Source organism: Cupriavidus basilensis OR16 (genome assembly GCF_000243095.1).
GTDB classification, from domain to species: Bacteria; Pseudomonadota; Gammaproteobacteria; order Burkholderiales; family Burkholderiaceae; genus Cupriavidus; species Cupriavidus basilensis_D.
Genome location: NZ_AHJE01000020.1, coordinates 1 through 57,021 on the forward strand (window position 1 = coordinate 1; position 57,021 = coordinate 57,021).

Annotated in this window: 48 protein-coding genes and 7 pseudogenes (1 of these 55 only partly in view); 31 read left to right on the top strand and 24 right to left on the bottom strand. The window is 65.3% G+C overall.

Annotation, left to right across the window (positions count from 1 at the left end; genetic code table 11):
* Positions 1–712 precede the first annotated feature (712 nt).
* Both ispH and OR16_RS08205 read right to left on the bottom strand, forming a co-directional pair.
* Positions 713–1,598 (bottom strand): annotated as a pseudogene (ispH, locus tag OR16_RS08200) (4-hydroxy-3-methylbut-2-enyl diphosphate reductase).
* A gap of 49 nt (positions 1,599–1,647) precedes the next feature.
* Positions 1,648–2,145, bottom strand: a complete 498-nt coding sequence (locus OR16_RS08205; RefSeq protein WP_043418993.1) for an FKBP-type peptidyl-prolyl cis-trans isomerase — start codon at positions 2,143–2,145, stop codon at positions 1,648–1,650.
* Between the two features lie 90 nt (positions 2,146–2,235).
* Here OR16_RS08205 and radC point away from each other — a divergent pair, with 90 nt between their 5' ends.
* The 4 genes from radC (at position 2,236) to nadB (ending at position 5,344) form a co-directional block, all read left to right on the top strand.
* Positions 2,236–2,910: a RadC family protein gene (gene radC / locus OR16_RS08210; RefSeq protein ID WP_006157506.1), complete on the top strand. Its 675-nt coding sequence runs from the start codon at positions 2,236–2,238 to the stop codon at positions 2,908–2,910.
* 200 nt (positions 2,911–3,110) lie between these two features.
* Positions 3,111–3,344 carry a 50S ribosomal protein L28 gene (gene rpmB / locus OR16_RS08215; RefSeq protein ID WP_006157507.1) on the top strand — a complete coding sequence of 78 codons (234 nt, stop codon included), beginning with the start codon at positions 3,111–3,113 and terminating at the stop codon, positions 3,342–3,344.
* A gap of 13 nt (positions 3,345–3,357) precedes the next feature.
* A complete protein-coding gene (gene rpmG, locus OR16_RS08220; protein WP_006157508.1) occupies positions 3,358–3,528 on the top strand; it encodes a 50S ribosomal protein L33 in 171 nt (56 codons plus the stop codon).
* Between the two features lie 217 nt (positions 3,529–3,745).
* A complete protein-coding gene (gene nadB, locus OR16_RS08225; RefSeq protein ID WP_006157509.1) occupies positions 3,746–5,344 on the top strand; it encodes an L-aspartate oxidase in 1,599 nt (532 codons plus the stop codon).
* A gap of 68 nt (positions 5,345–5,412) precedes the next feature.
* Here nadB and nadC read toward each other — a convergent pair whose 3' ends face one another.
* The 6 genes and pseudogenes from nadC to purN form a co-directional block, all read right to left on the bottom strand.
* On the bottom strand, positions 5,413–6,309 hold the full coding sequence (nadC, locus tag OR16_RS08230) for a carboxylating nicotinate-nucleotide diphosphorylase (RefSeq protein ID WP_006157510.1): 897 nt from the start codon (positions 6,307–6,309) through the stop codon (positions 5,413–5,415).
* Entirely contained in the window at positions 6,306–7,457 is a 1,152-nt protein-coding gene (nadA, locus tag OR16_RS08235; RefSeq protein WP_006157511.1) for a quinolinate synthase NadA, read from the bottom strand. Before nadA ends, nadC begins: the two co-directional genes overlap by 4 nt.
* Positions 7,458–7,633: 176 nt before the next feature.
* On the bottom strand, positions 7,634–8,824 hold the full coding sequence (locus OR16_RS08240) for a DesA family fatty acid desaturase (protein WP_006157512.1): 1,191 nt from the start codon (positions 8,822–8,824) through the stop codon (positions 7,634–7,636).
* Positions 8,825–9,225: 401 nt separating this feature from the next.
* Positions 9,226–10,609: pseudogene (locus tag OR16_RS08245) on the bottom strand (mechanosensitive ion channel family protein).
* Between the two features lie 328 nt (positions 10,610–10,937).
* Positions 10,938–12,344 carry an RsmB/NOP family class I SAM-dependent RNA methyltransferase gene (locus OR16_RS08250; RefSeq protein WP_006157513.1) on the bottom strand — a complete coding sequence of 469 codons (1,407 nt, stop codon included), beginning with the start codon at positions 12,342–12,344 and terminating at the stop codon, positions 10,938–10,940.
* A complete protein-coding gene (gene purN, locus OR16_RS08255; protein WP_006157514.1) occupies positions 12,341–12,997 on the bottom strand; it encodes a phosphoribosylglycinamide formyltransferase in 657 nt (218 codons plus the stop codon). The genes OR16_RS08250 and purN overlap by 4 nt, the downstream gene beginning before the upstream one ends.
* A 241-nt stretch (positions 12,998–13,238) precedes the next feature.
* On the opposite strand from purN, the gene OR16_RS08260 reads away from it, so the two are divergent.
* Positions 13,239–13,898, top strand: a complete 660-nt coding sequence (locus OR16_RS08260) for a response regulator (protein ID WP_006157515.1) — start codon at positions 13,239–13,241, stop codon at positions 13,896–13,898.
* 63 nt (positions 13,899–13,961) lie between these two features.
* Here the strand turns inward: OR16_RS08260 and OR16_RS08265 are convergent.
* Positions 13,962–15,476: pseudogene (locus tag OR16_RS08265) on the bottom strand (sensor histidine kinase); the annotation flags it as partial.
* A 148-nt stretch (positions 15,477–15,624) separates the two neighbouring features.
* Here OR16_RS08265 and OR16_RS08270 point away from each other — a divergent pair.
* From OR16_RS08270 to dut, 6 genes are all read left to right on the top strand, one after another.
* Positions 15,625–16,632 carry a bifunctional riboflavin kinase/FAD synthetase gene (locus OR16_RS08270; protein ID WP_006157517.1) on the top strand — a complete coding sequence of 336 codons (1,008 nt, stop codon included), beginning with the start codon at positions 15,625–15,627 and terminating at the stop codon, positions 16,630–16,632.
* A 148-nt stretch (positions 16,633–16,780) separates the two neighbouring features.
* Positions 16,781–19,672, top strand: a complete 2,892-nt coding sequence (ileS, locus tag OR16_RS08275; protein ID WP_006157518.1) for an isoleucine--tRNA ligase — start codon at positions 16,781–16,783, stop codon at positions 19,670–19,672.
* The gene (lspA, locus tag OR16_RS08280; RefSeq protein ID WP_006157519.1) at positions 19,650–20,117 is read left to right on the top strand and encodes a signal peptidase II; all 468 of its coding nucleotides are present in this window, start codon (positions 19,650–19,652) and stop codon (positions 20,115–20,117) included. The genes ileS and lspA overlap by 23 nt, the downstream gene beginning before the upstream one ends.
* Before the next feature lie 216 nt (positions 20,118–20,333).
* The gene (coaBC, locus tag OR16_RS08285) at positions 20,334–21,530 is read left to right on the top strand and encodes a bifunctional phosphopantothenoylcysteine decarboxylase/phosphopantothenate--cysteine ligase CoaBC (protein ID WP_006157520.1); all 1,197 of its coding nucleotides are present in this window, start codon (positions 20,334–20,336) and stop codon (positions 21,528–21,530) included.
* A gap of 46 nt (positions 21,531–21,576) precedes the next feature.
* Positions 21,577–22,599, top strand: coding sequence for an LLM class flavin-dependent oxidoreductase (locus OR16_RS08290; RefSeq protein ID WP_006157521.1), 1,023 nt, complete (start codon positions 21,577–21,579; stop codon positions 22,597–22,599).
* Between the two features lie 87 nt (positions 22,600–22,686).
* Positions 22,687–23,187: a dUTP diphosphatase gene (gene dut / locus OR16_RS08295; protein WP_006157522.1), complete on the top strand. Its 501-nt coding sequence runs from the start codon at positions 22,687–22,689 to the stop codon at positions 23,185–23,187.
* 35 nt (positions 23,188–23,222) lie between these two features.
* Here the strand turns inward: dut and OR16_RS08300 are convergent, their stop codons facing one another.
* The 4 genes and pseudogenes from OR16_RS08300 to clpS form a co-directional block, all read right to left on the bottom strand.
* Entirely contained in the window at positions 23,223–24,065 is an 843-nt protein-coding gene (locus OR16_RS08300; RefSeq protein ID WP_006157523.1) for a VOC family protein, read from the bottom strand.
* 14 nt (positions 24,066–24,079) lie between these two features.
* The gene (locus tag OR16_RS08305) at positions 24,080–25,093 is read right to left on the bottom strand and encodes a Bug family tripartite tricarboxylate transporter substrate binding protein (RefSeq protein WP_006157524.1); all 1,014 of its coding nucleotides are present in this window, start codon (positions 25,091–25,093) and stop codon (positions 24,080–24,082) included.
* Positions 25,094–25,244: 151 nt separating this feature from the next.
* A pseudogene (locus tag OR16_RS08310) lies at positions 25,245–27,445 on the bottom strand (AAA family ATPase).
* Positions 27,442–27,768, bottom strand: a complete 327-nt coding sequence (gene clpS / locus OR16_RS08315) for an ATP-dependent Clp protease adapter ClpS (protein ID WP_006157525.1) — start codon at positions 27,766–27,768, stop codon at positions 27,442–27,444. The pseudogene OR16_RS08310 and the gene clpS overlap by 4 nt, the downstream one beginning before the upstream one ends.
* 521 nt (positions 27,769–28,289) lie before the next feature.
* Between clpS and OR16_RS08320 the strand changes: the two genes are divergently transcribed.
* Complete coding sequence (locus OR16_RS08320; RefSeq protein WP_006157526.1) at positions 28,290–28,496, top strand: cold-shock protein; 207 nt, start codon at positions 28,290–28,292, stop codon at positions 28,494–28,496.
* A gap of 509 nt (positions 28,497–29,005) precedes the next feature.
* Here OR16_RS08320 and icd read toward each other — a convergent pair.
* Complete coding sequence (gene icd / locus OR16_RS08325) at positions 29,006–30,256, bottom strand: NADP-dependent isocitrate dehydrogenase (protein WP_006157527.1); 1,251 nt, start codon at positions 30,254–30,256, stop codon at positions 29,006–29,008.
* A 308-nt stretch (positions 30,257–30,564) separates the two neighbouring features.
* On the opposite strand from icd, the gene OR16_RS08330 reads away from it, so the two are divergent.
* The 3 genes from OR16_RS08330 (at position 30,565) to OR16_RS08340 (ending at position 32,210) form a co-directional block, all read left to right on the top strand.
* Positions 30,565–31,239 (top strand): pseudouridine synthase, encoded by a 675-nt coding sequence (locus tag OR16_RS08330; RefSeq protein ID WP_006157528.1) that lies wholly within the window; start codon positions 30,565–30,567, stop codon positions 31,237–31,239.
* A 103-nt stretch (positions 31,240–31,342) separates the two neighbouring features.
* Positions 31,343–31,573: a hypothetical protein gene (locus OR16_RS08335; protein WP_006157529.1), complete on the top strand. Its 231-nt coding sequence runs from the start codon at positions 31,343–31,345 to the stop codon at positions 31,571–31,573.
* A 187-nt stretch (positions 31,574–31,760) separates the two neighbouring features.
* Entirely contained in the window at positions 31,761–32,210 is a 450-nt protein-coding gene (locus OR16_RS08340; protein WP_006157530.1) for a DUF192 domain-containing protein, read from the top strand.
* Between the two features lie 52 nt (positions 32,211–32,262).
* On the opposite strand, the gene OR16_RS08345 is transcribed toward OR16_RS08340, so the two are convergent.
* Entirely contained in the window at positions 32,263–32,748 is a 486-nt protein-coding gene (locus OR16_RS08345; protein ID WP_006157531.1) for a YajQ family cyclic di-GMP-binding protein, read from the bottom strand.
* A gap of 168 nt (positions 32,749–32,916) precedes the next feature.
* On the opposite strand from OR16_RS08345, the gene murB reads away from it, so the two are divergent.
* Positions 32,917–33,936: a UDP-N-acetylmuramate dehydrogenase gene (murB, locus tag OR16_RS08350; RefSeq protein ID WP_006157532.1), complete on the top strand. Its 1,020-nt coding sequence runs from the start codon at positions 32,917–32,919 to the stop codon at positions 33,934–33,936.
* A 36-nt stretch (positions 33,937–33,972) separates the two neighbouring features.
* Here murB and OR16_RS08355 read toward each other — a convergent pair whose 3' ends face one another.
* The 3 genes from OR16_RS08355 to argF form a co-directional block, all read right to left on the bottom strand.
* Positions 33,973–34,284 (bottom strand): pyrimidine/purine nucleoside phosphorylase, encoded by a 312-nt coding sequence (locus OR16_RS08355; RefSeq protein ID WP_006157533.1) that lies wholly within the window; start codon positions 34,282–34,284, stop codon positions 33,973–33,975.
* 117 nt (positions 34,285–34,401) lie between these two features.
* The gene (locus tag OR16_RS08360; protein WP_006157534.1) at positions 34,402–35,631 is read right to left on the bottom strand and encodes an argininosuccinate synthase; all 1,230 of its coding nucleotides are present in this window, start codon (positions 35,629–35,631) and stop codon (positions 34,402–34,404) included.
* A 189-nt stretch (positions 35,632–35,820) separates the two neighbouring features.
* Positions 35,821–36,744 carry an ornithine carbamoyltransferase gene (argF, locus tag OR16_RS08365; RefSeq protein ID WP_006157535.1) on the bottom strand — a complete coding sequence of 308 codons (924 nt, stop codon included), beginning with the start codon at positions 36,742–36,744 and terminating at the stop codon, positions 35,821–35,823.
* Between the two features lie 396 nt (positions 36,745–37,140).
* On the opposite strand from argF, the gene OR16_RS08370 reads away from it, so the two are divergent.
* Positions 37,141–37,440 carry a DUF3579 domain-containing protein gene (locus OR16_RS08370; RefSeq protein ID WP_006157536.1) on the top strand — a complete coding sequence of 100 codons (300 nt, stop codon included), beginning with the start codon at positions 37,141–37,143 and terminating at the stop codon, positions 37,438–37,440.
* A 223-nt stretch (positions 37,441–37,663) separates the two neighbouring features.
* Here the strand turns inward: OR16_RS08370 and rpsT are convergent, their stop codons facing one another.
* Positions 37,664–37,930 (bottom strand): 30S ribosomal protein S20, encoded by a 267-nt coding sequence (rpsT, locus tag OR16_RS08375; RefSeq protein ID WP_006157537.1) that lies wholly within the window; start codon positions 37,928–37,930, stop codon positions 37,664–37,666.
* A gap of 252 nt (positions 37,931–38,182) precedes the next feature.
* On the opposite strand from rpsT, the gene murJ reads away from it, so the two are divergent.
* Complete coding sequence (gene murJ, locus OR16_RS08380; protein WP_006157538.1) at positions 38,183–39,736, top strand: murein biosynthesis integral membrane protein MurJ; 1,554 nt, start codon at positions 38,183–38,185, stop codon at positions 39,734–39,736.
* 231 nt (positions 39,737–39,967) lie between these two features.
* A complete protein-coding gene (locus tag OR16_RS08385; protein WP_006157539.1) occupies positions 39,968–40,816 on the top strand; it encodes a SirB1 family protein in 849 nt (282 codons plus the stop codon).
* 38 nt (positions 40,817–40,854) lie between these two features.
* Here the strand turns inward: OR16_RS08385 and OR16_RS08390 are convergent, their stop codons facing one another.
* Entirely contained in the window at positions 40,855–41,496 is a 642-nt protein-coding gene (locus OR16_RS08390) for a VTT domain-containing protein (protein ID WP_006157540.1), read from the bottom strand.
* A gap of 141 nt (positions 41,497–41,637) precedes the next feature.
* On the opposite strand from OR16_RS08390, the gene OR16_RS48155 reads away from it, so the two are divergent.
* From OR16_RS48155 to OR16_RS08405, 4 genes are all read left to right on the top strand, one after another.
* Positions 41,638–41,838 carry a hypothetical protein gene (locus tag OR16_RS48155; protein ID WP_006157541.1) on the top strand — a complete coding sequence of 67 codons (201 nt, stop codon included), beginning with the start codon at positions 41,638–41,640 and terminating at the stop codon, positions 41,836–41,838.
* Entirely contained in the window at positions 41,823–43,694 is a 1,872-nt protein-coding gene (mutL, locus tag OR16_RS08395) for a DNA mismatch repair endonuclease MutL (RefSeq protein WP_006157542.1), read from the top strand. The genes OR16_RS48155 and mutL overlap by 16 nt, the downstream gene beginning before the upstream one ends.
* Before the next feature lie 20 nt (positions 43,695–43,714).
* Positions 43,715–44,701 carry a tRNA (adenosine(37)-N6)-dimethylallyltransferase MiaA gene (gene miaA, locus OR16_RS08400; protein WP_043418999.1) on the top strand — a complete coding sequence of 329 codons (987 nt, stop codon included), beginning with the start codon at positions 43,715–43,717 and terminating at the stop codon, positions 44,699–44,701.
* A gap of 73 nt (positions 44,702–44,774) precedes the next feature.
* Positions 44,775–45,278, top strand: a complete 504-nt coding sequence (locus OR16_RS08405) for a GNAT family N-acetyltransferase (RefSeq protein WP_006157544.1) — start codon at positions 44,775–44,777, stop codon at positions 45,276–45,278.
* Here OR16_RS08405 and purM read toward each other — a convergent pair.
* Positions 45,188–46,273: a phosphoribosylformylglycinamidine cyclo-ligase gene (purM, locus tag OR16_RS08410; protein ID WP_006157545.1), complete on the bottom strand. Its 1,086-nt coding sequence runs from the start codon at positions 46,271–46,273 to the stop codon at positions 45,188–45,190. The two genes, OR16_RS08405 and purM, sit on opposite strands and share 91 nt — an antisense overlap.
* 278 nt (positions 46,274–46,551) lie before the next feature.
* Between purM and hda the strand changes: the two are divergent.
* From hda to OR16_RS08450, 8 genes and pseudogenes are all read left to right on the top strand, one after another.
* Positions 46,552–47,258 (top strand): annotated as a pseudogene (gene hda, locus OR16_RS08415) (DnaA regulatory inactivator Hda).
* A 116-nt stretch (positions 47,259–47,374) separates the two neighbouring features.
* Positions 47,375–48,049 carry an HAD family hydrolase gene (locus OR16_RS08420; RefSeq protein ID WP_006157547.1) on the top strand — a complete coding sequence of 225 codons (675 nt, stop codon included), beginning with the start codon at positions 47,375–47,377 and terminating at the stop codon, positions 48,047–48,049.
* Between the two features lies 1 nt (position 48,050).
* Positions 48,051–49,651 (top strand): annotated as a pseudogene (gene pcnB / locus OR16_RS08425) (polynucleotide adenylyltransferase PcnB).
* Positions 49,651–50,169: a 2-amino-4-hydroxy-6-hydroxymethyldihydropteridine diphosphokinase gene (gene folK / locus OR16_RS08430; protein WP_006157548.1), complete on the top strand. Its 519-nt coding sequence runs from the start codon at positions 49,651–49,653 to the stop codon at positions 50,167–50,169. The pseudogene pcnB and the gene folK overlap by 1 nt, the downstream one beginning before the upstream one ends.
* A 91-nt stretch (positions 50,170–50,260) precedes the next feature.
* Positions 50,261–50,902 (top strand): deoxynucleoside kinase, encoded by a 642-nt coding sequence (locus OR16_RS08435; RefSeq protein ID WP_006157549.1) that lies wholly within the window; start codon positions 50,261–50,263, stop codon positions 50,900–50,902.
* Positions 50,903–51,110: 208 nt separating this feature from the next.
* On the top strand, positions 51,111–51,932 hold the full coding sequence (panB, locus tag OR16_RS08440; RefSeq protein WP_006157550.1) for a 3-methyl-2-oxobutanoate hydroxymethyltransferase: 822 nt from the start codon (positions 51,111–51,113) through the stop codon (positions 51,930–51,932).
* Between the two features lie 11 nt (positions 51,933–51,943).
* Positions 51,944–52,642 (top strand): ABC transporter permease, encoded by a 699-nt coding sequence (locus tag OR16_RS08445; RefSeq protein ID WP_006157551.1) that lies wholly within the window; start codon positions 51,944–51,946, stop codon positions 52,640–52,642.
* A complete protein-coding gene (locus OR16_RS08450) occupies positions 52,639–53,370 on the top strand; it encodes an energy-coupling factor ABC transporter ATP-binding protein (protein WP_006157552.1) in 732 nt (243 codons plus the stop codon). The genes OR16_RS08445 and OR16_RS08450 overlap by 4 nt, the downstream gene beginning before the upstream one ends.
* A 15-nt stretch (positions 53,371–53,385) precedes the next feature.
* Here OR16_RS08450 and OR16_RS08455 read toward each other — a convergent pair whose 3' ends face one another.
* From OR16_RS08455 to dnaK, 3 genes and pseudogenes are all read right to left on the bottom strand, one after another.
* Positions 53,386–55,329 (bottom strand): chorismate-binding protein, encoded by a 1,944-nt coding sequence (locus OR16_RS08455; protein WP_006157553.1) that lies wholly within the window; start codon positions 55,327–55,329, stop codon positions 53,386–53,388.
* 123 nt (positions 55,330–55,452) lie between these two features.
* Positions 55,453–56,602 (bottom strand): annotated as a pseudogene (dnaJ, locus tag OR16_RS08460) (molecular chaperone DnaJ).
* 175 nt (positions 56,603–56,777) lie between these two features.
* On the bottom strand, positions 56,778–57,021 hold the final stretch of the coding sequence (dnaK, locus tag OR16_RS08465; protein ID WP_337459821.1) for a molecular chaperone DnaK. It continues 1,766 nt past the right edge of the window; 244 of the gene's 2,010 nt are visible here — the last part of the coding sequence; the start codon falls outside the window, past its right edge; it ends in the stop codon at positions 56,778–56,780.

Consider the following 57,021-nt stretch of genomic DNA (forward strand, 5'->3'; position numbering starts at 1 on the left):
TTTCTTGCCGCAAGCAGTAACCAGCGCTACTGCGGCTGCGATCGGCAGAATCTTGGCAAACGTGATTTGCATGAGTGATCTCCTAGGATTCACATGATCAGGGTAAACCAACGCCCCCCGGACGCCCCCCCTGAACCGCCTTAGTTTAGTTTCAATTTGAAACGCGCGAATTGTATTCCCTTTTTATACGGATGCAATATGCGACGCAACAACCTGAAGGATTAACCCACCAAATGAGCTAGGGAATTTCCCCAATGCACGCATTGGGGCAATTCCCGCTACATGGAGGCTAGCCGTTGGTACTAACAAGATTCATGCCTACCGCTTGTCACAAGGCGGCTTTGCTACTCTTAAGTCACTCTCGGAGGCCACGTATTAAATAGGCATTTCATTTAATATCAACTAGCTCATTCATATACAACGAACTAGTGCGCCGGCACCATAATAGGGAAATCCCCAATTACAGGGATTTCCCTTATTTGTCTTTTTGAACAGACAAGCATAAGGCCGTTCCTGCCAGGCTCGTGCATTACCCAAGGGATAGCAGGCAATATAGCGTGCTATATATTGGTGCAACCCTGGCGAGAGAATGGTGCGAAACGGCGTGCAACCGGCGCGAGGGAGGAGCGCCTGCCTGCCACTGGCGGCAGCGCAAAAAGCAACGGCCCGCGAGAGCGGGCCGTTTTGCGGGACGAACAGGTGGAGCAGGTGATCAGGCTGGCGTGACCTGCTGCAGGCCGCGCGGCAAGGGGAATGACATCTTCTCCTCGATCCCGTCCAGCGCGCGTACGTTGCGCGCACCCAGAAGGTGCAGGCGCGCAACGATGGCCTGGGCCAGGGCCTCGGGGGCGGACGCGCCGGCGGTCAGGCCGATGCGGCGCTTGCCCGCGATCCATTCCGGCTGGAGCTGATCGGGCGAGTCGATCATGTAGGCCGGCACGCCCAGGCGCTCCGCGAGCTCGCGCAAGCGGTTGGAGTTCGAGCTGTTGGGGCTGCCCACCACGATCACCACCTCCACCTGGGGCGCCATGAACTTCACGGCATCCTGGCGGTTCTGCGTGGCATAGCAGATGTCCTGCTTCTTGGGCTCGCGGATCAGCGGGAAGCGCGCCTTGAGCGCAGCGACGATCTCCAGCGTTTCGTCCACCGAGAGCGTGGTCTGGGTCACGAATGCCAGGCGCCCGGGATCGGCCACATGCAGCTTGGCGACATCCTCGGAGGACTCGACCAGCAGCATGCCGCCTTCGGCCTGCCCCATGGTGCCCTCGACTTCAGGATGGCCCCTGTGCCCGATCATGATGATCTCGCAACCCTCGGTGCGCATCTTGCCGACCTCCACATGCACCTTGGTGCGCGCTGAAGATCACGGTCGAGCCGGGTGGCACTTCCTCGAGCTCCTGCACGAAGACCGCGCCCTTGCGGCGCAGGTCTTCCACCACATAGGCGTTGTGGACGATTTCGTGGCGCACGTAGATCGGCGCGCCGTAGCGTGCAAGGGCGCGCTCGACGATCTCGATGGCTCGATCCACGCCGGCGCAAAAGCCGCGGGGCTGCGCCATCAGGATTTCGGCATCGGGGGCTGTGGTGAGTTCAGACATGCAAGGATTCGACTCAAGGGTGCTGGCGCAAGGCCGGCCGGTGGTCTGCTTAAAGAATGCCAATCAGTTGGACATCGAACAGGATCGTCTGTCCGGCCAGCGGGTGGTTGAAGTCGAACAGCGCCGACGTCTCGCCGATCTCCTTGAGCACGCCGGCGTACTTACCACCGCCAGGCGCATTGAACTCGACCAGGTCGCCCGGGGCGTAGTCCTCTTCGAACGAAGAGTTCTCGCGCAGCGTCGCCAGCGAAACCCGCTGCAGCAGATCGGGGTTGCGCGGGCCGAAGGCGTGCTCGGGCGCCAGCCGGTAAGTCATGCGCTCGCCCTCGGGCATGCCCAGCAGCGCCTGCTCCAGCGTAGGCGCGAACTGCCCTTGCCCCAGCAGCAGCGTGGCGGGCTTCTCCGCGAAGGTACTGACGATCTCAGTGCCGTTCTCCATGGAGATGCTGTAGTGGAGGGTCAGGAAGGAATCCGCCTGCACAGTCTTGCGGCCATCCAAGGTGCCGTCCCCGCCCATCGGGCCGGAAGCAAAAGTTTGCAAAGTCATAGGTGCTCAACCAGTCAACAACCCGTATTGTAAGCGACTCCAACGAGCGCCGCCTTGTCCGCGGTGCCATTGTTCCGAGGGGATCGAGCCATGCGCATTACCGATTGGCCCAGCAGCGAGCGGCCACGCGAGAAGCTGCTGAGCGGCGGGGCCGCCACGCTCTCAGACGCCGAACTGCTCGCCGTGTTCCTGCGCGTGGGCGTGACGGGAAAAAGTGCTGTAGACGTCGCCCGTGAGCTGCTGAACGATTTCGGCACGCTCAGCGGCCTGTTTGCGGCCGACGCCGGGCAGCTGGCCCGCGTCAAGGGCGTTGGCAGCGCCAAGTACGCGCAGTTGCAGGCGGCCCGCGAGCTGACCCGGCGCGCGCTGGGCGAGCAGTTGCAACTGCCCGGGGCACTGGATTCCCCCACGGCGGTGCGCGACTTTCTGCGCCTGTCACTGTCGGGACTGGCCCACGAAGTGTTCCTGTGCCTGTTCCTGGACGCGCGCAACCGCCTGCTCGCCAGCGAGGAGCTGTTTCGCGGCACGCTGACCCAAACCAGCGTCTATCCACGCGAAGTAGCTCGAAGGGCACTTTCGCACAATGCCGCGGCAGTCATCGTCGCGCACAACCACCCGTCGGGGAACACCACGCCCAGTGCCGCCGACCTCGCCATGACCCGCGCACTGTCCCGCTCCCTGGCCCTGATCGACGTGCAAGTTCTTGACCATTTCATCGTCGCAGGTAGTAACATCCACTCCTTCGCCGAACACGGCCAGCTGTGATGCAAGATGCGATGCGTGTAGTGATGCGCACCGCACGGATGCACACCCCTGAACGGTAAACGAGAGAAGGCATTGATTCACCAGTGCTTTCCGGTCTATAATGCTCGTTTGCTGAAGTCTCAACCGCTGCAGTCCGGGCCAGCGCGCCTTTTGTTGATCTGTTGCGAACATTGTCCACGTAGAAGAGTTAGGAGTGCTTCATGGCACGCGTCTGTCAAGTGACCGGGAAAGCGCCGATGGTCGGCAACAACGTTTCCCACGCAAACAACAAGACCAAGCGTCGTTTTCTGCCCAATCTGCAGAATCGCCGTTTCTTTGTTGAATCGGAAAACCGCTGGGTGAGCCTGCGCGTCTCGAACGCCGGCCTGCGCCTGATCGACAAGAAAGGCATCGACACCGTGCTCGTGGATCTGCGCGCACGTGGCGAAGTCTAATTAGGAGCACATCATGGCCAGCAAAGGCGGACGCGATAAAATCAAGTTGGAGTCGACTGCAGGTACGGGTCACTTCTACACGACCACCAAGAACAAGCGCACGATGCCGGAAAAGATGGAGATCATGAAGTTCGATCCCGTCGCCCGCAAGCACGTGTCGTACAAGGAAACCAAGATCAAGTAATTGATCCTGTCTTCCTCATGCCGATCGCGCGGCATGTCGGTAGAAACCCCGCTTAGGCGGGGTTTTTGCTTTTCCGGGCCGCCGATGCCGCGTTGCGCAGCCAACGCCTCTCGGCGCCTTGCCCCGCGTTGTTTGCCTACCCACGCAAGCCCGCTGGCGGTGTACACTTTCCAGCTTTCCTGCCTCCCGACCGCGTGCCGCGCGCGTCTCTCGCACCATGAACTTCGATGTCGCCATTGTCGGCAGCGGACTGGCCGGTCTGACGGTCGCGCTGCAACTGGCCGACACCCATCGGGTTGTCATCATTTGCAAACGTGCCATGACGCAAGGCGCCAGCGATTGGGCCCAGGGCGGCATTGCCGCGGTCCTGGACTCAGGCGACAGCCACGATGAGCACACGCAGGACACCTTGGTGGCGGGCGCCGGCCTTTGCGATGACAGCGCCACGCGCTATATCGTCGAACACGGGCGTGAGGCCATCCAGTGGCTGATCGATCGCGGCGTGCCGTTCACCCGCGACGACCAGGCAGAACTGGGCTATCACCTGACACGGGAAGGCGGCCATAGCCGCCGGCGCATCATCCACGCGGCGGATGCCACCGGCCACGCCGTCGTGTCCACGTTAAGCGAGCAGGCGCGCCAGCATCCCAATATCACCATCATCGAGGACCACTTCGCGGTAGACCTGATTACCTCGCGCAAGCTCGGCCTGCCGGGTAACCGATGCTACGGCCTCTACGTGCTGGAAGATGCCAGCGGCGACGTGCAGACCATTACCGCCACCCACACCGTACTGGCGACAGGCGGCGCGGGCAAGGTCTATCTCTATACCACCAACCCCGACACGGCCACTGGCGATGGCATCGCCATGGCCTGGCGCGCGGGCTGCCGGGTATCGAACATGGAGTTCATCCAGTTCCACCCGACCTGCCTGTATCACCCCTACGCCAAGTCGTTCCTGATTTCGGAAGCGGTGCGTGGCGAAGGCGGCCTGCTCAAGCTGCCCGACGGCACACGCTTCATGCCCGAACACGACGAGCGCGCCGAACTGGCCCCGCGCGACGTGGTGGCGCGCGCGATCGACTTCGAAATGAAGAAGCGCGGCCTGGATTATGTGCACCTGGACATCAGCCACCAACCCGAGTCCTTCCTGCGCGAGCATTTCCCGACCATCCACGCACGGTGCCTGGAACTCGGCATCGATATCGCCCGCGAGCCCATCCCGGTGGTGCCGGCGGCGCACTATACCTGCGGCGGCGTGGTGACCGACACCGCGGGGCGCACCGATCTGGCCAACCTCTATGCCGTGGGCGAGACCGGCTGCACCGGCCTGCACGGCGCCAACCGGCTGGCCTCCAATTCGCTGCTCGAATGCATGGTGATCGGGCGCGCGGCAGCCCTCGACATTGCCGGGCAGGACAAGGCCGGGCAGCCGGACATCGCGCTGCCTCAGTGGGATGAAAGCCGGGTGGCGGATGCCGACGAGGAAGTCGTGGTCTCGCACAACTGGGACGAGTTGCGCCGCATGATGTGGAATTACGTCGGCATCGTGCGCACCAGCAAGCGGCTCGAGCGCGCCCAACACCGCATCACCCTGCTACGCGAAGAAATCGCGGAGTACTACGCTAACTTCCGCGTCACCCGCGACCTGCTGGAGCTGCGCAACCTGGTGGAAGTCGCCTCGTTGATCGTGGATAGCGCGTATTCGCGCCATGAAAGCCGCGGTTTGCACTTTAGCCGCGACTATCCGGAGACCTTGCCGAAGGCGCTGCCCACGGTGATGCAGCCGGTGTTCAAGCGAGAACGGGCGAAGTAAGCCTGCGCCGGATTCGCCATGAAAAAAGCGCGCCCAGGCGCGCTTTTTTCATGCTCGGGCAGCCCCGATTACTCGATGATGCGCAGCGAATAGTCCGTCGCGCGCACATCCTTGGTCAGCGCCCCCACCGAGATGCGGTCCACGCCCGTCTCGGCGAAAACGCGGATCGTATCGGCATTGACCCCCCCCGAGACTTCCAGCAAGGCACGCCCGGCATTGATACGCACGGCATCGCGCATCATCGTCTCGGTAAAGTTGTCGATCAGGATCGACTTCGCACCGGCCGCCAATGCTTCTTCCAGCTCGGCCAGGTTCTCCACCTCGACCTGGACCGACACGCCCGCATCCAGCGCGGCCGCAGCCTGCATGGCGGCAGTGATGCTGCCGGCCGCGGCAATGTGGTTTTCCTTGATCAGGATGCCGTCGTACAACGCCAGGCGCTGGTTGTCGCCACCACCGACCCTGACCGCGTACTTCTGCGCCAGGCGCAGGCCAGGCAACGTCTTGCGGGTATCGAGCACGCGTGCGCTGGTGCCTTCGACGAGGTCGGCATAGCGGCGCGTGGCGGTCGCCACGCCGGACAACAGTTGCAGGAAATTCAGCGACGGACGCTCCGCGGTCAGCAGCGAGCGGGCCGGGCCAGTGATCTCGCAGACCACCGAGTCCGGCGCCATGCGGGCGCCTTCGGCCTGCCGCCAGACCACCTGCAGCGCGGGATCGACCGCGCGCATGCATGCCTCGAACCATGGCTGGCCGCACAGCACGGCTTGCTCGCGCACGATCACGCGGGCCCGCGCTGGCTTGCCCACGGGCACCAGCAGGCCGGTCAGGTCACCGCTGCCGACATCTTCGGCAATGGCGGCGCCAACATTGGCCAGGAGCGCCTCGGCGAGTGCCGGGCCGTAGCTGTCGAAGATGGCGTTGCGGCTCGAATTGACGGTATTCACGTTTGGATTGCTGCTCATGCCGGACCGATTCCCTTGAACAAGGCCTGCTCGCTCGCCAGGTCTGCCTTGGGCCGCACATTGGCCTTCTGCCGTGCGGCGAAGTCAAGCATGCGGTCAATGCAGGTCACGGCCTGGCGGCCGATGTCCGCGTCGACATGGATTTCGTTATGGCCGTTCTCAAGCACTTCGGCCAGGTTGGTCAGTGCATTCATCGCCATCCACGGGCAGTGCGCGCAGCTCTTGCAGGTCGCGCCGTTGCCGGCGGTCGGGGCTTCGATGAAATGCTTGTCGGGCGCGGCCAGGCGCATCTTGTGCAGGATGCCGTTGTCGGTGGCGACAATGAACTCGCGGGCGTCCAGTTCCTGGACCGCGGCGATCAGCTGCGATGTCGAGCCCACCACGTCGGCCTGCTCGACCACATTGGCCGGCGACTCCGGGTGCACCAGGATCTTGGCGTTGGGAAACTCGCGGCGCAGCAGGTCCAGCTCGATGCCCTTGAACTCGTCATGCACCAGGCAGGATCCCTGCCACAACAGCATGTCGGCGCCGGTCTGCTTCTGGATATAGCCGCCCAGGTGCTTGTCCGGGGCCCATAGGATCTTCTCGCCACGCGCATGCAGGTGCTCGACGATCTTCAGGCCGATGCTGGAGGTCACCATCCAGTCGGCGCGCGCCTTCACGGCGGCGCTGGTGTTGGCATAGACCACCACCGTGCGATCGGGATGCGCATCGCAGAACGCGGCGAATTCGTCCGACGGGCAGCCCAGGTCCAGCGAGCAGGTTGCGTCCAGGTCGGGCATCAGCACGGTCTTTTCCGGGCTGAGGATCTTGGCGGTCTCACCCATGAAGCGAACCCCCGCCACCACCAGCGTCTTGGCAGGATGATCGCGGCCGAAGCGCGCCATTTCGAGCGAGTCCGACACACAGCCGCCGGTTTCCTCGGCCAGGTCCTGCAGGTCGGAATCGACGTAATAGTGCGCAACAAGCACTGCATTACGTTGCTTCAGCAGGGTCTTGATGCGCTCTTTGAGCGCCGTGCGCTCCTGCGGCGACAGCACGGGAGGCACTTTGGCCCATGCGTGGGCGACACAGCTGCCGCCTTCGGGGGACGCCATCGAGAGGTTCGGCTTTTCGAACTCGACGGCTTTGATCGTTTGGGGGGTCATCTCCAATACTCCTCTTGGACAGCGCGCCTCGGTATCTTCCGCATCGCTGTTGGCCCTGATATTGGGGGAGTTTAGCGAAAACAAAAGCCCCGCCAGAGGCGGGGCTTTTGGGCGAGCTAAATTGTATCAGGCCACGCCAGCTCGGGCATCAGCCCGCACCAGGCGCATCAGGCGCATCAGGCATAACGGCGCAGGCGCAGCGAGAAATCGTGCAGTGCCTGGATGCCGCTGGCCTCCGCGCGCTGGCACCAGACCTGCAGCTGCTGCAGCAACTGTTCGCGCGTCAGGTTGGAGCGGCCCCAGATCGCGGCCAGCTCGCGGCGCATTTCCACGAAGGTATGCAGCGACTTGTTCTGCTCCACGATGCTGGCCAGTTGCTGGCGCTGCGGATCGGCCAGCTTGGCTTCTTCGCGGTGGAACCACTTGCGCGCAGGCTTGAAGCTGCTGTACTCGGCCACACGGGCTTCCTTCAGCTTTTCCAGTTCCTGCTTGTAGGCGCTCTTGACCGCCTTGGCATAGCGCGCCATCACGTCATAGCGGTTGGCAATGATGGCTTCCAGCGTGTTGTGGTCAACCGGGCGGGCATCCACCAGGCGCGCCTTGGGCGGAGTCTTCTTGACCTTGGCCAGGCCAACAGCCTGCATGGCGCGGATGTAGCCCCAGCCGATATCGAACTCGTACCACTTGATCGAGAATTTGGCCGACGTTGGGTAGGTGTGGTGGTTGTTGTGCAGCTCTTCGCCGCCGATGATGATGCCCCACGGCGAGACATTGGTCGAAGCGTCCTCGCAATCGTAGTTGCGATAGCCCCACCAGTGGCCCAGGCCATTGATGATGCCGGCGGCGTGGATCGGGATCCACAGCATCTGCACAGCCCACACGCTCAGGCCGATCACGCCGAACAAGGCGACGTCGATGATCAGCATCAGGCCAACGCCTTGCCAGCCAAAGCGCGAGTAGACATTGCGCTCGACCCAGTCGTCAGGCGTGCCATGACCAAACTTGGTGATGGTTTCCTTGTTCTTGGACTCGGCGCGATACAGTTCCGCGCCTTCCAGCAGCACCTTGCGGATGCCGCGGGTCTGCGGGCTGTGGGGATCGTCTTCGGTCTCGCACTTGGCGTGGTGCTTGCGGTGAATGGCGGTCCACTCTTTGGTGACCATGCCGGTGGTCAGCCACAGCCAGCCACGGAAGAAATGCGAAACGATAGGGTGCAGGTCCAGCGACCGGTGCGCCATGCAGCGGTGCAGGTAGATGGTCACGCCCGCGATGGTGATGTGCGTCACCACGAGGGTGTAGATCACGATCTCCCACCAGGACCAGTTGGCGAGGCCATTAGCGGCCCAGTCAAGAATAGTGTCGAACAAACTGTTCTCCGTCGATTAAACAGGGGCATTCAGTGCGGCACGACAGGGCGAGCCGCAAACAAGGTGCAGAAAAAGGACTGCAAATTCAATGATTGCGTCATGTGGCGCCTGCCAGAAACCCCGGCACTCGCCGGAGCCCCCAAGGCATGCGCGTCTGGCGCCTTGGGCAAAACTGCTGCCTGCCGGCGGGACTGGACACGAGCCGCTGCAATCTGGCGGCTGTCTGGTGTGGGGGCGGGAGGTCGAACAAACTCACCCGAACGAAACGTGCTTTTCGAATGAACCCGCAACTACCCTGGATTCTACCGGAACCGCATCGCGCGGACATCCGCTTTTTCCCTCAGTTTGACGCTAAGCAACACGGATTGTTCCATAAGGTGGCCTAAACGCCCCGCGAACGCTCAGGGTGCCGCTCCGCCGGCGGCACTTGCCAGATCGTTATATGCCTTTTGCAGCTCTTCAACAGCACCACCATGGCCGCCCATCGCCACGTTCCCCAGCACCCGCACCTCTCGCTGCGGATACGGGATCGAGATGCCATGCTCCCTGAACTTCCGCCATATCGCCCGGTTCATCGCCGATTGCACGCCCAGCTTGCCATTCTGGGGATCGGCGATATAGCCAGCCAGCTCGTATTCGATGCCATTGTCGCCGAACAGCACCAGAAATGCCGAGGGACCCGGCTGCGGCAGCAAGCGCGGAATATCCTGGGCTGCCTCGACGAGCAAGGCGAGCACCATTTCGGGATCGGCCGCGTAATCGGCCTGCACGCGTGTTGCTACGCGCACATTGGTGTTGGAGAACGAATGGTTCTGCACCGCCTGCGCCACCAGTTGCTCATTCGGCACCAGGGTTTCGCCATCGCCGTTGCGCACCACGGTGTACCGCGTCCGGATCTGCGACACGATTCCCGTGTACTTGTCGACGGTGATCTGGTCGCCCAGCTTGACCGAGCGGTCCAGCAGGATGATGAATCCGGAGATGTAGTTGCTGGCGATCTTTTGCAAGCCCAGTCCCAGGCCAACGCCCAGCGCGCCGCCGAACACGGACAGCACGGTGAGATCGATGCCGACCAGCGACAGGCTCAGCAATAGGGACACCAGCAACAGCAGTGCCTTTGAAATCCGGCTCAGCACGACCTTCAAGTTGCTATCCAGCCCGGTCGACCGCATCAGGCGCTCTTCCAGCCATGAGCCGAACCACATTGCCACCAGCACGGTGACCAGGATCCACACCGCCGCCACCAGCGTGTCGGCCGCCCAGCGAAAAGCGGATGCTGTCCATCCAATGCATCACATCCCACAGCAATCCCAGCACATAAAGCGCCATCGCGGCCCAAACCAGCGTGGTCAGCACCTTCTCGACCAGTAGCAGCATGCCTTTCAGCTGGCCGTTGCTGGGCATCACGCGACGAAGGATGTAGAACGCGAAATAGAGGAAGGTAATACCAGATAGGGGCACCAATGCGAGCCGTAGCACGCTGATGGACATCATGGGCTCCAGCCCGAAGCGTGCGCCCATCACCAACAGCCAGCCGAACAACGGGAACATGGCGCGCTCCAGGCTGGCCGCGGCGAAGCGCAGGGCGAAGCTCGATCCGGCGTAGCGGGCTTCGAGCCGCTTGATGACGAGCCGCGCCAGCGGCCACGCCACCGCAAGGCAAGTGGCGAGGACCACCAACTGCCAGATGAAGCCGGGGCCACCCGCATCGCGGATCAGGTCATCGAGCATCTTGCCAAAAGCCGGATGCTCGACATGGAGTTCGTTCAGGGAAGTGGGATTCATGCTCTGCCGTGGCTGGCAGGGACCCCTCCGTCAAGACAGCGGTCCCTGGCAAGGTAAGCGGGAGGCACGTGCCCCGCGACCAAAAAGTCAGCCATTCTAGCCGCCCTGCCCCGCACGGCGCAGGATTGGCGCTTGACCTGCCAGGCAACCGGGCGCGCAGACCGGGCGACGCAAGCGCATTGCGTGACTGCCCGGGATGGCGGGTGGCAAAAGAAAGGGGGGGGCGGGAGGGGTGACTGGGGCCGGACGGCCCCAGCCCCGCAAAATCGCCAATCGGCCGACGCCACGGGGATGCTTCCCCCGGCGCGGCCTCCTGCTGGCTCCGGCTTTAGCTGACGCGCTCCAGCACGGCGGCAAAGAAGCCGTCGGTCTGGTGCAGATGCGGGTAAAGCGCCAGCATCTCGGCATCCTCCGGCAAGCCGGGCACCGTGATCTTTTGCTCGGCCAGCACCTGTGCGGCGGGCACCAGGCGGAAGGCCGGGTGCGAGGCCAGGAAGCCGCGCACAATGCCTTCGTTTTCGGCCTCCAGCACGCTGCAGGTTGCGTAGACCACGCGCCCGCCCACCTTCACCAGGCGTGCGGCGGATTCGAGGATGGCCGCCTGCTTGACGGTCAGCTCCAGCACCGATTGTGGCGACTGGCGCCACTTCAGGTCCGGATTGCGCCGCAGCGTGCCCAGGCCGCTGCAAGGCGCATCCACCAGCACGCGGTCGATCTTGCCGGCCAGGCGCTTGATCTTGGCATCGTGCTCAGAGTCGATCAGCACGGGGTGCACGTTGGACAACCCGCTGCGCGCCAGGCGCGGCTTGAGGTTGGACAAGCGCTTCTCGGACACGTCGAACGCATAGAGGCGGCCGGTGGAGCGCATCAGCGCGCCCAGGGCAAGCGTCTTGCCGCCCGCGCCCGCGCAGAAATCGACCACCATCTCGCCGCGCTTGGGCCCGACCAGGTTACACAGCAGCTGGCTGCCTTCATCCTGCACTTCCACCAGGCCATTGACGAACAGCGGCAGCTGGTTGAGCGCCGGCTTGCCGGCCAGGCGGATGCCGGACGGCGCTATCGGCGTCAGCTCGGCCTTCAGCCCCGCGGCGGTCAGTTCGGCCAGTGCGGCCTCCTGCGTGGTCTTGACCAGGTTGGCGCGCAGGTCCAGCGGCGCTGGGCGCAGCCAGGCATCGCCCAGCGCTTCGACAAAGGCTTCGTCGTGGCGGGCGGCGAGCTGGTCGAACAGCCATTCGGGCAGGTTGGCGCGCACGCGCGGTGCCAGGCTGGAACGCTCGATCGTGGTCAGGCGATCGAGCCATTCGCCCTCTTCCGGCAACAGGAACGGCGTCAGCACATCGCGGCCCAGTGTGGCGGCCAGGCCCAGCAGGGCCAGGCGGCGCTGCGAAGCCCCGGTGCCGCTGGCTGCGAACTGCGCGAACTCCACGCGCCGGCGCAGCACGGCAAACACGGCTTCAGCGATGATGCCGCGCTCGCGATGGCCCAGCTTGGGGTTTTCGCGGAAGTAGTAGCTCACCACCACGTCGGACGGGCGCGTGAACATCAGCACCTTGCCCAGCAGGCGGTCGATGTGCTGGATATGCACGGCATGCAAGCCGCCATGCGGTCCGCGGCCTTGTTGCGGGGCCTGGCTGTCGTTCGCGTCGCGCGAGCGGGCCTGGCGGATGGGCGTGCCCTTGTGATCTTTGTTCTTGTTGCGAACGGGCTGGCGGGCCCCTGCGGTATTGCGGCTCATGACTGCACCTCCGTAGCGGCAGCAAAGGCCGTAAACAGCTGGGATTCGGGTGGTTCGACCCGGACTACGCCGGCATGCACCTGCAGCCGGTCTTCGACAAACCAGCGCACAGCGCGCGGGTAGATAACGTGTTCGCTCGGCAACAGCCGCGTGGCCAGGCTCTCGGGCGTGTCGCCCGGCAGCACGTCAAGCGCGGCCTGGACGATGACGGGGCCGTGATCGAGCTCGGGCGTGACGAAATGCACGCTGGCGCCGTGGACCTTGACGCCCGCCTCGATGGCTTGCCGGTGCGTATGCAGCCCCGGAAAGCACGGCAGCAGAGATGGATGGATATTCAGCATGCGCCCGGCGTATTTGTTGACAAAGCCCGGCGTCAGGATGCGCATGAAGCCGGCCAGGACCACCAGGTCCGGCGCGCATGCGTCGATGGCATCGGCGAGCGCGGCATCAAAAGTGGCGCGATCATCATAAAGCTTGTGGTCCACCACGCCGGTAGCCACGCCATGGTCGGCGGCAAATTTAAGGCCTTCGGCGTCTGGCCGGTTGGACAAGACCGCCGCTACGCGCGCCGGCCAGCCTTCGGCGGCGCAAGCGCTGACGATGGCTTCCATATTGGAGCCTCGCCCGGAAATCAGGATAACGATATTTTTCATCGCGCAATTCTACCAAGCCGGGGCCAGTACACGACCAAAGCGAGCGCATTAGGCGCTTAAAACACGCGAAACCCCCGCCGCAGCGCCATTTCGCATGGCCTATACGCAACGTGAACCCCCGCCCGGTGGATTGTGACGCCTCGCCCGCTCTGCTAGAGTGGCTGCTATCGTCCACGCGCAGTCCGTTAACACGGCTTCAAGTGACAACAAGGACGAACTGGGAAATTAGACGGGAAATCGCATGTCGAACGCTGCACCGACCTTGTTGGTGGTCGATGATCATCCTATGGCCTTGTCTGGCACTACCGCGTTTTTGGCGGAAGTGATGCCTGACGTCGCCGTCCATGCCGCCGGGAGCGCCAAAGAGGCGTTGAATACCTTGCAGCAAGGGCTCAGGCCTGACATCGTGCTGCTGGATATCTGGCTAACCGATGGTACCGGCTTCGACGCCATGCAGGCGCTCAAGACGCTGGTACCTTCCGCTCGCTTTATTTTTATGTCGGCCGAGGCCACGCCTGAAATCGTAGGCCGCGCGCGTGCGCTCGCCGCCTATGGTTTCGTCGGCAAGCACCTGGACGCCAACGCATTCACCGCCGCCGTGCGCAAGGTGCTGGCAGGTGACACCTCCTTCCCCTCGGACGAAGCCCTCAATGGCCGCGCCCAATCCTTCGGGCCGGCGCACGGCATTCCGGTCACGCCGGCGGAGCTGGGCCTGACCCCGCGCCAGGGCTCGGTGCTGGCGCTGGTGCTGGAAGGCCTGCCCAACAAGGTCATTGCGCGGCGGCTCGGCCTGACGGAGAACACGGTCAAGGAACACGTGTCGGCCATCCTGCAGCGGCTCGGCGTGCGAACCCGCATGCAGGTCATGTCGCGCATGGAACGATTCCGCCTGCGCCAGTAACGCGGGTTGCAGGCGACCAATGAAAAATGGGCCGGCGCGTCATGCGCCGGCCCATTTTTTAATCCACGCCTTGCGGATCTGGGTGTCGTCGTCGACCACCAGCACGGTGCCGCGCAGGTTGTCGGGCTTGGCGTCCTCGGCCTGCGCGTTGGCGCGCACGGTACGGATGGTCGCCACAGTCTCGGCCGCCACCGGCGCCAGCGAGAACCAGAACACCGACCCCCGGCCCGGCACCGAGCGCACGCCGTAGGTGCCGCGCATCAGCCGCACGCATTCCTTGAAGATCGCCAGCCCGAGTCCCAGGCCCTGCGACGGATCGCGCTGCGGGTTGTGCACCTGGTAGTACGGCGAGAAGATATCCGGCAGGTGCTCGGGCGTGATCCCGGCCCCGGTGTCCCACACTTCCACGCGAATATGCTTGCGGCGCTCCCGCGCGGTCACCAGCACGCCGCCGCGCCGGGTATAGCGCAAGGCGTTCTGCACTAGATTAAACAGCGCGCGGCGCAGCAGCACCGGCTCGGCCATGGCGTACAGCTCTTCCGGCACCCGCGGGGTCAAGGTCAGGCCGCTCTCGCGCGCGTCGGCGGCGAACTGGCTCATGACCTCGCTGATCAGGTGGCTGAGCTCGCACGGCTCCAGCGTGGGCAGCACCTTGCGGCCTTCGAGCTTGGACAGGTCCAGCAGCGAGCGGAACAGCAGGTCGATGGTCTGGGTGCCGGCGGCCACTTGCTCCACCAGCGGATGGAGCGAGGATGATTTGTTGCGGGCGCGCAGCGCCTCCACCAGCATCACCAGCGCATGCACCGGCTGGCGCAGGTCATGGCTCGCGGCGGCCAGGAAGCGCGACTTTTCCTCGCTGGCATGCAGCGCCCTCTCCTTCTCCTCCTGGAATTGCTTGGCCAGCTTGCGGCTGTCGCTTTCCAGCTGGATGGCCCGCACCAGCGTGCGCTGCAGGTTCAGGGCATGGCGCGTGAGCATGATGGCATAGACCACCAGCAGCAACTGCACATAGGTGCCGTGGCCCGGGAACGCGTACTCGGCCAGCAGGATATTCGGCACCAGGATCGGGATGCCGGCGTAGACCAGGTTGGACGGCACCGGCGACTGCGCGGTAACGCCGCCCGCCAGCACGCCAAGCGCCAGCAGGTACAGCACGCTGGAAAAGACGGTGGAGCCGGTATAGAGATGCAGCAGCGCGGAGCTGCCCCAGGTCAGCCCGGTCAGGAAGGCCATCGCGCGCATATTGGCCCACCATTTGCGGGTGTGCGCCGAGCGGCTCATGGTGGCGCAATCGCGCAGGTAGCCGAAATAGAACCAGCTGGTGGCCGCGGTCAGCACTAGCATGACGCCGCACCAGCCGACCAGGGCACTGTGATCGGCGGCCGACCAGAAGGCGATCGCGGTCAATGCCGGCAGCACCACCGACGCGACGATGGCGGTGGGGGAGACACGATGGATGGTCGCCAGCAGCTTGGCCCGCGTTTCGGTATCGAGCGGAGGCCCTGGCGGCAGCAGGATTCGGTTTAGCAGCGCGTTCAAGAGAGGGCTGGAGGCAGCGAGTGCGATCCGCCGTATCATGCCGCCTTTTGGGGCGCAACGCCACGCCAATGGGTCGATCCGTGCACAAAAACGCCAGTCCCGGCACGTCCGCCACCGCCGCCAGGCCAAATTTGTCCCCCATTCGCCTTATAATGCTCGCTTTACCCAAACGCTTGTTGCCGTCCTCGTGAAAGTCTTCCGTGGCCTGCCCAACGCCGAGAGCCGGGCGCCCTGCGCCCTCACCATCGGCAATTTTGACGGTGTGCACCGCGGCCACCAGTCGCTGCTCGCCCGCGCGCGCGCTGCGGCGGATGCACGCGGGCTACCGCTATGCGTGATGACGTTCGAGCCGCATCCGCGTGAATTCTTCACGCCGGAAAAGGCGCCAACGCGCATTGCGCTGCTGCGCGACAAGCTGGAAAGCCTGCGCCGCAACGGTGTCGACCGTGTCGTCGTTGAGCACTTCAACGCACACTTCGCCGCGCAATCCCCCCAGGCTTTTGTCGAGAACGTGCTGTGGCACGGCCTGCACACGCGCTGGCTGCTGGTCGGCGACGACTTCCGCTTCGGTGCGAAGCGCGCCGGCGATTTCGCCTATCTGCAACAGGCCGGCGGCCAGTTCGGCTTCGACGTGGAGCAGATGGGCTCGGTCTCCGAAGGCGGCGTGCGCATCTCCAGCTCCGCCGTGCGGCAGGCGCTCGGCGATGGCGATCTCGAACACGCGCGCCGCCTGCTTGGCCATGGCTATGCCATCAGCGGGCATGTGGTCCACGGCCGCAAGCTCGGGCGCGACCTGGGCTTCCCCACCATCAACCTGCGTATTTCCCACAAGCGGCCGGCAGTCAGCGGCATCTTCGTGGTGCAAGTGCACGGGCTGGCCGAGCACGCCATACCGGGCGTGGCCAGTATCGGGGTGCGGCCGACCATCGAGGATGCCGGGCGGGTGTTGCTGGAAGTCCACTTGTTTGACTTCCAGCAGAATGTCTACGGCAAGCTGGTGCGGGTCGAGTTCATGAAGAAGCTGCGCGACGAAGCACGTTTCGACGGGCTGGAGGCGCTGACAGCCGCCATTGCCAAGGACAGCGCGGATGCCCGCAGCTTCTTCGGCCTGACGGTGCCAGGCTTGCCCGAGGACACACCCCCGGCCGCGGGCAGCCGCGACTTCGCCACCTCCGCCACCGACCGAATTAGCTAGCGCCCCGTTCCCGCGCGGCGGGACCCGGGTCGCTACCCCAACCCGAAGCCAGCCCGCGGCATCCTCCGCAGCCGGTCCACGCCGTACCGCGCGCCCGCACCCAGCCGAGCTAGTGCCGCGCGCCAACCGAATTGCCCCGAGAATCGACATGTCCAACGACAAACGCGCCAAGCCCGAAAAAAGCAAGTACCCGGTCAACCTGCTCGAGACCCCCTTCCCGATGCGCGGCGACCTGCCCAAGCGCGAGCCGCTGTGGGTCAAGCAATGGCAGGACAAGCAGCTCTACAAGAAGATCCGGGCTGCTCGCAAGGGCGCCAAGAAGTTCATCCTGCACGACGGCCCCCCGTATGCCAACGGTGACATCCACATCGGCCACGCGGTCAACAAGGTCCTCAAGGACATGATCGTCAAGGCGCGCGGCCTGACCGGGCTGGATGCCGTCTATGTGCCGGGCTGGGACTGCCACGGCATGCCGATCGAGATCCAGATCGAAAAGCAGTTCGGCAAGGGCCTGCCGGTGCAGGAAGTGCAATCGCGCGCCCGTGCCTACGCCACCGAGCAGATCGCGCGCCAGAAGCTGGACTTCGAGCGCCTGGGCGTGCTGGGTGACTGGGAACATCCCTACCTGACCATGAACTACAGCAACGAAGCCGACGAGCTGCGCGCGCTGGGCAAGATCATGGAAAAAGGCTACGTGTTCCGCGGCCTGAAGCCGGTGAACTGGTGCTTCGACTGCGGCTCGGCACTGGCCGAGGCCGAGGTCGAGTACAAGGACAAGACCGATCTCTCCATCGACGTGGGTTTCCCCTTCGCCGAGACCGACAAGCTCGCCCACGCCTTCAAGGTGCCGGCCGAGCAGCTCGCCGCCAAGCCGGGCTGGGTCGTGATCTGGACCACCACGCCGTGGACCATCCCGTCCAACCAGGCGCTGAACATGCATCCGGAAGTCGAGTACGCGCTGGTCGATACCGCGCGCGGCTTCCTGATCCTGGCCACCGAGCGCGTCGAAGAGCAGCTCAAGGTGTACGAGCTCGAAGGCAAGGTGCTGGCGACCACGACCGGCGCGGCGCTTTCGGAGATCCGCTTCCACCACCCGCTGTCGAAGATGGACGCGGGCTACGACCGCCTCTCGCCGATCTACCTGGGCGACTACGTCACCACCGATACCGGCACCGGCATCGTGCACTCGGCGCCCGCCTACGGCGTGGAGGATTTCCAGTCGTGCAAGGCGCACGGCATGAACGACAAGGACATCATCAGCCCTGTCATGGGCGATGGCGTCTATGCCAGCACGCTGCCGCTGTTCGGCGGCCAGAAGATCTGGGACGCCAACCCCAAGATCGTCGAAGTGCTGAAGGCCTCGGGCAACTTGTTCAACTCGCACAAGTACACCCACAGCTACATGCACTGCTGGCGTCACAAGACGCCGATCATCTACCGTGCCACCTCGCAATGGTTCGCGGGCATGGACGTGGATCCGGTCAATGAAGACGGCACCAACGGCCCGACCCTGCGCGAAACCGCGCTGGCCGGCATCGAGGCGACGGAGTTCTTCCCCGCCTGGGGCAAGCAGCGCCTGCACAACATGATCGCCAACCGGCCCGACTGGACCCTGTCGCGCCAGCGGCAGTGGGGCGTGCCGATGGCCTTCTTCCTGCACAAGGAAACCGGCGCGCTGCACCCGCGCACGCCGGAATTGCTGGAGGCAATCGCCAAGCGCGTGGAGGTGCACGGCATCGAAGCCTGGCAGACGCTCGACCCCGAGGAACTGCTGGGCGAAGAAGCGGCCATGTATGAGAAGAACCGCGACACGCTCGACGTCTGGTTCGACTCCGGCACCACGCACTGGACCGTGATCCGCGGCTCCCACCGCGAAGACTTGTACGACGCGTCGGCCGACCTGCCGGACGGCCGCCTGGCGGACCTGTACCTGGAAGGCTCGGACCAGCATCGCGGCTGGTTCCATTCGTCGCTGCTGACCGCCTCGATGCTGTATGGCAAGCCGCCCTACAAGGCACTGCTGACCCACGGCTTCACGGTGGACGGCGAAGGCCGCAAGATGTCGAAGTCGGTCGGCAATACGGTGTCGCCGCAGGACGTGTCGAACAAGATGGGCGCCGAGATCATCCGCCTGTGGGTGGCCTCGACCGACTACTCGGGCGAGCTGTCGATCTCCGACGAGATCCTGAAGCGCGTGGTGGAGGGCTATCGCCGCATCCGCAACACGCTGCGCTTCCTGCTGGCCAACCTGGCCGACTACGACCATGCGCAACATGCGCTGCCGGCGTCCGAATGGCTGGAAATCGACCGCTACGCCGTCGCCCTGACCGGGCGCCTGCAGCAGGAGATCCTGTCGCACTACGACGGCTACGAATTCCACCCGGTGGTCGCCAAGCTGCAGACCTTCTGCTCGGAAGACCTGGGCGGCTTCTACCTGGACGTGCTGAAGGACCGCCTCTACACCACCGCGGCCAACTCGAAGGAACGCCGCGCCGCGCAGAACGCCGTGTACCACATCACCCAGGCGATGCTGCACTGGATGGCACCGTTCCTGTCGTTCACGGCGGAAGAGGCCTGGCAGATCTTCGGCCATGGCACCGAGCACACCGACACCATCTTCACCAGCACCTACTACGGCGTGCCGGCGATTGACCAGGCCGACGACCTGCTGCAGAAGTGGCACGTGATCCGCGAAGCGCGCGCCGAAGTCACCAAGCAGCTCGAAGCGGTGCGCGTGGATGGCGAGATCGGTTCCTCGCTGCAGGCGGAAGTCACCATCCAGGCCGGTGGCCCCGTGCTGGCCGCACTGGAAAGCCTGTCCGACGACCTGCGCTTCGTGCTGCTGACCTCCGCCGCCAAGGTAGCCCCGGCGCCGGAAGGCGGCGACCTGCTGGTCACCGTGACGCCTTCGGTGCACGCCAAGTGCGAGCGCTGCTGGCACTACCGCGCCGACGTCGGCCGCGACCCGGCCCACCCCACCCTTTGCGGCCGCTGCGACAGCAACCTGTTCGGCGCCGGTGAACACAGGAGCCACGCCTGATGGCCGCTGCCGGGCCGAACAACTGGACCATGCCTTGAAGATCGTCATCGTGCGGACCTTCGCCTACGGCGAATCCCGTCCGGTGACGCGCTTCTTCAACCTGGTGCTGGTCTATAACAAAGGCGCCGCCTTCAGCTTCCTGGCGGACGCGGGCGGCTGGCAGCGCTGGTTCTTCACCGGCCTTGGCGTGGTGGTGGGACTGTTCATCATCTGGATGCTGTACCGCCATACCGGACAGCGCCTGTTCTGCTTCGCGATCTCGCTGATCCTTGGCGGCGCCATCGGCAATGTGGTGGACCGCGTGGTGTACGGCCATGTGGTCGATTTCCTCGACTTCTATGTGCGCAACTACCACTGGCCGGCCTTCAACGTGGCGGACTGCGCCATCACGGTGGGCGCTGTGCTGCTGATCGTGGACGAACTGCGCCGCGTTCGCCGGCACTGAGGCCACACCGGCACGCCAACCGCGCCCGCGTCATGCGGGCGTTTTTCATGGTGCTGCCCGACTGGCAGGCTGGCGGCGCACAAGGCGCGCCGCCAGCGCCGCCAACGCGCGCGCGGGCAAGCCGGTATTATTGATGTTTCTCCGGCGAGGCAGGGGTAGCAAGCGCTGCCGCCTGCCGCGACTGCCGGACAACCACTTCAAGCGAAGAGCATATCCATGGATCTGCGAGGCAAGCATCTCGTCCTTGGCCTGACTGGCGGCATCGCCTGCTATAAATCGGCCGAGCTGGTCCGCCTGCTGACCAAGGCCGGCGCCACCGTGCAGGTGGTCATGACCGAAGGCGCCACCCAGTTCATCACGCCGGTGACCATGCAGGCACTCTCCGGGCGTACGGTCTTCACCTCCCAATGGGACGCGCGCGTGGGCAACAACATGGCCCATATCGATCTCTCACGCGAAGCCGACGCCATCGTGGTCGCACCTGCCTCCACCGATTTCCTTGCCAAGCTGACGCATGGCCTGTGCGACGACCTGCTGACCACCCTGTGCATCGCCCGCGACTGTCCGTTGCTGGTGGCGCCGGCCATGAACCTGCAGATGTGGCAGGCCCCCGCCACCCAGCGCAACGCCGCCCAGTTGCGCAAGGATGGCGTGACCCTGCTGGGGCCCGGCAGCGGCGACCAGGCGTGCGGCGAAGTCGGCGACGGCCGCATGCTGGAGCCTTCGGAACTGCTTGCCGACATCATCGCCTTCTTCCAGCCCAAGCCGCTGGCGGGGCGGCGCGTGGTCATCACGGCCGGGCCCACCTTTGAAGCCATCGACCCGGTGCGCGGCATTACCAACCGTTCCTCCGGCAAGATGGGCTTTGCCATCGCGCGCGCGGCCCGCGAGGCCGGCGCCGAGGTGGTGCTGGTGGCCGGCCCGACTGGCCAGCCTACGCCGCGCGGCGTTGCCCGCACCGACGTGGAAAGCGCGCAGCAGATGCACGATGCGGTGATGGCGGGCTTGCCAGGCGCCGATGTGTTTATCGCGGTTGCGGCGGTAGCCGACTGGCGGCCCGCCGAAGTCGCCAGCCAGAAGCTGAAGAAGGCCAACGATAGCGACACGCCGACGCTGCACTTCGTGCAGAACCCCGACATCCTCGCCGCCGTGGCCGCAAAGCCGGACGCGCCCTATTGCGTGGGTTTTGCCGCCGAGAGCGAAAAGCTCGAGCAATATGGCGAGCAAAAACGCCAGCGCAAGAACGTGCCGCTGCTGGTGGGCAATATCGGCCACCACACTTTCGGCATGGACGACAACGAGATCGTGCTGTTCGATGCCCATGGCATGACGCGCCTGCCACGCGCCGACAAGCTGACGCTGGCGCGCGACCTGGTTGCGGCCATCGCCCAGCGCCTGCCCGCGTGCCATTGAATCCGCGCGCCCTGCCCCCGAACATCCTCCGGCCCCGACCCTGAACATGTCCGCAAGCAAACCCAAACTGCGCCTCTCGGTACTTGACCAGAGCCCGGTCATCGCCGGCCATAACGCGCGCGACGCGCTGGCCGCCACCGTGGAGCTGGCGCAGGCCGCCGACGCGCTGGGCTACACCCGCTACTGGTGCGCCGAGCACCACGGGCTGCGCGGCGTGTGCAATCCAGCGCCAGAAGTCATGCTGGCGCGGCTTGGCAGCGTCACCAAGCGCATCCGGCTGGGCTCGGGCGGCGTCATGCTGCCTTACTACAGCCCGTTCAAGGTGGCGGAGCAGTTCCGCATGCTGGAGGGCCTGTTCCCGGGCCGCATCGATCTTGGCGTGGGCCGCGCGCCGGGCGGCGACATGCGTACCGCGCAGGCGGTGGCCATGGGCCAGTACAACCGGGGCGACCAGTTCGAGGAGCAAGTGCGGGACCTGTCCTGGCTGTTCCGTGGCGAGGTGCCGCCCGGCCATATCGCCGAGGGCGTGGTGCTGCAGCCCGAGATCGACACGCGGCCGGAGCTGTGGGTGCTGGGATCAAGCGACTTCGGCGGCGCCCTGGCGGCGCGCCTGGGGCTGCGCTTTGCCTTTGCCCACTTTATCAATGCGCATGCGGGGCACGCCGTCGCCCAGCAGTACCGCCGCGATTTCGCGGCAGGCTATGACGAGCGGCCCTATAGCGCGGCGGCCATCTTCGTGATCTGCGCCGACACCGAGGCCGAGGCGGCGGCGCTGGAGCGCGCCGTGGACCTGCGCCGGCTGCAGATGGCCTATGGCGTCAACGCGCCGATCCCCTCGCTCACGCAGGCCGCGCAGCACGAACTCAGCGAGCGCGACCGGCTGATCGTCGAGCGCGAGCGCCCGCGCACCATCTGCGGCACGCCCGAGCAGGTGGCGCAGCGCATGCTGGCCCTGCGCGAGCGCTTCCTTGCCGACGAACTGGTGGTGCTGAGCGTGGCCGCCAGCTACGCGGCGCGCCTGCGCACCTACGAGTTGCTGGCGCAGGCGTTCGACCTGTCGGGCGACTAAGGGCGACCAAGGGCGGCTAGGGTGCCGCCAAGCTCGGCTATCATCTCGGGTTGCCAACGTTTTTAGTTTTTCCGGGACCGACCAGCCATGACATTCGAAGCCAACCCCACCGTCGAAATCAAGGTGCTTGACGCACGCCTGCACGAATGGGGCCTGCCGGCTTACCAGAGCGATATGGCGGCGGCGATCGACCTGCACGCCTGCCTCGATGCCGCGCTCACCATCGAGCCCGGCACGCCGGCGCAACTGGTGCCTGCCGGCATCTCCGTGCACATGGGCAACCCCTATATGGCGGCCACCATCGCGCCGCGCTCGGGCCTGGGCCACAAGAAAGGGCTGGTGCTGGGCAACTCGATCGGCGTGATCGATGCCGACTACCAGGGCCCGATCATGGTAAGCGTGTGGAACCGCAATGCGCCCGGCACCGAGCCGATCGTGATCCAGCCGGGCGAGCGCATCGCACAGATGATGTTCGTGCCGGTGCTGCGGCCCGTGTTCAAGACCGTGGAAGTATTCTCCGAAGACACCGTGCGCGGCGCGGGCGGCTTCGGCTCCACCGGCGTGCATCACGCCAAGAGCGGCAGCTAAGCAGGGCCGGAGGGCCGCGCTTGGGCGGTGTGACGTTAGCGCGCCTGCTCGAACAGCAGGGCCACGCCGCCGGCCGCCGCGGCAGGAATCAGGCTCTCGTCGGGCCCGAGGTCAAGCGCGCCGACGCGCGCCTCGCGCCAGCCGCGGCGGGCCGCGGCCAGGTCGCTGGTCCGCAGCCGGATAGCAGCATACCCCGGCACGGCGCGGCGTACATGCTCGGTGCCGGTCGCGGCGGCCAGCGCCTGCGGCGTGGTCATCACCAGCGTGGCGCCATCCAGCGCCAGGCTGCAGATGTGATCGCTCAGTTGCGTCATCTCGCCGCCGGTCAGTTCGGCATAGGCGCGCCCGGCAGCCTCCACCAGGCACGGCGCCACCACCAGGAACATGGTGGCAATGCCCAAGGCACCGTTGGCGTGCGTGGTCCACTCCGGGCGCCATAGCAATTCCGGAGTGCGGTGCTCGCAGATAAAGAAGCGCGCGCCCGGTGCATCGTCGATCGCGGCAACGCGGAAGGTGGCGGGATGCTCCGTGCCATCGTCCAGCCGCACCGGCCGCGAGAACTCGATCGGGTCCGACGTGTGCCAGCCCCCACCGCGCAGCTGCGCCGCGGCGGTGAAGGTGTCGCTGCTCTTGCAGGACAGCCCCGCGCAACCGCCGCCGGCCTCCTGCGCGTCCCAGTAATACTGCCGCATCGGGCTGGGCGCGGTGACATGCAGCAGCTCAAGATAGTCGCGCGTCAACATGACGCAATGGTTCTGCGAGCCAAGCGTGTGGTAACCGCGCGGCGTCAGCGTGAAACCAAACCCGCGCCAGGCTTGCGCCGCGGCGTCAAGGTCGGGACACACCATCACGGCGTGGTCTAGCGGTTCCATCGTCATCGCAACCTCTCGCTTCAATCGAACTGGATATTGGCCTTGCGCGCCACCGCCTGCCATTTGTCGTGCTCGTGGCGCACCAGGCTGGCCAGCTCGGCGGGGCTGCCGCCCACGATCTCGAACCCTTGCGTGGCCAACGCATCGACCACGCGCTGCTGCCGTAGCGACTTGACCAGGGCGTCGTGCAGGCGCGCCACGACCGGCTCCGGCAATCCGGCCGGGCCGAACACGCCGATCCAGGAATAGGCTTCGAAACCGCGATAGCCCTGCTCGGCCACGGTTGGCAACTGCGGGAACTGGCGCAGGCGGGTATTGCCGGTCACGCCGAGCAGCTTGATCGTCTTGGCAGCCACATGCGCCTGCACCGCCGCATAGCTGGAGAAAAATACGTCGACTTCATTGGACAGTACAGCCTGCACCGCCGGTCCACCGCCCTTGTACGGCACGTGGAGAAAGCGCACGCCGGCCTCGGTCGCCAGCGCCTCGGCGGCGAGCTGGTTAAGGCTGCCGATGCCGGAGGACGCATAGTGGATGCTCTCCGGCTTTTGCCGCGCCATGGCGACAAGTTCCTTCACGTTGGACGCGGGCAACGACGGGTTGGCCGCGATCACCAGCGGAAAACGCACCAGCTGCGAGATCGGCGTGAAGTCGCGGAAGGTGTCGTAGGGCAGGTTCTTGTAGGCAAACGGGTTGATGGCATGGGTGTCGAACGCCATCAACAGCGTGGTACCGTCCGGCTTGGCCCGGGCCACGGTATTCGACGCAATCAGGCCACCAGCGCCTGGCTTGTTGTCGATCACCACCGTCTGCCCGAGCCCGCTCTTAAGGCCAGGCTGCAGTTGGCGCGCGACGATATCGACGCTGCCACCCGGAGGGAACGGCAACACCATGGCGATCGGACGGCCGGACGCACCTGTCGTGGCATCGCCACCCAGGGCAGCCAGCCCAGGCACCGGAATCAGGGGCATCGCGCCAAGCGGCAGCGATTTGAGCAGCAGGCGGCGCTGCCGCGAGCGTTGGGATTGGGACATCGGGTACTCAGACGGATGGCGGGAACACAACTGCGGTACGCAGCCGCACCCGGCCAAAACAAAAGGGCGGCATCGCTGCCGCCCTGTATTTTGCCCGAGGATAGCACGAATTGCAGGCAAGGTCCGCTCTGCCCGCCCCTCGCGCTTCGTCCTAGACTTCCACCTTCTCGTTTTCCGGCGCTTCCGGCGGTTCCGCGGCAGCCTCGGCAAAGTCCAGCTTGATCTGGTCCTGCTCGTCGAGATCCACCACGACCCGGCCACCGGACACCAGCTTGCCGAACAGCAGTTCGTCAGCCAGCGCCTTGCGGATCAGGTCCTGGATCAGGCGCTGCATCGGCCGCGCGCCCATCAGCGGGTCGAAGCCCTTCTTGGCCAGGAACTTGCGCAGATGGTCGCTGAAGCTGGCCTCCACCTTCTTCTCGTGAAGCTGCTCCTCAAGCTGCATCAGGAACTTGTCGACCACGCGCAGGATGATCTCCTCGTCAAGCGAGCGGAAGCTGATGATGGCATCCAGCCGGTTACGGAACTCCGGCGTGAACATGCGCTTGATGTCGACCATCTCGTCGCCCTGCTCGCGCGAGGACGTGAAGCCGATGGTGGCCCGGTTCATGGTTTCCGCTCCCGCATTGGTGGTCATGATGATGATCACGTTGCGGAAATCGGCACGGCGGCCGTTGTTATCGGTCAGCGCGCCATGGTCCATCACCTGCAGCAGGATATTGAAGATATCCGGATGCGCCTTCTCGATTTCGTCCAGCAGCAGCACGCAGTGCGGCTTCTTGGTAACGGCCTCGGTCAAGAGGCCGCCCTGGTCAAAGCCCACATATCCCGGCGGCGCGCCGATCAGCCGGCTCACCGCGTGGCGTTCCATGTATTCGGACATGTCGAAGCGCAGCAACTCGATGCCCATGATGAAGGCGAGTTGCTTGGCCACTTCGGTCTTGCCCACACCGGTCGGGCCGGAGAACAGGAAGGAGCCGATCGGCTTGTCCGTCTTGCCCAGGCCCGCGCGCGACATCTTGATGGCCGAAGCCAGCGCCTCGATGGCCGGCTCCTGGCCGAACACCACGGATTTCAGGTCGCGGTCCAGGGTCTGCAGCTTGCTGCGGTCGTCCTGGTTGACACTCTGCGGCGGGATGCGGGCAATGCGCGAGACGATGTCCTCGATCTCGCCCTTGCCGATGGTCTTCTTCTGCTTGGACTTCGGCAGGATGCGCTGGGCCGCACCGGCCTCGTCGATCACATCGATGGCCTTGTCAGGCAGGTGGCGGTCGGTGATGAAGCGTGCCGACAGCTCGGCCGCCGCGGTCAGAGCCGCCGCTGCGTACTTGACGCCATGGTGCTCTTCGAAGCGCGACTTCAGGCCGCGCAGGATCTGCACGGTCTGGTCGACCGACGGCTCCACCACGTCGATCTTCTGGAAACGGCGCGACAGGGCCGCGCGTCCAGCGTCCCGCCCGAAGCGGCGCCCGCGCCGATCAGCGTGTGGATCTCGTCGATGAACAGGATCGCGTTCGGATTGTCCTTGAGCGACTTGAGCACGCCTTTCAGGCGCTGCTCGAAGTCCCCGCGGTACTTGGTGCCGGCCAGCAGGGCGCCCATGTCGAGCGAGTACACGACCGCCTTTTCCAGGATGTCGGGCACTTCGTTCTTGGTGATGCGCCAAGCCAGGCCTTCGGCGATCGCGGTCTTGCCGACCCCGGCCTCGCCCACCAGCAGCGGGTTGTTCTTGCGGCGGCGGCACAGCACCTGGACCACCCGCTCGACCTCGCTTTCGCGCCCGATCAGCGGATCGATCTTGCCGGCCTTGGCCAGCGTGTTCAGGTTCTGGGTGAACTGCTCTAGCGGGCTTTCCTTGCCATCGCCGCCTTCGCCCTCGGCCGTGCCGTCGCCATGCTTGGCGGGCTCGGCCTGGTCCTTGCGGATGCCATGGCTGATGAAATTGACCACATCCAGCCGGGTCACGCCCTGCTGCTGGAGGTAGTACACCGCGTGCGAGTCCTTCTCGCCAAAAATCGCCACCAGGACATTGGCCCCGGTCACTTCCTTCTTGCCGTTGGAAGTGGACTGGACATGCATGATGGCGCGCTGGATGACGCGCTGGAAGCCAAGCGTAGGCTGGGTATCCACCTCGTCGGTGCCAGGCACCACGGGCGTGTTGTCCGCGATGAAGTTCTTCAGACTGGTGCGCAAATCCTCAATATTGGCTGCGCAGGCGCGCAAGACTTCCGCTGCCGTGGGGTTGTCAAGCAACGCCAGTAGCAGGTGCTCCACGGTTATAAACTCGTGGCGTGCCTGCCGGGCTTCAACAAACGCCATGTGCAGGCTGACTTCCAATTCTTGCGCAATCATGCTTCCTCCATCACGCACTGCAACGGATGACCCGCCTGCCGTGCGTGGGTTGACACCAGCTCGACCTTCGTTGCCGCGATATCCCTGGTATAGATGCCGCAGACCCCCTTACCCTCCCGGTGGACGGTCAACATGATCTGCGTTGCCGTCTCCCGGTCCCTGCTGAAATACTGCTGCAGGATCATCACGACAAACTCCATCGGGGTGAAGTCGTCATTCAGCAGCAACACCTTGTACATGGCGGGCGGTTTGAGCGCCTGCTCTTTCCGCTCCAGTACGGTGCCTGCTTCGCGTTGTGGGACATTTGCCAGCCGTGTAGCCATGGCTTTATTCTAACCCTTACGCACAACTCTGCAATTTGGGGAAAAGACGCCGGATTCAAGAGGCCGATGCAGCGGCCATCCAAATTCCGGAGATGCCGAAGGCATCCGGGTTCACCTCAGAGGCCACCTTGCGGGCCACCTCATGGGGCGCGCGGCATCGCCGTACGCCCGTCCCCTCCAAAATACCACCTACAGCCGTTCCTTTCCCGCCACACCCTACCGGGAGTGGGGAATCTGCCAACTTGACACTGCGCAGGTTTGACAGAAGAATCGTTCGCACATTCACGTCCGGTTAAGCGAGCCAAGCAATAATCCGGATTGAGTGATCCGTGAGCAGGGAGGCCCACGAACCCAGCGGCGGCGAGTCAGCACATAAACTGGCCGCCACGCGGTGTCCGCACAGTCGTACCTCTGCGCCCGATCCGGTTTGATCCGGCCAGCGCGCGAGAACACTAGCCGGGCACCCACTGGCCGCGGCGCTTTCCCCCGCTCGTATCCTGCTTTTTTTGTTGGGGGAGTTTATGGCAAGCGGTATCGTCAAATGGTTCAATGACGCCAAGGGCTTTGGGTTCATCAAGCCGGACGACGGCGAAGAAGAACTGTTTGCGCACTTTTCGGCCATCCAGATGAATGGCTTCAAGACCCTGAAAGAGGGTCAGCGCGTATCCTTCGAAATCATCCAGGGCCCCAAGGGCAAACAAGCCACGAATATCCAGGATCACGCCTGAAGATTCGGTGCGCGGCCGCACCAGCCGGTAGAGCTTGAGGCGGCCACGACAGGATGCGGGGGATCATCCCCGGAACGGGATCGGCCTGCCCCGCCCCAAAGCAAGCAGGCTGAACAGCAGTACGTAACGCATCCGACAAAAAGCCCGGTCAGGTCAATGCCGGGCTTTTTGTTTGCCTGCTCGACGTTCGCGTCTGTGCGCCAGCCATGCAAAACCGGTTGTTTTTGGCGCTTTTTTGGCCGATTCGCGCGCGATTCTGGCTGTTTGTTGCTTACCCAAACATTTTGGCATGTGTGCTTGCACGTCGGACATCGACTCGCAGTGCCGACTGCTATCCGACTGGCAGCGAGGGGAGAAATGCTGCGATACGAGAGCACTCGCCCGGCGTAACCCAATGGGTTGCACTTTACCCATGAACCGCTAAAGGGCGGCTTCGCCATACAAAAAAACCCCGGAGACCGCTGAGTCACCGGGGTTTTTGATTCAGGCCGGTATGGCCCGAACCATGATCACATGTTGTCGATCAACACCTGCCCAAAGCCTGAGCACGAAACCTGCGTCGCGCCTTCGAGCAGGCGGGCGAAGTCGTACGTGACCTTCTTCGACAGGATGGACTTCTCCATCGAGGCAATGATCAGGTCGGCGGCTTCGGTCCAGCCCATGTGGCGCAGCATCATTTCGGCGGAGAGGATTTCGGAACCCGGGTTCACGTAGTCCTTGCCTGCATACTTCGGTGCGGTGCCGTGGGTGGCTTCGAACATGGCCACGGAGTCCGACAGGTTGGCACCCGGGGCAATGCCGATGCCGCCAACTTGCGCGGCCAGCGCGTCGGAGATGTAGTCGCCGTTCAGGTTCAGCGTGGCGATCACCGAGTATTCGGCCGGGCGTAGCAGGATCTGCTGCAGGAAGGCGTCGGCGATGGCGTCCTTGATGACGATTTCGCGGCCGGTCTTCGGGTTCTTGAATTTGCACCACGGGCCGCCGTCGATCAGCTCGGCGCCGAACTCCTGCTGTGCCAGCTCGTAGGCCCAGTCACGGAAGCCACCTTCGGTGAACTTCATGATGTTGCCCTTGTGCACGATGGTCACCGACGGCTTGTCGTTGTCGATCGCGTACTGGATGGCCTTGCGCACCAGGCGTTTGGTGCCTTGCTTGGAAACCGGCTTGACGCCGATGCCCGAGGTATCCGGGAAACGGATCTTCTTCACGCCCATTTCGTTCTGCAGGAAGGCGATCAGCTTCTTGGCCTGCTCGCTCTCCGCTTCCCACTCGATGCCGGCGTAGATGTCTTCCGAATTCTCGCGGAAGATCACCATGTCGATCTTTTGCGGCTCGCGCACCGGCGAGGGCACGCCCTTGAAGTACGCCACCGGACGCAGGCAGACGTACAGGTCCAGTTGCTGGCGCAGCGCCACGTTGAGCGAGCGGATGCCGCCGCCAACCGGGGTGGTGAGCGGGCCCTTGATGGACACCACGTAGTCCTTCAGGACTTCCAGGGTTTCTTCAGGCAGCCACACGTCAGGGCCATACACCTTGGTCGACTTCTCGCCGGCGTAGATCTCCATCCAGGAGATCTTGCGCTTGCCGCCGTAGGCCTTGGCCACGGCCGCGTCGACCACCTTGATCATCACCGGGGTGATATCCAGGCCCGTACCGTCGCCTTCGATGAATGGAATGATCGGATTGTCCGGAACATTCAGCGAAAAATCCTGGTTGACCGTGATCTTTTCGCCGGCCGGAACCTTGATGTGTTGATACATGACGTCTCCAGTACGGAACGGGGGGGTTGCAACGAGCCGCCGGATTCGTGACCAGACGGCGAGATTTGGATGGCGCGCGGGCATTTTAACGGCGATCGGCGCAGGGGCGATGCCGCAGCGCACCACGCGCTGCGCTGCGCGGCTATGCGCCACACGCATATTGGTCTTATATAAGACATAAGACCATTTCGTATTATGCAGCAAATTTTCATCATCCGCCATCCTGGCCGGGCCCGCGCCGCCCTGCGGGCTGCGGCATACTGACGCCCTTAGCGCGCCTGCCCGCGCGCCAGGCTCCAATACTCTCGATGACGTTGATCGCACTGAACAAACCCTTCGGCACCATGAGCCAGTTCTCCGCTCACCCGTCGCGCCCGACTCTCGCCGACTGCGTGCAGCGGCCCGGCGTGTATCCGGCGGGAAGGCTCGATGCCGATAGCGAGGGCCTGCTGCTGCTGACCGATGATGGCATCCTGCAGGCCCGCATCGCCGATCCCCACCACAAGCTGCCCAAGACCTATCTGGCCCAGGTTGAAAACGTGCCGGGCGAAGCCGCCCTGGCGCAACTGCGCGATGGCGTCGACCTCGGGGACTTCCGCACGCTGCCGGCGCGAGCGCGCTGCATCGACGAGCCGGGGTTCCTGTGGCCACGCAATCCGCCGGTGCGATTTCGCGCCGCCATCCCGACCCAATGGCTGGAACTCGAGATCCGCGAGGGCAAGAACCGGCAGGTACGCCGCATGACCGCGGCAGTAGGCTTTCCAACCTTGCGCCTGGTGCGCGTGCAAATTGGCGCGCTCGACCTGCGCACGCTCGGACTCGCGCCGGGGCAATGGTGCGAGATCGACCCGAGCGCGCTCGGCCTGGAAGCCGCGGCCGCGCCACGCCCCCGCGCGATCGTGCGCGGAGGCGGAGCGGGGTCGGCAACCCGCCCGGCGGAGCGGCGCCAAGCGCGCCCTCGCGCAAAAAGTTACAAAAATTAACAAGTCGCGGGTCAACGGCTCACCACCTCGTTTCGTTTTTGACACTGACGCGTCGCATACGAGTCAACTCTTCCGAATCGATTTACCTTCGAGGTAGTTAAGCATGAACAAACTGATCGCTGCTCTGGTTGCCGGCCTGTTCGCCACCGGCGTTTTCGCCCAAGCCGCCGCACCCGCGCCGGCAGCCCCGGCAGCCCCGGCTGCTGCAGCGCCTGCCGCCGAAGCACCGGCTGCAAAGCCCGCGACGAAGAGCACCAAGAAGTCCAAGAAGCACGCTCACAGCAAGACCAAGGCTGCTCCGGCTGCCAAGGCCGACGCTGCTGCAACGAAGTAAGAGTTTGCAGGCAGGCCGGGCTTTGCGCCCGGCAAGCAAGGCAGGTTGCCCTCAAGGCGCCTGCCTTTTTTCTTGCCCGCGACAATCAGGCCTGCCGCAACGAAGTGGAATATTTGTCCGTGCCGCTCGCGCGGTAGCTGCGCTATGCTGGCGGCTGTCCCGTACCCGTCATTCGCTGCTCCAACTCATGCGCCCTTTCCTCAAGAACCTGCTCGTCGGCAGCTGCGCCCTCGCCGCCATGGCCGCCGCCTGCGCCCAGTCCCCGGCCAGCTTGCCGGTCAGGCAACTCACCGCTGGCATGTACGCGATCAAGGCGGAAATCGCCGCCACGCCGGACGCCCGCGAGCTCGGCCTGATGTACCGCAAGACCATGCCCGCCAACGAGGGCATGCTGTTCGTGTTCGACGAGAAAGCCGGACACTGCTTCTGGATGAAGAATACCGACCTGCCACTGTCGATCGCCTTCCTGGCCGATGACGGGTCCATCGTCAATATTGAAGACATGGCGCCCCAGACCGAGGACAACCACTGCCCGCGCGCGGCCGTGCGCTACGCGCTGGAGATGAACAAGGGCTGGTTTGCGCAGAAGGGCCTGAAGGCCGGCGCGAAGATCGGCGGCCTGCCGCAGGCGCGCTAAGGAAAGAGGCAGGCGCGCGGCAGCATGGCTGCCGCGCCTGCCGGCGACGAGATCAGTCGCGGAAGTTGTTGAAGTCCAGCGGTGCTTCGGGGACGTCCTTGCGCAGCAGCGCGATCACGCTCTGCAGATCGTCGCGCTTGGTGCCCGTGACACGCACCGCGTCACCCTGGATGCTGGCCTGCACCTTGATCTTGCTGTCCTTGATCATCTTGACGATCTTCTTTGACAGATCGCCGGTGACGCCCTTCTTGATGGTGATGACCTGCTTGACCTTGTCGCCACCGATGCGCTCGGTCTTGCCGTAATCGAGGAAGCGCACGTCGACATTGCGCTTGGCCATCTTGCTGATCAGCACGTCCTTGACCTGGCCGAGCTTGAAATCGTCATCGGCGAAGGCGGTGAGCTCGTTCTCCTTGTGCTCGACCCGCGAATCCGAACCCTTGAAGTCGAAACGGTTCGTGATTTCCTTGTTGGCCTGCTCGACCGAGTTCTTCACCTCGATCATGTTCGCTTCGCACACTACGTCAAACGACGGCATTGCATTCTCCTTGTCTTGCTGCGTGTTGCTGTGTATTGCCACTTGCCCGCATGGTCCTGCGGGCCTTGTCCTGCGCGCACGCCGGCTGGCGGCGGCGCTTACGTATAATCCAGCCTACCCTGCAGTCCGGTGCCGTCGACCACGGCGGCCGCTTCACCTTTCCCTTGCATGGCAGATTTCCTCGAATTTTATCCCCTGCGCCGCCACAATACATTCGGATTCGACGTGCGCGCGCGCTTTGCCGTGCACGTGCGCAGCGAAGCCGACCTGCTGGCGGCCCTGGCCGATCCCCGCGCCCAGGGCCTGCCGCTGGTTGTGCTCGGCGGCGGCAGCAATGTGGTGCTGACGCAGGACCTCGACGCGCTGGTGCTGTTGATGGAGATCCCTGGCTACGCGGTGGCCACCGGCGCCGACGCCCACCTGGTGACGGCCGGCGCCGGCGAGAACTGGCATGCGCTGGTCTGCCGCACCATCGCCGACGGCTTCCCGGGCCTGGAAAACCTGGCCCTGATCCCCGGCACCGCAGGCGCCGCGCCGATCCAGAACATTGGCGCCTATGGCGTGGAGCTGCGCGAGCGCTTCTACAGCCTGCGCGCATTTGACCGGCACGGCGGCGAATTCGTCTGCCTGACGCTGGCGCAATGCCGGTTCGCCTACCGCGACAGCCTGTTCAAGCAGGAGGGCCGAGACCGCTACATCATTACCGCGGTCACGCTGCGCCTGCCGCTGCCTTGGCAGCCAGTGCTGGGCTATGCGGAACTGGCGCGCGAGCTGGCCACGGAGGGTGCTGCGGCGGCGCCTACGGCGCACGGTATCCGCGACGCCGTGATTGCGATCCGCTCGCGCAAGCTGCCAGACCCTGCACAGGTCGGCAATGCCGGCAGCTTCTTCAAGAACCCGGTGGTGAGCGCCGGGCAGCGCGACGCGTTGCTGGTGCAGTATCCCAACCTGGTCAGCCATGCGCAGCCCGACGGCAGCTACAAGCTGGCTGCCGGCTGGATGATCGATCAGTGCGGATTCAAGGGCTTGAGCGACGGCCCGGTGGGCGTCTACGGCAAGCAGGCCCTGGTGCTGGTGCACCACGGCGGCGGCACCGGAGCCGCACTGCTGGCGCTGGCCAACCGCATCGCCGATGCGGTGCAGGCCCGCTTCGGCGTGCGCATCGAGCCCGAGCCGGTGGTGCTTTAAGCCACGCGGCACGGGGGCCGGCCTGCTTTGCCTGGCTCAGGCGAAGTGGCAGACGTAGTCCAGCGTTTCGGTCACTTCGATATCGAAGCTGCTGTCGCCGGGCACGTTGAACTGCTGGCCGGCGCCATAGGTATGCCACTGGTCTTCGCCAGCCAGCTTCACGCGGCACACGCCACCATTGATTTCCATGATTTCCGGAGCGCCCGTGCTGAAGGTCAGCGCGGCGGGGAAAATCACGCCCAGCGTCTTGCGGGTGCCGTCCGGGAACAGCACGGTGTGGCTCACGCACTTGCCGTCGAAGTACAGGTTGGCTTTCTTGACGACGGATACGTTGTCGAACTGGCTCACGCTATTTCTCCTTGATGCTCTTGGTTCTGAATGACTGAATCGGGAATATCGGCGGGCAAGGCGGCGCAAAAAAGGGGCCATGACGGCCCCTCTTCTGTTGCATGCCTGCAGTCTGGCTTACTCGCCGCGCTGGCGGCGAGCGTTTTCGGCGATGCGCATGCGCAGCGCGTTCAGCTTGATGAAGCCGCCGGCGTCGGCCTGGTTGTAGGCACCGCCGTCATCGTCGAAGGTCGCGATGGTCTTGTCGAACAGGGTGTCCTTGGAATCGCGGGCGACCACGATCACATTGCCCTTGTACAGCTTGACGCGGACCCAGCCGTTGACCTTGGCCTGGGTGTGGTCGATCAGCACTTGCAGCGCACGGCGCTCCGGGCTCCACCAGTAGCCGTTGTAAATCAGGCTGGCGTAGCGCGGCATCAGGTCGTCCTTCAGGTGAGCCACTTCGCGGTCGAGCGTGATCGACTCGATAGCGCGGTGGGCCTTCAGGATGATGGTGCCGCCAGGGGTTTCGTAGCAACCGCGGCTCTTCATGCCGACGTAGCGGTTCTCCACCAGGTCGAGGCGGCCGATGCCGTGCTTGCCGCCCAGGCGGTTCAGCTCGGTCAGCACTTCGGCCGGCGTCATGCGCTTGCCGTTCAGGCCAACGATGTCGCCACCCTCGAACTCGACGTCCAGGTATTCGGCCGCATCCGGTGCGTTCTCCGGCGACACAGTCCAGCGCCACATGTCTTCCTCGGCCTCGGCCTTGGGGTCTTCCAGGTGGCGGCCTTCGAAGGAGATGTGCAGCAGGTTGGCGTCCATCGAGTACGGAGCGCCGCCCTTCTTGTGCTTCATGTCGATTTCGATGCCGGCCTTTTCTGCATAGGTCAGCAGCTTCTCGCGCGACAGCAGATCCCACTCGCGCCACGGGGCGATGACCTTCACGCCCGGCTCCAGGCCGTAGTAGCCCAGTTCGAAGCGAACCTGGTCGTTGCCCTTGCCGGTAGCGCCGTGCGACACAGCGTCGGCGCCGGTGCTGCGCAGGATTTCGATCTGGCGCTTGGCGATCAGCGGACGCGCGATCGAGGTGCCGAGCAGGTACTCGCCTTCATAGACGGCATTGGCACGGAACATCGGGAAGACGAAGTCGCGCACGAACTCTTCGCGCAGGTCGTCGATGAAGATGTTTTCCGGCTTGATGCCGAACTTGAGCGCCTTCTGGCGTGCAGGTTCGAGTTCCTCGCCCTGGCCAATGTCGGCGGTAAAGGTGACCACCTCGCACTGATAGGTGTCTTGCAGCCACTTCAGGATCACCGAAGTGTCCAGCCCGCCGGAGTAGGCGAGCACGACTTTCTTGATATCGCTCATGTTCGACTCGATGCGAAAAGTAAGCGCGGCCAGCCACAAGGCCAGTCACGCGAGAAAAAGGGATGCGGAAAAACCGCTATTTTGACACGTCCGCCCCGGCTTGGGCGGCACTTGGCGAGCCGGGCGGGCATGGAGGCACCGGATCGGCGCACCGCATGTGCGCCAAACGTGGCGCCACCCCGCCTGCGGTCAGTAACGCCCGCAGAGCAGGTATTCCATCAGCGCCTTCTGCACATGCAGGCGGTTCTCGGCCTCTTCCCAGACCACGCTCTTGGGGCCATCGATCACGGCGGCCTCGACTTCCTCGCCGCGGTGGGCAGGCAGGCAGTGCATGAACAGCGCATCGTCGCCGGCGCGATCCATCATGGCGGTGGTCACCATCCAGTTCTGGAAGGCGCGCTTGCGCGCGTCGTTCTCGGCCTCGTAGCCCATGCTGGTCCACACGTCGGTGGTGACCAGGTCGGCACCCTGGCAGGCGGTCAGCGGATCGTCGAACACCTTGACCAGGTGAGCGGCCGTTGCCGGCACCATGGCCGGATCGAGCTGGTAGCCGGGGGGCGCGGAGAAATGGAACGTGAAGCCGAGGCGCTCTGCCGCCTGGATCCAGGTGTAGGCCATGTTATTGGCATCACCGATCCATGCGACGGTCTTGCCGCGGATGCTGCCGCGCTGCTCGATGTACGTGAAGACATCGGCCAGCACCTGGCAGGGATGGTATTCGTTGGTCAGCCCGTTGATCACCGGCACCCGCGAATGCGCAGCGAATCGCTCGATGATTTCCTGGCCGAAGGTGCGGATCATGATGATGTCGACCATGCGCGAGATCACCTGCGCCGCATCCTCGATCGGCTCGCCGCGCCCCAGTTGCGAGTCGCGGGTGTTGAGGAAAACGGCGTGGCCACCGAGCTGGTGGATGCCGGCCTCGACCGACAAGCGCGTACGAGTCGAGTTTTTCTCGAAGATCATGGACAGCGTGCGGTCGTGCAGCGGATGCCATGTCTCGTAGTTCTTGAACTTGGTCTTCAGAATCCGTGCGCGGTCCAGCAGGTACTCGTACTCGTCGGGAGTCAGGTCGCTGAACTGGAGGTAATGCTTGATCGAAGTTGGGCTCATAAAACAAAGAAGGCGGCTCGGTGGTGGCATGCCGCCATGAAGGGTTCATGACCTGGCCATGCCGCGGAGCCGCCTTTCGCGTCGCTTACGCAATTTAACTGTAAGAATCATAAGGGATTATTGTGGCTTTGGCGAGCGTGCGCGGCACCTCGCCCGGCACGGAGGCTTATGCGCCAGTCTTATATAAGATATAATACTGGCTGATTCACGCGGGGCCCGGCATACCCATGCCACAGCCCGCTGCCGGCATCAAAAGTGCCCCCGCCGACACCGACGCCCCCGCCGCCACGGCCGGAATGAAACGAACCAATCGTTTCCTGGCCGCGTCAAACGGGCTTCCGTTTGGTCAGTCTGGCGGGTTTACCGTCGAGTCACCCGTCTTATCCCCGCAGTCCCATGAATCCCACAGTTCGCGAATACTTCATCCAAGGCATCACCAAGGAAGGCAAGACCTTCCGCCCAAGCGACTGGGCTGAACGACTGTGCGGCGTGATGGCGCAATTCCGCCCCGAGGGCGACACCGGCGATCCCCGCATTACTTACTCACCTTACGTGCGGCCGGTGATGGCCGGCGGGTTGAAGAGCGTGGTGGTCGATGCGCGGCTGCGCGACATCGAGCCCAAGGCGCTCGACTTCGTACTCAACTTTGCCCGCGACAACAACCTGCAACTGGTCGAAGCCTGCTCGCTGGAGTGAGCCGGTTCCACGCGCTGAAGCTGCGGCCATGCCGCGGCCAGCCGCAAGCGCCATCGGGACCCGCCAAAGCCAAAGCCAAAGCGACAAAAGCAAAAGCCAAGGCAACAAGGACCAAGGCACACAGGGGATAGGACGTGACACGCCACCGAAGCAGCGCGACCACGCGCAATGGCCGGCGAACAGCCGGAAGGTGCCCGGCTTGCGCCCGGCACCAGTGCCTATGTCAGGCAGCCATCGACTTGATAGCCGACGACAGGCGCGACTTGTGGCGCGCAGCCTTGTTCTTGTGCACGATCTTCTTGTCGGCGATAGCGTCGATGATCGATTGCGAGTTCTTGAAGATCTCGGCAGCAGCAGCCTTGTCGCCGGCTTCGATTGCCTTGCGAACAGCCTTCACTGCGGTACGCAGACGCGAACGCAGGCTGGAGTTGTGGGCGTTCTGGGCGACGGCCTGGCGCGCGCGCTTGCGAGCTTGTGCGGAATTTGCCATTTAAGTAGATTTCCTGAATTCAGATGCGTGCCCGACGGAAGGACGGAGCAAACCGCGGACACAATTAAGTGCACATCAAGCGACCCGGGATGCACTGGCACACGAATCCGGAACGCAACTAGCCTTGTGAATCGGCAATTATACACACAAGAAAAAGCGGCTGGCAAGCCGAGCCACGCCTCATCTAAGGCGGGGTGACGCAAAGGCCGATATAACCACGCTGCTGCCGCCACCCCTTGCCGCCGAATCATCTTGAACCTGCTCAAAGCGCTCGCCACCATCAGCAGCCTGACGATGCTGTCGCGCATCACGGGCCTCATCCGCGAGATCCTGATCGCGCGCGCCTTCGGTGCCTCGGACATGACCGACGCCTTCAACGTGGCGTTTCGCATCCCCAACCTGCTGCGCCGGATCTTCGGCGAGGGCGCGTTCTCGCAAGCCTTCGTGCCAATCCTGGGTGAATACCACAGCAAGCGCGGCGAGACCGAGACCCGCGCACTGATCGATGCTGTTGCCACGGTCATGACCTGGGTCCTGATGGGCGTCTCGCTGCTTGGCGTGATCGGCGCGCCGGTAGTCATGATGGTGGTCGCCACGGGCTTTCGCCAGCATGGCGGCGAAACCTATGACGCCGCGGTCTTCATGACACGCGTGATGTTTCCCTACATCGGCCTGATCTCGCTGGTGGCGCTGGCCTCCGGCATCCTGAACACCTGGCGCCGCTTTGCCATGCCGGCCTTCACCCCGGTGCTGCTCAATCTCTGCCTGATCATTGCCGCGCTGTTTGTCGGCCCGCATATGGCGCAGCCAATCTACGCGCAGGCCTGGGGCGTGCTGGTGGGCGGCATCCTGCAACTGGCGGTGCAGGTTCCGGCGCTCCGGCGCCTGGGCGTGATGCCGCGCCTGCGCTACAACCTGCGCGCGGCCTGGGCCGAACCCGGTGTGCGCCGCGTCATGCGGCAGATGGCGCCGGCGCTGCTGGCGGTCTCGGTGGCCCAGATCAGCCTGATCATCAATACCAATATTGCCTCGCGCCTGGCCGCCGGCAGCGTGTCCTACCTGACCTATGCCGACCGCCTGATGGAGTTCCCGACCGCGCTGCTGGGCGTGGCGCTGGGCACCATCCTGCTGCCGAGCCTGTCGAAAGCCAGCGCCGAGGAAAACCGGGCCGAATACTCCGGACTGCTGGATTGGGGTCTGCGCCTGACCTTCCTGCTGGCCGTGCCGTGCGCGGTCGGGCTGTTTGTATTCGGAGCGCCGCTCACGGCGGTGCTGTTCAACTACGGCAAGTTCGACGCCCATGCGGTGGAGATGACCCGCCAGGCCCTGGTCTCCTACGGCATCGGCCTGCTGGGACTGATCCTGATCAAGATCCTAGCGCCGGGCTTCTACGCCCGCCAGGACATCCGCACCCCGGTCAAGATTGCCCTGCTGGTGCTGGTGATCACGCAGTTGTCCAATTACGTCTTCGTGCCGCGCTTTGGCCATGCGGGCCTGGCGCTGTCGATCAGCTTCGGCGCCACCGTCAACGCGCTGCTGCTGTTCCTGGGCCTGCGCAAGCGTGGCTTCTACTCGCCGGCCAAGGGCTGGTGGCTGTTCCTGGCCCAGTTGCTGACCGCCGTCACACTGCTGGCCGGCATGCTGCTGTGGTTCGCCCGCAACTTCGACTGGGTCGCGCTGGGCGCCACGCCACTGTTGCGTATCGCCCTGCTGGCCTCGTGCCTGGTACTTGCGGCAGTCGTCTACTTCGGTACACTGTGGCTCATGGGGCTGAGATACTCCGCTTTCAAGCGGAGAGCCGGCTAACAAGCCCCCGCCTGCCAAACCGCCCTTCCCGCCAGCGCCAGACGGCGCCGGCCAAGGGGTGCGGCAGTGCGCGGTGCAGGGTCAAGGCTACTGAGGTTGTGTCAAAATGAGACGAAGCGGTTCTGCCCAGGCGCGCGACCGCGGACGGTACCAATGCACTGTCCGGGAATGCACGTCACGCCGCCAGCCTCCAACTGGAACAGCCGCCAGGCCGCATTCAGGAAAGCTGCAATGACAACCACGAAAGTCCTGGATTACTTTGCCAGTCTCGTGGCAGATGAGAACGGTATCCCGCTTACCGAGACCGTGCTCTCGATCGCCCAGGACGCCTATCCGGACCTGGACCTGCAGGCCGAGCTCGCAGCGCTCGACATGCTCGCGGTACGCCTGAAGCGCCGCGTCGCCGACGGCACGCCGGCCATCCAGCGCATGCGCCTGCTCAATCATTTCTTCTACCGCGACCTGGGCTTCGGCGCCAACGCGAACGACTACTACGACCCCGACAACTCGTACCTGAACGTCGTGCTCAAGCAGCGCCGCGGCATCCCGATTTCGCTTGCGGTGCTCTATATGGAACTGGGCCAGCACATCGGGCTGCCGCTCAAGGGCGTGTCCTTCCCCAACCATTTCCTGGTGCGGATGTCGATTCCGGCCGGCGAGGTGGTGGTGGACCCGCTCACCGGCGAGACCTTGTCCAAGGAGCAGTTGCAGGAGATGCTCGACCCGCACCTGGAGCGCGAGGGCATTGCTGACCCCAACGAGGTGCCGCTGGGCCTGTTCCTGCAGGTGGCCAGCCACCGCGAGATCGTGGCGCGCGTGCTGCGCAATCTCAAGTCGATCTATCTGCAGGAGTCGCGCTGGCAGCGCTTGCTGGCGGTGCAGAACCGCCTGGTGATCCTGCTGCCCGGCTCGATCGAGGAAGTGCGTGACCGCGGGCTGGCTTATGCCAACCTGGAGTGCTTCCGCCCGGCGCTGGCGGACCTGGAAGCCTATGTGATAGCGCGCCCGGATGCGGCCGACACCACCCAGATCCGCGACCGCATGCCGGCGCTGCGCATGATGAGCCGCAGCGTCAGCTGATGCGCAAGCCGGGGCAGGCCGTGGCCCGCCCCACCGGCTCAGGAAGGACGGCGCTTGGCCCCCCGCACGAGCTTCCATAGCCCGCCCAGCACCAGCGGCACCACCGCCGCGCCGATGCCCGCCAGCACGATCAGGTTCAGGTACTGCTTGATGAACGGCAGGTTGCCGAAGAAGTAGCCGGCAAACACCAGGCCCAGCACCCAGGCCGCCGCGCCGATCACGTTGAACAGCTGGAACTTGGCGAAGGTCATCTGCGACACGCCGGCCACGAACGGCGCGAAGGTACGCACGATCGGCAGGAACCGCGCCATCACCAGCATCTTGCCGCCATGGCGCTCATAAAAATCGTGGGTCTTGCGCAGCGCCTGCTGGTCAAGAAAGCGCCAATGCCCGTCGAACACCTTCGGGCCGACCCAGCTTCCCACGAAGTAGTTGACCGTATTGCCGCCAATCGCCGCCACCAGCAGCAGGCCGACCAGCGCCCACTCGTTCATGGCGTGCGTGGCGCAGAAGGCGCCGGCAATAAACAACAGGGAGTCGCCCGGGAGGAAGGGCAGCACGACTAATCCCGTCTCGGCGAACACGATCGCAAAGAGGATGGCGTAGACCCATGCACCGTAGTTCTGGATGACGGTGCCAAGGTATTTGTCGACGTGCAGCAGCATGTCGATGAACTGCAATGCGATATCCAATTCGATCCCCGTTCTCTATTCAGCCGACATCATACAAGACCGGACAGGCGGCAAAGCCACCTTGCCTGGCCACTTTCCACACGCCGGGCGTGCGTCGGCCAAGCGGCGCACCCACGTATAATTCCGCCCATGCCTGCCCAAGCCCCGCACCCCGCCCAGCCGCTCCGTCCCATCCGCCCCCTGCCCGACCAGCTGATCAGCCAGATCGCGGCCGGCGAGGTGGTGGAACGTCCCGCCTCCGTGGTCAAGGAACTGCTGGAGAACGCGCTGGACGCGGGCGCCACCCAGCTCAATATCCGCCTCGAGAGGGGGGCGTGCGCCGCATCGTGATCGCCGACAACGGCTGCGGCATCCCCGCCGCCGAACTGCCGGTCGCGCTGATGCGCCACGCCACCAGCAAGATCGCATCGCTGGGCGAGCTCGAAGCCGTGCTGACCCTGGGCTTTCGCGGCGAGGCGCTGGCCTCGATCGCCTCGGTATCCGAGCTGACCCTGACCAGCCGCACCGCCAGCGATTCGCATGCGATGCAGGTGGTTGCCGACACCGGCGTGGTACAACCCGCATCCGGTGGCGTGGGCACCACCGTGGACGTGCAGCACCTTTACTTCAACACGCCGGCACGCAGAAAGTTCCTGAAAACGGAACAAACTGAGTTTGGCCATTGCCTGGAGATGGTGCGGCGGGCGGCGCTGGCACGCCCGGACGTGGCCATCTCGGTCCATCACAACGGCAAGCCAATGGAGCACTGGAACGCTGGCGACGTCGCCACGCGCACGGGCCAGGTGCTGGGCGCCGACTTCGCCAATGCCCGGCTGCCGCTGGATGAAGAGGCCGGCACCCTGCACTTGTATGGCTTTGCCGGGCTGCCCACCGCGTCACGCGGCCGCCCGGACCAGCAATTCTTCTTCGTCAACGGCCGCTACGTGCGGGACAAGCTGCTGACCCATGCGGTGCGCAGCGCCTATCAGGACGTGCTGCACGGCGACCGCTTCCCCTCCTACGTGCTGTGCCTGGACCTGCCGCCCGAGATGGTGGACGTGAATGTGCACCCGTCCAAGATCGAAGTGCGTTTCCGTGAATCTCGCTCGGTGCACCAGTTTGTCTACCACGCCGTGCAGCGTTGCCTGGCGCGGCAGGCCGGCGAGCAGGGCGACAGCCTGCATACGTCGGTCGACTCGGCCGATGGGGCGGCGGTGGAGCCGCTTGGCGGCGCCGGCGGATTCCCGGGCGCGCGCAGCTTTGGCGGCGGCTCCAGCAGCTCCAGTGGCACCAGCGGCACCAGCGGCACCGCTGGCTTCGGCGGATCGGGCAGGAGCGGCGGCATGGGCGGCGGCGCGAGCCCGCGCCCATGGGTCGACTACACCGCCGCCGCGCGGCAGACCGAGCTCGGCGTGGCGCAGCCCCGGCAGGCGTACCTCGGCATGGTGCGCGACGCGATCCAGCCGGGAGGCGGGTTTTCACGCTCGCCCGCCGCCTACGCGCCGCCGTCCGGCCCGGGCGCCACGCCTCCGGCCTGGCTGGCCGATGCGCAAGCCGCACGCGAGAACGACCCGCCCGGCCTGCTGGACCCGTTGGCCCGCCAGGAACTTCCCGAAGACGAGGCCAGCCCGCTGGGCTATGCCATCGCGCAGCTGCACGGCATCTATGTGCTGGCGCAGAACGCGCGCGGCCTGGTGCTGGTGGATATGCACGCCGCCCACGAGCGCATCCTCTACGAGCAGATCAAGACCGCGCTCGAAGCGCGCGAGCTCGCGGTGCAGTCGCTGCTGATCCCGGTCACGCTCACGGCCAACCCGGTGGAAATCGGCACGGCCGAGGAGCACCAGGAGACCCTTACCCTGCTCGGCTTCGACATCGCGCAGGTCTCACCCACCACGCTGGCGATCCGCGCGATTCCCGCCCTGCTCAAGCAGGCAGACACCGAAGCCCTGGCGCGCGACGTGCTGCGCGACCTGCAAGCCTTCGGCGGCTCGCGCGTGCTGGTCGAGCGCCAGAACGAACTGCTGGCCACGCTGGCTTGCCACAGCGCGGTGCGCGCCAACCGCAAGCTCACGCTGGAAGAAATGAACGCGCTGCTGCGCCAGATGGAGCAGACCGAGCGCGCCGACCAGTGCAATCACGGCCGGCCCACCTGGGTGCAGCTGACCGTGGCCGAGCTCGACCGCCTGTTCCTGCGCGGGCAGTAAGCCGCGTGCCCCACGACTTGATGACAACAGCCTCATCCAGCGGCACCGCCGCAGCCGCATCAGGCCACGCGCCGGTGGTCTGCCTGCTCGGCCCTACCGCCTCCGGCAAGACCGCCGCGGCGCTGGCGCTGGCCGCGCAGACACCGATCGAAATCATCAGCCTGGACTCGGCGCTGGTCTACCGCGAGATGGACATCGGCACCGCCAAGCCCTCGCCCGCCGAACTCGCCGCGGTGCCGCACCACCTGATCGACATCATCGATCCGGCCGACAGCTACTCGGCCGCCCAGTTCGTCACCGACGCCGAGCGGCTGATCGCGGAGATCCGCGCGCGCGGCCGCGAGCCGCTGATCGTCGGCGGCACCATGTTGTACTACAAGGCGCTGACGCAGGGCCTGAATGACCTGCCGCAGGCCGATCCGGCCCTGCGCGCCGAACTGGACGCGCTGGCCGCCGAGCGCGGCTGGCCGGCGCTGCACGCCATGCTGGCCGAGATCGACCCGGTCACCGCGGCGCGCCTCGCACCCAACGATGCGCAGCGCATCCAGCGCGCGCTGGAAATCCACCGCCTGTCCGGCCAGCCCATGTCGGCACTGCTGGCAAGGCAGGCCGACGAACGCACCTTTGCCGGCGCGGCCGACCGCCGTTATCGGGTGATCGCGCTGGAGCCATCCGAGCGCGCCGTGCTGCACGCGCGCATCGCCAAGCGCTACGACGCCATGCTGGCCGGCGGCTTTATCGAGGAAGTGGAACGGCTGCGCGCGCGCGGCGACCTGCAACCCACACTGCCGTCGATCCGCTGCGTCGGCTACCGGCAGGTCTGGGAATACCTCGACGGCGAGACCGATTTCGACACCATGCGCGAACGCGGCCTGGCGGCGACCCGCCAGCTCTGCAAGCGCCAGTTGACCTGGCTGCGCAGCACGCCGGAGCGGGAAGTGGTGGACTGCCTGGCGGCGGACTACGTCTCGCAGGTAGCAAGGCTGGCAAGGATCGGGCAGGCATAGCCGCACCGGGGAACGGGCGTGACCAATCGGCGATAATCTTCGTTTATCTCTTGCCGACAACGTCAATCCCGCCATGTCCTCCACCGAGTTCGTTCTGCGCCCCGCCACTTCCAACGACTGCGAGGCCTTGCTCGCGCTGATCACGGGACTGGCCGAATACGAGAAGCTCACCCACCTGGTCGAAGCCACGCCGGAAAAGCTGCGCGAGGCGCTGTTCGGTACGCGCCCCCATGCCGAGGCCGTGCTGGTGGAGGTCCCCGGCACGCAGGGTCCGCAGGCCGTCGGGTTCGCCTTGTTCTTCCACAATTTCTCGACCTTCCTGGCCAAGCCCGGACTGTATCTGGAAGACCTCTATGTCGACCCCGCCTGGCGCGGCCATGGGCTGGGCAAGGTCCTGCTCAAGCATCTTGCGGCGCTGGCGGTGGAACGCGGCTGCGGCCGCTTTGAATGGAGCGTGCTGGACTGGAACACGCCTTCCATTGATTTCTACCGGGCAATGGGTGCGGACGTGATGCCGGACTGGCGGATTTGCCGGGTGACTGGGGACGCGCTGGCGAAGCTGGGGACGACGGCGTAACGCCGCCGCCCATCGATCGACGGTTTTGGCCTGTCCTGCCGGCTTCGCTCAGCGCCTGGCGGGCATAAAAAACGGCGCATGCCGCAATTGAACACGCGGTGCATTTCGTCGTCGGCCACGTTGCCCTGGGCTTGCAGCCACTGGAACAGCGGCGGCAGGGTCCAGGCGTCGCGCTGCAGCACGGCGGTGACGTTCTGCGCCAGCACGCGCGGCACGTTCTCGGTCAGCCCGCCGCCGGTGATGTGGGCCATGCCCTTGACCGGCAACGTCTCGATCAGCGACAGCAGCGGCTTCACGTAGATGCGGGTGGGCGCCATGATGGCGTCCTGCAGGCGCTGGCCATGGAAGTCGCCGTTCAGGTCCGGCTTGGCCACTTCGATGATCTTGCGCACCAGCGAGTAGCCGTTGGAGTGCGCACCCGACGAGGCCAGGCCCAGCACCACGTCGCCCGGCACGATGGTGGTGCCGTCGATGATGCGGCTTTTCTCCACGGCGCCAACCGCGAAGCCGGCCAGGTCGTACTCGCCATCGGGATACATGCTAGGCATTTCGGCGGTTTCGCCACCGATCAGCGCGCAGCCGGACAGCTCGCAACCATGGGCGATGCCCTTGATCACGGTCGCGGCGGTTTCCACGTCGAGCTTGCCGCAGGCGAAGTAGTCGAGGAAGAACAGCGGTTCGGCGCCCTGCACCAGGATGTCGTTGACGCTCATGGCGACCAGGTCCTGGCCCACGGTGTCGTGGCGGTTGAGCTGGAAGGCCAGCTTGAGCTTGGTGCCCACGCCGTCGGTGCCGGAAACCAGTACGGGCTCCTTGTACTTCTTGGACAACTCGAACAGCGCGCCGAAGCCCCCGATGCCGGCCATCACGCCTTCGCGCATGGTGCGCTTGGCGAACGGCTTGATGCGGTCGACGAGCGCGTCGCCCGCGTCGATATCGACGCCGGCATCGCGGTAGGAGAGGCCTGCCTGGCCGGAAGTGGGGGATGCGCTCATGGGAACCTGCTTTTCCTGGAGTATGAAGTGAGGATTGCGGCGCTCACGACGGCGATTTGCGGCCGCGAGTCCAGTAGAATCCCAATTTTAACGGATACAGGCTTCCGGCTTCCACTTTCCGGTGTCCCGTGCCATTAAGTATGGTCCGCAGCCATTCCCGATGAAGATGATTCCGGCAGCCCCCGGTCATTCTGCCCGCGCCCTACAGGCGGTCAGCGCATGCCGGCCGCGACGCGTTTACCTGACAGATGATTCGCACTAAAAGTAACCGATAAGTCATGTTTCAGCGTCCCAAGCAGCTTTCGCTTGAACTTGGCAGTCCGCCGCCCTCGACCTTCGAGAATTTTTCGTTGCGGTCAACCGCGAGCCGGTGCAGCGCCTGCGCGACCTGGCCACGGCGGTGGCGCAGGAGCGGGCGGCCGACCGCCTGATCTACCTGTGGGGCGAAGTGGGCTCGGGCCGTACCCACCTGCTGCATGCGGTCTGCGACAGCGGCTACCAGGCCGGCATCCGTTGCCGCTACCTGAGCCCGCACCACGCCTTGTCGGACTTCATCTTCGACCCGAGCTGCCAGCTCTACACCGTGGACGACGTGGAGCTGCTCGACGAAGCCCGCCAGATTGCCGTGTTCTCGCTGTACAACGAGGTCCGGGCCCACGTGCGGACCGCCATCGTGGTGGCCGGCAGCCTGGCGCCGCTGGCCATGCCTGTGCGCGAGGACCTGCGCACGCGGCTGGGCTGGGGCCTGGTCTACCAGTTGGCACCGCTGTCGGACGAAGACAAGATGGCGGCGCTGGTGCAGGCCGCGCGCGAGCGCGGGCTGCAGCTTTCGCCGGAAATCCCGCACTGGCTGGTCACGCGCAAATATCGCGACATGCCCAGCCTGATGGCGCTGCTGGACGCGCTCGACACCTATTCACTGGAGCGCAAGCGTGCCGTCACGCTGCCCCTGCTGCGGGAAATGTTCGCCGAACTGCGAGAGTGAGTCCGGGACGGCGCGACAGTGCGCCGCGGCCGGTGGCACGCACCGTGCTTGCCATTGTTGGCATCCTGAGACGTTAAGAAAACCGTCGTAGTCACGTTAATGTAAAATCGCCGCCCATGAATCTGGCATTGTTCGATCTCGACCACACCCTGCTCCCCACCGACAGCGACCACGAATGGGGCCGTTTCCTGGTGCGCCTGGGCGTTGTCGACGAGGAATCCTACCGCCGCAGGAACGACGAGTTCTTCGGCCACTACACGGCTGGCACCCTGGATATCCAGGCTTTCCTGCGTTTCTCGCTGGCGCCGCTCGCGGCCAATCCGCGCGACCGCCTGGAAGCGTTGCGCAGCCAGTACATGCGTGAAGTGATCGATCCGGCCGTCACGCCGCAGGCGCGCGCCCTGGTCTACAAGCACCTTGACGCCGGCGACCTGTGCGCCGTAGTCACCGCCACCAATAGTTTCATCACCGCCCCGATCGCGGCAGCCTTTGGCATCAAGCACCTGATCGCCACCGAGCCGGCCACCGCCAACGGCAAGCCGGACGGCGCCTTTACTGGCGAAGTGGCAGGTATTCCCTGCTTCCGCGAGGGCAAGATCACCCGGGTGGAAGCCTGGCTAAAGAGCATGGGCACCCAATGGGATGCCTTCGAAAACACCACCTTCTACAGCGATTCGGCCAACGACCTGCCGCTGCTGGAGAAGGTCAGCGAACCGATCGCCGCCAACCCGGACGATCGCCTGCGTCACCACGCCGCCGCGTCAGGCTGGCGCATCATGGACCTGTTCTGACGTGATCAAAAAGCTAATCAACCGGCTGCTAGGCAAGCCGGGCACCCAGCAGCGCCCCGTCAAACGCCGCGGCCAGCGCGCCCATGCACCCAACATCGTGGCGCATGCCGAGCACCAGATCGATCAGTCGCTGATCTCGCGCAACGCCATCAAGGTCACCTCCACGCTGCAGCAGGCAGGCTACGACGCGTTTATCGTCGGCGGCGCGGTGCGTGACCTGTTGCTGGGCATCAAGCCCAAGGACTTCGACGTCGCCACCAACGCCACGCCCGACCAGGTGCAGGCGCTGTTCCGCCGCTCGCGCATCATCGGCCGGCGCTTCCAGATCGTGCACGTGACGTTCTATGGCGGGCGCGAGCAGGAAATCATCGAGGTCTCGACCTTCCGCGCGCTGGTCGACGCGGTGGCCAGCGAGACCCTGCCCGAAGGGCGGCGCCTCAAGCGCTCGGAGCTCGACAGCAAGACCCACGCGATCGACGCCTCCGGCCGCGTGCTGCGCGACAACGTGTGGGGATCGCAGGCGGAAGACGCGGAACGCCGCGACTTCACCATCAACGCCATGTACTACGACCCGGCCCAGCAACTGGTGTACGACTACCACCAGGGCATGGAAGACATCCGCGCGCGCACGCTGCGCATGATCGGCGACCCGGTCACGCGCTACCGCGAAGATCCCATCCGCATGCTGCGCGTGGTGCGCTTTGCCGCCAAGACCGGCTTCACGATCGACGAGGATACCCGCCAGCCGATCGCCGACCTCGCCTCGCTGATCCACAACGTGCCCAGCGCGCGCCTGTTCGACGAAATGCTCAAGCTGCTGATGTCGGGCCACGCCTGGGCGTCGCTGCAGGAGCTGCGCAAGGCGGGCCTGCACCGCGGCCTGCTGCCGCTGCTGGATGTGGCGCTGGAGCAGCCGATGGGCCAGCGTTTCGTGCAGCTGGCGCTGGACAATACGGACCAGCGCGTGCAGGTTGGCAAGCCGGTGTCGCCGGGCTTCCTGTTTGCCGCGTTGCTGTGGCACCACGTGCTGCAGCGCTGGACCACGCTGCGTGAGGAAGGCGAACACGCGATCGCCGCGCTCAATATCGCCATGGATGACGTGCTGGAACGCCAGACCGGCCAGCTCGCCGCTTTGTCACCGACATGCGGGATATCTGGGGCATGCAGCCGCGCTTCGAAAAGCGCTTGGGCCGCATGCCGTTCCGCCTGATCGAGTCGCCGCGCTTCCGCGCCGGCTTCGACTTCCTCTACCTGCGCTGCGAATCCGGCGAGCAGCCGGCTGAACTGGCGAAATGGTGGCAGGATTTCCAGGATGCCGATAACCACGGCCGCGAAGACCTGATCGAGGCCGTGCGCCCGGTGCGCGGCGGCGGCAAGCAAGGCGGCGGCAGCGGCGGCACGGGCAACACCGAAGGTGGCGAGCCCGCCGACGACGGCGACAGCGCCGAGAGCGGCGGCCCGGCACGCAAGAAGCGCCGCCGGCGCAGTCCGCGGAAATCGGATAAAGTTTCTCCGCGGAGTGATATGGACGCGAGCCAGGATTCCGGCTCCACTGCAGACCGGAAAACCGGCAAGGTACGCGTCCAGCCGGAGGAATCGTAATGACACTTGCCTTTATCGGCATCGGAGCCAACCTGGGTGACGCCCGGCAGGCCTTGAAAGATGCCATCGTATGCCTGGCCCAGCAGGTCGGCATCACGGTGCTGGCGAGATCGTCGCTTTACCGCACGGCCCCGGTCGATGCGACGGGCGACGACTACTACAACGCGGTGGTCAAGGTAGAGACCTCGTTCACCGCCGCCCAGTTATTGCGCATCTGTCACCACATCGAGGATCAGTTCGGACGCGAGCGGCCTTTCCGCAATGCACCGCGCACCCTCGACCTGGACCTGCTGGTCTTTGGCGACGAAATCCATCAGGACGAAAAGCTGGCCGTGCCGCACCCGCGCGTGGCCGAGCGCGCCTTCACGCTGGTGCCGCTGCTGGAGCTCGATGGCGAACTGGTCATCCCCGGCCTCGGCCGCGCGGCGGATTACCTGAGCGCGGTCAGCGCGCAGCGCGTCGAGAAGGTCTCCTTTTGCAAGTGCACGCGGCTGCTGGACGCCAGCGGCGACGCCTGAAGCGATGGCTGGCAGCGGCAAGCCGGCCCCGCTTGCTCCGCCCTGCACCACCCTGTACCGTGTAGTTCCCCCTAGCCGACCGGACCCGCCCATGCTCGAACACCTGCGCCGCATCGTGGTGGAAGGCCCCATCGGAGCCGGCAAGACTGCGCTCGCGCAACGCCTGGCGCAAACCCTGCGCACCGGCGAATTACTCGATGCGGCACGTGAAAACCCCTTCCTGGAACGCTACTACCGCGAGCCCGCGCGCTACGCGCTGCCGCTGCAGCTGTCCCTGATGAACCAGCGCGCCCAGCAGCTCAAGGCCTGGCAGGCGGCATTGCTGGCGGGCCAGCGCATGGTGGGCGATTTCCTGTACACCAGGGACCGCCTCTACGCCGGGCTGACCCTGCCGGAAGACGAACTGGCGCTGTACGACGCCCTCGCAGCACGCCTGCCGGCCCAGAGCCAGCGCGTGGACCTCGTCATCGTGCTGCAAGCCACGCCCGCCCTGCTGCGCGAACGCATCGCCCGGCGCAACGTGCCCGGCGAGTCCAGCATCGACGATGCCTATATGGAGCGGTTGTCGGATGCCTATGGCGAGCTGTTCCATCGCTATGACGAGGCGCCGGTCATGATCGTCGACACCGCACACTTCAGTCCGGTAGACAACGACGCCGATTTCCGTACACTACTGTCGCGCATCGAAAACATGCGTGGCCGCAAGGCCTTTCTCAATCTCGCTGCGCCCTGACAGGTTCCCGCCTGCCAGCCTTCACCATAACGACAGCAGTCGCTGCCGCGAATCCCGTGGCCCCATCCTGGGCCACCCGCCGCGCGCAGTACGAACTGAAGGGGGCAAAGGACTTGCCGCACGGATGCAGATGCGTTGATGCACCGAGCATGAATGCACTGCGGCATTGCGGCCGGCCCGACTCCCGTCTCTCTACCGGCCCAACGTCATGAGTTACCTTCTCGACCCCTCCCGCAAGACCATCACCATCCCCAAGCTGCAAGCGATGCGCGCCGCCGGCGAGAAAATCGCCATGCTGACCGCCTACGACTCCAGCTTCGCCGCGCTGCTCGACTACTGCGGGGTCGAGGTGCTGCTGGTCGGCGACTCCCTCGGCAATGTCATGCAAGGCCAGCAGACCACGCTGCCCGTGACGCTGGAGCAGGTCGTCTATCACACCGAATGCGTGGCGCGCGGCAACCAGAGCGCGCTGCTGGTGGCGGACCTGCCGTTCGGCACCTATCCCACGCCGGAAGCCACCTTCACCAGCGCCGTCGCGCTGATGCGGGCCGGTGCGCACATGGTCAAGCTGGAGGGCGGCGAGTGGCTCGCGCCCACCGTCAAGTTCCTGGTCGAGCGCAGCATCCCGGTATGCGCCCACATCGGCCTGACGCCGCAGTCGGTACACGCGCTGGGCGGCTTCAAGGTGCAGGGCAAGACCGACGAGAGCGCGGCGCAACTTAAGCGCGACGCGCTCGCGCTGCAAGCCGCGGGCGCCCAGTTGATCGTGATGGAAGCGGTGCCGGCGGCGGTGGCGGGCGTGGTCACCGGCCTGCTGACCATCCCGACCATCGGCATCGGCGCCGGCGCGGATTGCTCCGGCCAGGTGCTGGTGCTGCAGGACATGATCAACGTCTACCCGGGCCGCAAGGCCAAGTTCGTGCGCAACTTCATGGAAGGCGCCGGCTCGATCGAGGCCGCCGTGCGCGCCTACGTGGCGGCCGTGAAGGACGGCAGCTTCCCGGCAGTCGAGCACACCTTCTCGGCCTGAGCGCGCCGGCGATGGAGATCGGCGCCGCCACCATCGCAGCCTTTGCGCTCCTGGCCAGCGGTGACGGCGCCATCTGGTTCATCGTCTGGACGTCGCTGATGGTGGCGGTGCTCGGGCTGGCGATTGCGGCCGTGCCGGCCATCGGCGCGGCCTACCTGATCGCCACCCACGATTTTCCCGGGCGGCGCGTGGTGGTGGTGGTGGCGCAATCCTTCCTTTCCTTCCCGACCGTGCTGGTCGGGCTGGTCCTCTACCTGCTGTTCACCCGCCATGGGCCGCTGGGCGGCTTTTCCTTGTTGTTCACCCGCAGCGGCATGGTGCTCGGGCAGGCGGTGATCGGCTTCCCGGTGGTGCTGGCCTTTGCCCTGTCCACCCTGCAAAGGGCGGACGTCCGCCTGCGCGAGACCGCCTGGGTGCTGGGCGCCGGGCGCTGGCGGACCTTCCTCACCGTCCTGCGCGAATTGCGTTTCGGCCTGATGGCGGCGCTGGTGGCTGGCTTTGGCCGGGTCGTTGCCGAAGTCGGCTCGGCGCTGATGATCGGCGGCAATATCGAAGGCACCACCCGGACCATCACCACCGCCATCGCGCTGGAAACCAGCAAAGGCGAATTCGCCCAGGGCATTGCGCTGGGCATCGTGCTGGTGGCGTTGGCGCTGCTGGTCAATGTGATGCTGGCATGGCTGCAGGGCGCGGGAGGATTCCGCCGATGAGCACGCTGCCCGCACGCCGCACGCCCGACGGGCAGCCGTTGCCGCCCGCGCAGTTGCCACCGCTGCTGACAGCACGCGGCCTGCAGCGCCAGGTGGGCGCGCGCAGGCTGTTCGACATCACCGAACTCACCTTTCCGCGCGCCGCCGTGGTGGTGCTGACCGGTGTCAATGGCGCGGGCAAGAGCACGCTACTGCGCATGATGGCGGGGCTGGACCGCGCCCCAGGCGCCACGGTGGCCTGGACCAGCGCGGATGGCACGGCGCGTAACGCCGCGCTCGATCCGCTGCCCGCCGCGCTGCGGCAGCGCATTGCCTACCTGCACCAGCATCCCTACCTGTTTCGCACCTCGGTGCGCGAAAACATTGCCTATGGCCTGAAGGCGCGCGGCATGCCCGACGACGAAGTCAGGCGGCGCGTGGGCGCTGCGCTGGGCTGGGCCGGCATCACGCACGTGCAGGACACCGCCCCCGAACGCTTGTCGGGCGGTGAAGTGCAGCGCGTGGCGCTGGCCCGCGCCAAGGTGCTGGAGCCCGACCTGCTCCTGCTGGACGAGCCCACCTCGAGCCTGGACGGGCACGCACGCGAACAGGTGATTGGCCTGGTGAAGGACCTCGCCGCCGAGGGCCGCACCGTGGTGGTGGTTTGCCACGACCGCGAACTGATCAACCTGCCGGGCGTGGTGCGCTGGAAGCTCGGCGACGGGCGGCTGGATACGCGCCACCCCTGAGCGCTAGGATTCGGATCAGCCTTTGGCCGGCAAATTCGCCGGCAAGTCCGCCGGCAACACGCCCCGCAACGAATTCGCCAGTGCCAGCGCCTCGGCGCCGTTCAGCATGGCCCGCGTGACGACCGCTTCGCGCACTGGCCCGCCCAGGTAGCGCGTGCCATCGGCCAGCACCGCCGCGCGCATCACGCCGGGCAGAATATCGGCGGCCAGCGGCGGCGTCAGCCACTCGCCATCCAGCTTGACGAACACGGAGCTGCGGCCGCCTTCGAGCAACTCGTCGCGGGCGTTGAAAATGAAAAACAAGCTGTCGAAGGCGCCGGCACGCTCGGCCGCCTGCCAGCCGGCATCATAGACGGCGCGCGCGCTGGTCTTGTGGCGGCGCAACGCGTCCGCCACCGGCAGCGCCTGCGCTGCCAGCAGCACCTGCACCGTGGCCGTGGCTAGCGGCGCCAGCGGGCCGTGGGCAACAGTGAGGCTGCCCGCCTTGTCCAGCGCCAGCCGCAAGCGCCAGGCACCGGCCCCCAGACCCGCCACGGCCGCGCGCACGGCAGCCAGTGCGCCGGTACGCTCAAAACCAAAGCCGAAGCACGCTGCAGAAGCTGCCAGCCTCGCCAAGTGCGGATCCAGGCGCTGGCACTGGCCATCCACTACCCGCATGGTTTCGAACAAGGTAAAGCCCGGATCGTGCGCGGTCAGGAAACGGGCCTTCCAGCCGCACTCGGCGTATTCGCCCGCGGCGTCGCTGTCATGCACGATGCCACCACCAACGCCCATCTCGCCCGCGCGCAGGCCGTCGGCGCCCTTCGGGCCCAGCACCAGCGTGCGGATCGCCACCGACAGCGCGAAGGTGCCCGGCCAGCCCTGCGCCAGCCCCGCGCCGGGCGCGTCGATCCAGCCGAGCGAGCCGGTATAGAGGCCGCGCGGCGCACGCTCCAGCTCACCGATGATCTCCATGGTGCGCCGCTTGGGCGCACCGGTGATGGAGCCGCAGGGAAACAGCGCGCGCATCAGGTCGGCCAGGCTGGTGCCTGGCCGGGCCGTGGCGGTGACGGTGGAGGTCATCTGCAGCACCTGGCCAAAGGGCTGCACCACGAAGCGATCGGGCACCGCCACCGTGCCAGGTATCGCGACGCGGCCCAGGTCATTGCGCAGCAAGTCGACGATCATCACGTTCTCGGCACGGTTCTTGGCGTCGGCCGCCAGCGCCAGCGCGGCCTCGGCATCGCGCGCGTCGTCGCCGGTGCGCGGCGCCGTGCCCTTCATCGGGCGGGTGAGCAACTGGCCCTGGCCGTCATGGCGGACGAACAATTCCGGCGACAGCGACACCACCCAGCCATCGCCCGGCAGCCGCGCCAGCGCACCGTAAGGCACCGGCTGGGCGGCACGCAATGCGCAATAGAGCACCAGCGGATCGCCGAATTCGGCAAATCGCAGACGCTGCGTGAAGTTGACCTGGTAGGTGTCGCCAGCCTCGATCCACTGGTGGATGCGGGCAATGGCGGCATGGAAAGCCGGCTCCGGCGTGTCAGCCAGGACATCCATCAAGCCGGCGGGCTCATCCCGGCGCCGCGCCAGCCATTGCGCGACCTGCTCCTTGTCCAGCCGGTGCAGTTCCCTGAACCAGAGCAGGCGCAGCGCACCATCGTGAAAAGGCAATGCGCGATCGACATGGACCGGCACGCCGACCAGCGGGCCGCCGAATTCGTAAGGCGCAAACAACGTGGCATGCCAGCCCTGGCGCCAGCCTTCGGCCAGCAGGGCGTCGAGTGTGCCGAGCGCGCAGGCATCTGGCAGCACGTCCTCATGGGCAAGGCCGGTGTACAGGCGCGATGCCGCCTCGCCCGGCGCGGCGGTGGCATTGTCTAGCAGCACGAAAGGCTCGGTGGCGCCGGCCGAGCCGGATTCGGGCGCTTGCGCAAAGGCAGGGGAAGAAGACGAGCGGGTCAGGGAGACAGCCACGGTAAATCACCAGCGTCGGTTGGCGTCGCGGGAAAGCGGGCGACATCGCATTATCGCGCCACCGCAAAAACAAAAAAGCCGGCCACGCATCAAAGCGTGGCCGGCCGCATGCCCCAAGCCGTATCAGCTGAAGAAGCTCTTCACCTTATCCAGCCAGGATTGCTCCTGCGGGCTGTGGCGCGAGCCGCCTTCATGCACCGAGCGGTCGAACTGGCGCAGGATGTCCTTCTGCGCCTCGGTCAGCTTGACCGGCGTTTCCACGTTCACGTGCACGTAGAGGATCGCCCGGATAGCCGGAGCGCACGCCCTTGATACCCTTGCCGCGCAGACGGAAGGTCTTGCCGGGCTGGGTGCCTTCGGGCACCGGGAAACTGGCCTTGCCGCCCAGCGTGGGCACTTCCAGGTCGCCGCCCAGCGCCGCGGTGGCGAAGGAGATCGGCATCTGGCAGTGCAGGTCGTCGCCATCGCGCTCGAACACGGCGTGCTGCTTGATGTGGACTTCCACGTACAGGTCGCCCGGAGGGCCGCCGTTGATTCCCGGCTCGCCATTGCCCGAAGAGCGGATGCGCATGCCCTCGTCGATGCCGGCGGGAATCTTCACTTCCAGCGTCTTCTGCGACTTCAGCTTGCCCTGGCCGTGGCACTTGGTGCATGGCTTGGGGATGTGCTTGCCGGTGCCGTGGCACTTGGGGCAAGTCTGCTGCATCGAGAAGAAGCCTTGCGACACGCGCACCTGGCCCGCGCCATGGCAGGTCGGGCAGGTTTCGACGCTGGAGCCAGGCTCGGCGCCGTTGCCGTGGCAATGCTCGCACTCGTCCCAGTGCGGCACGCGGATCTGCGCATCGTGCCCGTGCGCGGCCTGCTCCAGCGTGATTTCCATGCTGTAGCGCAGATCGGCGCCGCGGTACACCTGCGGGCCGCCGCCACGGCGTGCGCCGCCAGCCTGGCCGCCTTGCTGGCCAAAAATATCCCCGAAAATGTCGCCGAAGGCTTCGGCGAAACCGCCGTAGGCCTGGCCGCCGCCGCCGAAGCCGCCCGCCATGTTGGGATCGACGCCGGCATGGCCGTACTGGTCGTAGGCGGCCTTCTTCTCGGGGTCCGAGAGCATCTCGTAGGCCTCTTTGACCTCCTTGAATTTCTCTTCGGAATCCTTGCTGTCCGGATTGCGGTCCGGGTGGTGCTTCATCGCCAGCTTGCGATAGGCCTTCTTGATCTCGTCGTCGCTGGCGTTCTTGCCCACCCCGAGCACTTCGTAAAAGTCACGTTTTGCCATGGTGGCTGCTTACCTGATGGGCCCGGAAGCGTCCAAAGCCCGCCCGGGCAAAATAGCAAAAAAGCCGAGCGAGGCATTCGACGGCGGTAACCCGCTTGGTCCAATGTCCGTCGCCCGGCGTCGGGATGGGGGCTGGCGCTGGTGTTGCCCACCGCGCCCCCGCCCCGCTCTTCCATTACTTCTTGTCGTTGACTTCCTTGAATTCGGCGTCCACGACGTTGTCGTCCTGCGCATGGGCATGCTGCTGATGGCCCGCGCCGGCGGCACCGGCACCGGCTGCGCCCGCGGCACCCGCCGCGCCCGCATCGCCTGCCTGGGCTTGCATGTCGGCATAGACACGCTCGCCCAGCTTCTGGCTGGCTTCGGACAGCGCGCTGACCTTGGCATCGATCTCGGCCTTGTCGCCGCCGCGTGCGGCG

Excerpts from the sequence above, each read along its gene's own strand:
- OR16_RS08205 (WP_043418993.1), bottom strand. The coding sequence starts at position 2,145 with ATGACTTTGCAAACTTTTGCTTCCGGCCCGATGGGCGGGGACGGCACC.
- radC (WP_006157506.1), top strand. The coding sequence starts at position 2,236 with ATGCGCATTACCGATTGGCCCAGCAGCGAGCGGCCACGCGAGAAGCTG.
- rpmB (WP_006157507.1), top strand. The coding sequence starts at position 3,111 with ATGGCACGCGTCTGTCAAGTGACCGGGAAAGCGCCGATGGTCGGCAAC.
- rpmG (WP_006157508.1), top strand. The coding sequence starts at position 3,358 with ATGGCCAGCAAAGGCGGACGCGATAAAATCAAGTTGGAGTCGACTGCA.
- nadB (WP_006157509.1), top strand. The coding sequence starts at position 3,746 with ATGAACTTCGATGTCGCCATTGTCGGCAGCGGACTGGCCGGTCTGACG.
- nadC (WP_006157510.1), bottom strand. The coding sequence starts at position 6,309 with ATGAGCAGCAATCCAAACGTGAATACCGTCAATTCGAGCCGCAACGCC.
- nadA (WP_006157511.1), bottom strand. The coding sequence starts at position 7,457 with ATGACCCCCCAAACGATCAAAGCCGTCGAGTTCGAAAAGCCGAACCTC.
- OR16_RS08250 (WP_006157513.1), bottom strand. The coding sequence starts at position 12,344 with ATGAGCCGCAATACCGCAGGGGCCCGCCAGCCCGTTCGCAACAAGAAC.
- purN (WP_006157514.1), bottom strand. The coding sequence starts at position 12,997 with ATGAAAAATATCGTTATCCTGATTTCCGGGCGAGGCTCCAATATGGAA.
- OR16_RS08260 (WP_006157515.1), top strand. The coding sequence starts at position 13,239 with ATGTCGAACGCTGCACCGACCTTGTTGGTGGTCGATGATCATCCTATG.
- ileS (WP_006157518.1), top strand. The coding sequence starts at position 16,781 with ATGTCCAACGACAAACGCGCCAAGCCCGAAAAAAGCAAGTACCCGGTC.
- coaBC (WP_006157520.1), top strand. The coding sequence starts at position 20,334 with ATGGATCTGCGAGGCAAGCATCTCGTCCTTGGCCTGACTGGCGGCATC.
- OR16_RS08290 (WP_006157521.1), top strand. The coding sequence starts at position 21,577 with ATGTCCGCAAGCAAACCCAAACTGCGCCTCTCGGTACTTGACCAGAGC.
- dut (WP_006157522.1), top strand. The coding sequence starts at position 22,687 with ATGACATTCGAAGCCAACCCCACCGTCGAAATCAAGGTGCTTGACGCA.
- OR16_RS08300 (WP_006157523.1), bottom strand. The coding sequence starts at position 24,065 with ATGACGATGGAACCGCTAGACCACGCCGTGATGGTGTGTCCCGACCTT.
- OR16_RS08305 (WP_006157524.1), bottom strand. The coding sequence starts at position 25,093 with ATGTCCCAATCCCAACGCTCGCGGCAGCGCCGCCTGCTGCTCAAATCG.
- clpS (WP_006157525.1), bottom strand. The coding sequence starts at position 27,768 with ATGGCTACACGGCTGGCAAATGTCCCACAACGCGAAGCAGGCACCGTA.
- OR16_RS08320 (WP_006157526.1), top strand. The coding sequence starts at position 28,290 with ATGGCAAGCGGTATCGTCAAATGGTTCAATGACGCCAAGGGCTTTGGG.
- icd (WP_006157527.1), bottom strand. The coding sequence starts at position 30,256 with ATGTATCAACACATCAAGGTTCCGGCCGGCGAAAAGATCACGGTCAAC.
- OR16_RS08330 (WP_006157528.1), top strand. The coding sequence starts at position 30,565 with ATGACGTTGATCGCACTGAACAAACCCTTCGGCACCATGAGCCAGTTC.
- OR16_RS08335 (WP_006157529.1), top strand. The coding sequence starts at position 31,343 with ATGAACAAACTGATCGCTGCTCTGGTTGCCGGCCTGTTCGCCACCGGC.
- OR16_RS08340 (WP_006157530.1), top strand. The coding sequence starts at position 31,761 with ATGCGCCCTTTCCTCAAGAACCTGCTCGTCGGCAGCTGCGCCCTCGCC.
- OR16_RS08345 (WP_006157531.1), bottom strand. The coding sequence starts at position 32,748 with ATGCCGTCGTTTGACGTAGTGTGCGAAGCGAACATGATCGAGGTGAAG.
- murB (WP_006157532.1), top strand. The coding sequence starts at position 32,917 with ATGGCAGATTTCCTCGAATTTTATCCCCTGCGCCGCCACAATACATTC.
- OR16_RS08360 (WP_006157534.1), bottom strand. The coding sequence starts at position 35,631 with ATGAGCGATATCAAGAAAGTCGTGCTCGCCTACTCCGGCGGGCTGGAC.
- argF (WP_006157535.1), bottom strand. The coding sequence starts at position 36,744 with ATGAGCCCAACTTCGATCAAGCATTACCTCCAGTTCAGCGACCTGACT.
- OR16_RS08370 (WP_006157536.1), top strand. The coding sequence starts at position 37,141 with ATGAATCCCACAGTTCGCGAATACTTCATCCAAGGCATCACCAAGGAA.
- rpsT (WP_006157537.1), bottom strand. The coding sequence starts at position 37,930 with ATGGCAAATTCCGCACAAGCTCGCAAGCGCGCGCGCCAGGCCGTCGCC.
- OR16_RS08385 (WP_006157539.1), top strand. The coding sequence starts at position 39,968 with ATGACAACCACGAAAGTCCTGGATTACTTTGCCAGTCTCGTGGCAGAT.
- OR16_RS48155 (WP_006157541.1), top strand. The coding sequence starts at position 41,638 with ATGCCTGCCCAAGCCCCGCACCCCGCCCAGCCGCTCCGTCCCATCCGC.
- miaA (WP_043418999.1), top strand. The coding sequence starts at position 43,715 with ATGACAACAGCCTCATCCAGCGGCACCGCCGCAGCCGCATCAGGCCAC.
- OR16_RS08405 (WP_006157544.1), top strand. The coding sequence starts at position 44,775 with ATGTCCTCCACCGAGTTCGTTCTGCGCCCCGCCACTTCCAACGACTGC.
- purM (WP_006157545.1), bottom strand. The coding sequence starts at position 46,273 with ATGAGCGCATCCCCCACTTCCGGCCAGGCAGGCCTCTCCTACCGCGAT.
- OR16_RS08420 (WP_006157547.1), top strand. The coding sequence starts at position 47,375 with ATGAATCTGGCATTGTTCGATCTCGACCACACCCTGCTCCCCACCGAC.
- folK (WP_006157548.1), top strand. The coding sequence starts at position 49,651 with ATGACACTTGCCTTTATCGGCATCGGAGCCAACCTGGGTGACGCCCGG.
- OR16_RS08435 (WP_006157549.1), top strand. The coding sequence starts at position 50,261 with ATGCTCGAACACCTGCGCCGCATCGTGGTGGAAGGCCCCATCGGAGCC.
- panB (WP_006157550.1), top strand. The coding sequence starts at position 51,111 with ATGAGTTACCTTCTCGACCCCTCCCGCAAGACCATCACCATCCCCAAG.
- OR16_RS08445 (WP_006157551.1), top strand. The coding sequence starts at position 51,944 with ATGGAGATCGGCGCCGCCACCATCGCAGCCTTTGCGCTCCTGGCCAGC.
- OR16_RS08450 (WP_006157552.1), top strand. The coding sequence starts at position 52,639 with ATGAGCACGCTGCCCGCACGCCGCACGCCCGACGGGCAGCCGTTGCCG.